Here is a 55,024-nt window from a genome sequence, read left to right as displayed (position 1 = left end):
CCGCCATCGGTCATGTCAAAGCTCCTTCCGGGCCGCTCACGCGCCCTTGGCGCCGCGATCACCGACCGCCGCGCCCACTCCGCTCGGGGCGGGCCGTGCTCCGGCCCACCCGTCCACCTACCGCTTCCACCTGCTGGCGTCCGCCGCGCGCACCTCTGGCCCGTGCCGCCCACCGGGGTGGCACACCATCAGGGACAACGACCACCCGGGGGCAACCGGCACGACCGCGCCGGGCGCCGGGTGCATTCTTCCGGGCCGACCCGCGCCGCGTCGAATGCGCCCGTGCCTCCCCGGACCGGATAGCACCACGTCAAAAAGGTGGTAAACGTACCGGATCGGACACAGCTGCCCCGCCGCAGGCCACCCTACCGGCCGACGGGGACAGCCTCTCGAATCCCTGTCCGGATGGGACGTGGATCACCGGGTGCCTGGCACCCGGCCCGCCCAGGAGTGCTGTTCAGCCCGCCTGCTCACCCCAGAAGACCATGCTCTGCTCCCCCGCCCCCAGGCTCAGGCCGGTGCCCGCAGCCGGGTTGACCGTGAGCGGGGTGGACTGCAGCAGCGCGCCCTCCACCCGGTACCCGGCGCTGGTCACGGCCTCGCGGACGGCCTCCGCCTCGGCCAGGGTGTGGGCCACCGCGACCAGCCGCTCCGGGCGGCGGGCCAGCACGGCGCGGACGGTCTCGGCGCCGCCGGACTCCACCACGACGGCGTCAGGTTCGGGCAGCCCGCCCAGCACCTCGGGCCCGACCCCGTGCACGGCGTCCACCTCGACGCCGTACCGGCGCGCGTTCACCGCGATCTGGGCGCAGGCCGAGCGGTCCGCCTCGACAGCCACCACGGCGGCGCCGAAGCGCGCCGTCTCGACCGCGAGCGCGCCGGTGCCGGCGCCGACCACCCAGACCAGGTCGCCCGGCACCGGCCCGATCTTGGCCACCGCGAGGGCGCGTACGTGCGGCGGGAGCGCGTGCCCGGCGCCGGCCGCCACCTGGGCGCCGCGCTCCGCGCCCGCGTACGCCTCAGCGGGCAGTGCCCAGCCGCGCTCCGTACCGGGGAAGCCCACCGGGCGCCCGGCCAGCCAGCCGGCCGCCTCGTCCACCTGCGTCTGCCCCGGCCCGCCGATCACCAGGACCACGGCGGGCTCGCGCCAGACCTGGTCCGGCACCCGCTCGGAGGTCAGCACGGTGACGTCCTCGTCCGGGGTGCCGAGCGCCTCGCAGACCACGAAGGTGCGGTGCACCCCACGCAGCATCAGGGCCAGCTCGCTGGGGCCCGCGTCGGGGCTGGTGAGCACGGCGACCTTGGGGTGGGCGCGGCAGACGTTGGCCGCCCGGCGCAGCCTGCCCCCGTGGGTGGAGACCACCTGGGCGTCCTCCCAGGGCATCCCGGCCCGGGCGAAGGCGGCGGCCACCGAGGAGACGGCGGGCAGCACCTCGAGTTCGAGTCCGTGCTCGGGGCGGCGCAGGGTGCGGACCACGCCGAAGAAACCGGGATCGCCCTCGGCGACCACCACGGCCGTGCCGCGGTGCTCGGCGATCCGACGGGCCGCCAGCTGCACGCTGCCCAGCGCTATCCGCTCGGCGCCCTCCGGCACCGGCAGCGCGGCCAGCTGGTACGGCGCCCCCGCGACCAGGGTGGCCGAGGCCAGGGCCGCGCTGGCCGCCTCCGTCAGCGGCGTGCCGTCCCACCCGACGACCGTGATCCGGTCAGCCATCTGCCGCTGCTCCTCTGCGTCCTCGCCCCCGCGGGCGCCCCCGTGGTCTTCCGAGCAGAGGCTACCGGTTGGGATGCCTCGAACGTCCTAGCCCCGCAGGGCGTCCTCGCGGAGCGCGGCGTGGTCGACCAGCTCCAGGTCCTCCGGGAGCAGGCTCCACAGGATGAGGTCGGTGCGGCTCTCCTCGCCGTCGGTGCCCCATTCGCCGCCGCGCACTATCCAGGCGCTGCGCAGCACGCCCTCGCTGATCGAGCCGATCTTCTGGGCCACCTGCTGGGCGGCGGTGTTGCCCGCGGCCGTGCGCAGCTCCAGGCGGTGGAAGCCGCGGTCCTCGAAGAGCCACTGGGCGACCCCGAGCACGGCCTCCGGCGCGTAGCCCTCGCCGCGGGCCCAGGAGGCCGTGATGAAGACCGCCTCGGTGGAGAGCAGCCGCCAGTCGGTGGAGCGCAGCTCGACCACGCCGACCAGACGCTGGGTCAGGTGCTCGGTGACGGCGAAAACGATTCCTCGCCCGGAGATGCGGCGCGCGGGCGCGAGACTGCGCGACCACTCCAGCGCGTGCGCCTCGGTGAAGGGCTGCGGGATCGCCGTCCAGGCGTGCACCAGCTCGTCGGCCATCATGGCGGTCAGGCTGGGGGCGTCGTCGTCCGCAAGCGGGCGCAGCAGCAGCCTCTCGGTGCTGATGGCGGTCTCGGGGAAGCTCGCTGGCATGCCGTCTCTCCTCGCCGGGTCGTGGACACACCGTACGGCCCGGCACGTTACTCGGGCGGGTCAGCCTATCCGAACAGGGTCCCCGCCGTGGTGTGGCGGGGACCCTGTTCCGAGGCGTCGTCAGGTAGCGGTGGGTCAGAACGCGGGGATGACGCTGCCCTGGAAGGTGCTGGTGATGTACTGCTTGACCTCCGGGGAGTGCAGCAGGGTGGCCAGCTTCTGGACCCGCGGGTCGTTCTCCTTGCCCTTCTTGACGGCCAGGATGTTGGCGTACGGGTTGCCCTCGGCCTTCTCCAGCAGGATGGCGTCGGTGGCGGGCTTGAGGCCCGAGTCGAGCGCGTAGTTGCCGTTGATCACGGCGGCGTCGAGGTCGGCCTCCGAGCGGGGCAGCTGGGCGGCGTCCAGCTCCTTCCACTTCAGGTTCTTCGGGTTGGCCGTGATGTCCGCCGGGGTGGCGGAGGTGCCGACGCCGTCCTTGAGGGTGATGAGCTTGTTGTCGGCGAGCAGCTTGAGCGCCCGGCCCTCGTTGGTGGCGTCGTTGGGGATGCCGACGGTGGCGCCGTTGGCCAGCTCCTCCGCCTTCTTGACCTTCTTCGAGTACAGGCCCAGCGGCTCCAGGTGCACGGTCTCGACCGAGACGATGTCGGTGCCGTGCTTCTTGTTGAAGTCCTCCAGGTACGGCACGTGCTGGAAGTAGTTCGCGTCCGCCGACCCGTCCTGCACCGCCGTGTTGGGGACCACGTAGTCGGTGACCACCTTCACGTTGAGCTTCAGGCCCGCCTTGTCGGCCAGGTTCTTCTGGACGTACTCCAGGATCTGGGCGTGCGGCGTGGGGCTGGCGATCACCGTCAGCGGCGCGTTGGCGTCGGCCGAGCTGCCGGAGCCCGAGGACGAGGAGGAGCTGCAGGCCGTCAGGCCGAGGGCGAGGCCGGCGGTGAGCAGGACGCTGGTGGCCTTCAGGGTGTTACGCAGGATGTTACGCACGAAAAGTGCCTTTCTCCGTTGGAGCGTGGGCCAGGGGTGAGGCCCGGGTCGGTGGGGTCAGCCGGCCGGGGTGGCGGCCGGGCGACGGGGGCGCAGCAGGCGGGCGCGGCCGCCGCTGCGGCCGCGGTCGCTCAGCCGGCGGACGACGAGGTCGCCGGCCAGCTGGATGACGGTGACGATGATCACCAGTTCGGCGACGATGACCCACATGAAGGCGGTCTCGAAGCGCAGGTAGCCGTAGTTGACGGCGAGGGTGCCGAGGCCGCCGCCGCCGACGGTGCCGGCCATCGCGGAGAAGGCGATCAGCGCGATGATCGTGGTGACGACGGAGGAGACCAGGGCGGGCAGCGACTCGGGCAGCAGCACCTTGCGCACTGCCGTCCACGTCCCGCCGCCCATCGCGTGGACGGCTTCGAGCAGGCCGCTGTCCACCTCGCGGACGGCCGTCTCGACCAGGCGGGCGAAGAACGGGATGGCGCCGATGGCCAGCGGCACGCTGGCGGCCTGCCAGCCGAGGGTGGTGCCCACCAGGCCGCGGGTGAAGTCCAGCAGGGCGACCATCAGGATCACGAACGGCAGCGAGCGGCCGATGTTGACCACGGTGCCGACCACCCGGTTGACCGGGAGGTTCTGCAGCGCGCCGCCCCGGTCGGTGAGCACCAGCAGAAGCCCGAGCGGCAGGCCGAGCAGGATGGTGGCCAGGGTGGCCACGCCGACCATCTGGAAGGTCTCGACGGTCGCGGGGCGCATCAGCTCCCACATCTGGTCCCACGTCATGCCGCCGCTCCCTTCTGCGCGAGCACGTCCACCTGGAGGCCCTGCTCGCGCAGGAAGCCGATCGGCACCACGTTGTCGTGCTGCGGCCCGGGCAGTTCGACCCGCATCCGGCCGACCATCCGGCCGGAGACGGTCTCCACGGCGGCGCCGAGGATGTTGATGTCGATCTGGTAGGTCCGGGCCAGCTGGGAGACGAACGGCCTCGCCGAGGTGTCGCCCTGGAAGGTGATCTCCAGGACGGTGTTGCCGGGGTGGCCCTCGCCGAACTCGCCGAGCGGGAAGAGCTCCCGGGCCAGCAGCGAGCCCTCGGTGGCGAGCAGGTCGGTGAGCTTGCCCGACTCGACCACCTTGCCGCCGCGCATCAGGGCGGCGGAGTCGCAGACGTTCTTGATCACGTCCATCTCATGGGTGATCAGCAGCACCGTCAGGCCCAGCTGCTGGTTGAGCTGGCGCAGCAGCGCCAGGATCGAGCGGGTGGTCTCCGGGTCGAGCGCGGAGGTCGCCTCGTCGGAGAGCAGCACCTTGGGGTCGCCGGCCAGGGCGCGGGCGATGCCCACGCGCTGCTTCTGGCCGCCGGAGAGCTGGCTCGGGTAGGCGCGGGCCTTGTCGGCCAGGCCCACCAGGTCGAGCAGCTCGGCGGCCTTGCGGCGGCGCCGGGTGCGGTCCAGGCCGGTGATCTCCAGCGGCAGCTCGACGTTCTCCTGCACGGTGCGCGAGGAGAGCAGGTTGAAGTGCTGGAAGACCATGCCGATCCGCTGCCGGGCCTCGCGCAGCTCGCGCCCGGCGCGCTGCTCGGTGCCGCGCAGGGCGGTCAGCTCGACGCCGTCCACGGTGACGGTGCCGGAGCTGGGGCGCTCCAGCATGTTCACGCAGCGGATCAGCGTGGACTTGCCCGCGCCGCTGGTGCCGACGACTCCGTAGACCTCGCCCGGACGCACGTGCAGGTCGACCCCGGCGAGGGCGGTGACCTCGCGGCCACGGGAGCGGTAGACCTTCATCAGGCCTTTGGTGGTGATCACAGCTGCTTCCGTTGTTCGTGGGCGCACGGCGTGGGGCCAGCGCGCCCGGAGGCGGTCAGCGGCGCGGAAGGCGCCTGTGAAGGGGGGTCAGCTCCTGCCATACCTACGATCGTGGCCGCTGAGCCGTGGGGGTGCGCGTGGGCATGGCCCTTACGTGTCAGCGGGGACGACGCGGCGTGGGAAGGTCCGCGCGGAGCCAACCGCATGGAGAGGGGAGCCGGGCTGGGGCGGAATCGCTCAGCAGCTACACATTCGACACGTCCGACAGCGACAGCGGCAGAGCCCGGCGCCCGGCATCGTGCCGGTGGGGGTGCAGGTCGTCGTCGTGGTCATGGCTGCAAGTAAATCAGACCGGCGCGCAAGGTCCCAATGAACAGGACTCGTTGTCCGGAATGCGGACACGGGCCAGACGGCAGAAGGGGTACGGGAGCGTTTTCCGTACCCCTTCTGCTCAGATTCACGCCGCGACGGACTCCGCCACGGGCTTGCTCATGGTGACCAGGCTCAGGCGGCGGCTGACCTCACGGACCTCCGTCTGCTGGTAGCCGTGCCGGGCGTACAGCCGCTGGTTGCCGAGGCTGCGGTGGCCGGTGAACAGTTCGAACGACGTCACCTCCGCCTCGCCGCCGAGCCGCCGCTCGACCGCCTCCAGCAGGCGGCCGCCGAGGCCGTGCCGCTGCATCCGGGGGTGCACGACCAGGCGGTTGATCCGCCCGACCCCGCGCTCGTCGACCAGGCCGCGGACGGTACCGACGACCTCGTCGCCGAGGCGGGCGACCAGCACGTGCCGCTCGGCCAGTTCGGCGCGCAGACTCTCCAGGCTCTGGGTCAGGGGCTCGATCGCCCAGTCCCCGTAGAGCTCGGCCTCGCTCTGGTACCCGAGGTACTGGAGCTTGAGGATCTGCTCCGCGTCCTCCTCGTTCGCCACCGAGATGATCACACTCATGCCCATGTACAGGGGCCTCCCTATCGCTTGGTGCCCGGTGCCAGTTCTGAGGGTCCGCACCGACGGCCTGCCGGAAGGTGTTCACGCTCAGTATCCGACCCCTCCGACCACCGTCAAGGGGACGTTAGCCACCGCCTTACCCGCGCGCCGCCTGTACTCAACCTCTACGTGGTCAGCGTCACGTACGGCATGTCAGCTCGGGCGGTGGGTGTGGAGCATGGCGCGGAGGCAGGCGAGGCAGCGGGAGCGGGTGGGGCCGATACTGCCCGGCGGCATGTTCAGGGCTTGGGCCAACTGGCGGTACGTGAGTTCGGGTGATTCGGCGAGGGCGGTCAGCAGTTCGGGACAGCGGCCGGGGAGGCGGGCGAGGGCTGCTCGTACGGCGCGGCGGAGGTCGTTGGCGAGGGCTTCGTCCTCGGCGGACGGGGAGTGCACGGACGGTCAACGAGTCACCGAGGGCGCGGGGTGCGGCGGCGGCTCCCCACTTGGCCGCAAAGGTGATCGAGATGTGACCGGCCGATCTTCAACTCGCGTGGCGGGATCACTACCGTACGTCCGTATGCAGAACGGCGACCCGACCCCGGGGCAGGACAGAGCAGACGACGACGCGCGTTGGAACGTCACACTCGACGATGACTTCGTGAACGCGGCGACCATCAAGGAGGAGACGGTCCGCCGCCCGGGCGGCGGCCGCCCGCCGAAACGGGTCTGGCCGCGGAACCTCGCGCTGGCACTCGGGACAGCCGCGCTGACGCTCCTCGCGTTCAAGCTGGCGGAGCCCTCCCCGGACAGGGCCACCGATCGGTCCGGCCCGGCGGCTTCCGCAACGGTGTCCGCGGCGCCGTCCGCCACTGCGACGGCTTCCGCCGCTCCGTCGGCCGCCGCGGGCCGCCCCCAGATCCCGCTGGACCAGGCCTTCCCCGCCGAGGTGAGGACCGCATCCGGCGCCCTCTACACGAAGGTGGGTGCGACCACCCTGCCTTCGTGCACCGAACCGGACTCGGTCGGCCCCCGGCTGGCCGCGATGATCAAGGAGAGCAGAGGCTGCGTGGCCGAGCAGATCGCGCTCTACAAGGACTCCGGCAACGACCAGTTCAACCTGGCCGTCTTCACCATGAGGGACCCGAAGGACACGGTCCGCCTGGTCACCGAGCTCAGCACGGCCTTCGACGACTTCGAAGTCGGGGCGCAGGCCCCGCCACCGACCGCCGGCCTTCGCACCCTGCCCCCGGACAGCGGCATGGTCCAGGCCTTCACCGGCTCCGGCCGGGCGGTGATCGCCGGCCTCGGCCAGTGGTCCGACGGCCGTTCCACCGACCGTCAGGCAATCGTCGACCGGCTGACCCCGCTGCAGGAAGCGATCGGAAAGACCGTTCTCGCCTACGAATCCCAGCACTGACCCACGGACGGACCCTTCTGGCAGCAGGACCGCTGGATCGTTCCGGGGCCTCAGCTCACCCAGTCCTGCTGGGTGGCCAGGTCGGCCTTGATCTCGCTGAGCTGGACGGCGACGGCCGAGGGGGCGGTGCCGCCGCGGCCGTTGCGGGAGGCGATGGCGCCGTGGACGCTGAGGACGGAGCGGACGTCCGGGGTGAGGTGCGGGGAGATGGCGGCGAACTGGGTGTCGGTGAGGTCGGAGAGCTCGATGCCCTCGGCCTCGCAGACCTTGACGCAGGCCCCCGCGACCTCGTGGGCGACGCGGAAGGGGACACCCTGCTTGACCAGCCACTCGGCGATGTCGGTGGCCAGGGAGAAGCCGGCCGGGGCCAGCTCCTCGAGGCGCTCGCGGTGGACGGTGAGGGTGGCCATCATGCCGGTGAAGGCGGGGAGCAGGACTTCGAGGGTGTCGCAGGAGTCGAAGACCGGCTCCTTGTCCTCCTGGAGGTCCCGGTTGTAGGCGAGCGGGAGGGCCTTGAGGGTGGCGAGCAGGCCGGTCAGGTTGCCGATCAGGCGGCCGGACTTGCCCCGGGCCAGCTCGGCGATGTCCGGGTTCTTCTTCTGCGGCATGATCGAGGAGCCGGTGGAGAAGGCGTCGTGCAGCGTGATGAAGCCGAACTCCTTGGTGTTCCAGATGATCACCTCCTCCGCGATCCGGGAGAGGTTGATCCCGATCATCGCCGTCACGAAGGCGAACTCGGCGACGAAGTCCCGCGAGGCGGTGCCGTCGATCGAGTTGCCGACCGAGCCCCGCTCGAAGCCGAGGTCGGCCGCGACCGCCTCCGGGTCGAGCCCGAGCGAGGAGCCGGCCAGCGCACCGGAGCCGTACGGCGAGACGGCGGTGCGGACGTCCCACTGGCGCAGCCGCTCGGCGTCCCGTCCGAGGGCCTGCACGTGCGCGAGGACGTGGTGGGCGAAGAGCACCGGCTGGGCGTGCTGGAGGTGGGTCCGGCCGGGCATCGCGGTGGCGGGGTGGGCCTCGGCGAGGCCGACCAGGGCGTGCTGGAGGTCGAGCAGCAGACCGCCGATGATCTTCGCGTGGTCCCGCAGGTACATCCGGAAGAGCGTGGCGATCTGGTCGTTGCGCGAGCGCCCGGCCCGCAGCTTGCCGCCGAGCTCGGCACCGAGCCGCTCGAGCAGCCCCCGCTCCAGGGCGGTGTGCACGTCCTCGTCGGCCACCGTGCCGGTGAAGGTGCCGGCCTCGACGTCGGCGAGCAGCTGGTCGAGCCCGCCCAGCATGCCGGCCAGCTCCTCGGCGCTCAGCAGCCCCGCCTTGGCGAGCACCCGGGCGTGCGCCTTGGAGCCCGCGATGTCGTACGGGGCGAGCCGCCAGTCGAAGTGCACCGAGGCGGAGAGCTTGGCCAGCGCCTCGGAGGGGCCGTCGGCGAAGCGCGCGCCCCAGAGTCGGACGTCAGCGTTGTTCTGGTCGGCGGTCATCGCTTGGGCTCCTTCGCTCAGTGGGGTGGGTTGGGGTGAGCCCCGGCCGCGGGGGGACGGCCGGGGCTCTGTGGGGGGTGGTTCTTCGGTGTTACGCCAGGTCGCGGCGGGCGGCGATCTTCGAGGACATGCCGAAGATCTCGATGAAGCCCTTGGACATCGACTGGTCGAAGGTGTCGCCGGTGTCGTAGGTGGCGAGGTTGAAGTCGTACAGCGACTGGTCGGACTTGCGGCCGTTGACCACGGCCTTGCCGCCGTGCAGGACCATCCGGATCTCGCCGGAGACGGCCTGGTTGGCCTCGTTGATGAAGCCGTCCAGCGCGCGCTTGAGCGGGGAGAACCACAGGCCGTCGTAGACCAGCTCGGCCCAGCGCTGCTCGACCTGCCGCTTGTAGCGGGCCAGCTCGCGCTCGACCGTGACGTTCTCCAGGGCCTGGTGGGCGGTGATCAGGGCGATCGCGCCGGGGGCCTCGTAGATCTCCCGGGACTTGATGCCGACGAGGCGGTCCTCGACCATGTCGAGGCGGCCGACACCCTGGGCACCGGCCCGCTTGTTGAGCTCCTCGACGGCCTGCAGCACGGTGACCTTGCGGCCGTCGATCGCGACCGGCACGCCGGCCTCGAAGGTGATGATCACCTCGTCCGCCTCGCGCGGGGTGGCCGGGTTCTGCGTGTACTCGTAGACGTCCTCGATCGGGGCGTTCCAGATGTCCTCCAGGAAGCCCGTCTCGACGGCGCGACCGAAGACGTTCTGGTCGATCGAGTAGGGGTTCTTCTTGGTGGTGACGATCGGGAGGTTCTTGGCCTCGGCGAAGGCGATCGCCTTGTCCCGGGTCATCGCGTAGTCGCGGACCGGGGCGATGCACTTGAGCTCGGGGGCCAGCGACTGGATGCCGACCTCGAAGCGGACCTGGTCGTTGCCCTTGCCGGTGCAGCCGTGGGCGACGGTGGTGGCGCCGTGCTTCTTGGCGGCGGCCACCAGGTGCTTGACGATCGCCGGGCGGGAGAGCGCCGAGACCAGCGGGTACTGGCCCTGGTAGAGGGCGTTGGCCTTGAGCGCCGGCAGGCAGTACTCGTCGGCGAACTCCTCGCGGGCGTCGGCCACCTCGGCCTCGACCGCGCCGCAGTCCAGCGCACGCTGGCGGATCGCCGACAGGTCCTCGCCGCCCTGGCCGACGTCGACCGCGACGGCGATGACCTCGGCGCCGGTCTCCTCGGCGATCCAGCCGATGCAGACGGACGTGTCCAGACCGCCCGAATAGGCGAGTACGACGCGCTCGGTCACGGCTTTCTCCTTCACAGCAGTCACAAACAGGTGAACAGGCTTACGGCGATAGGCATAAGTATGCACTACACCGTATGGATTGCAAAGCCCCTGGTCAGGGCTGGTTCCAGCGGGGGTCAGCGGGCCTCGGCGGCTACTGGGCCTTGGCCTGGGCCAGCTGCATCAGGTGGTCGGCCAGGGCCTGGCCGCCGGCCGGGTCACGGCTGATCAGCAGGACGGTGTCGTCGCCCGCGATGGTGCCGATGATCTCGAAGACCTCCGCCTGGTCGATCGCGGAGGCCAGGAACTGGGCGGCCCCCGGCGGGGTGCGCAGCACCACGAGATTGCCGGAGGCCGTGGCCGAGACCATCAGCTCGCCGGCCAGCCGGGCCATCCGGCCCTCGCTGGCGGACTCGCCCATCGGGGCGCGCGGCGTGCGGTCGCCACCCTCGGCCGGGACGGCGTAGATGAGTGCGCCGTCCCGGTTCCGGATCTTGACCGCGCCCAGCTCGTCCAAGTCCCGCGAGAGGGTGGCCTGGGTGACCACGAGTCCGTCGTCGGCCAGCAGCTTGGCCAGCTGGCTCTGCGAGCGCACGGGTTGACGGGTCAACAGGTCCACGATCCGCCGGTGGCGCGCGGTGCGGGTCTGCGGCACCTGGGCGGTCGGCCCGGCGGCGGGCTGGTCGGGATGGGAAGCGGTCATACTGATAATTCTCCCGGACTAACCGCGCGGCTTCGCGTCGGGGGCCGCTTCGGAGGCCGCTTCGAGCGCCGCCTGGAGCACGGCGGGCAGCGCGGCCAGGAACCGCTCCGCCTCCGCCTCGGTCAGCACCAGCGGCGGCACCAGCCGGACGGCGTCCGGCACGGCCGCGTTCACCAGGAACCCGGCCTCCTGCGCCGCGGCCTGCACCAGGCCCGCGACGGGCTGGTCGAGCACGATGCCGAGCAGCAGCCCGGCGCCCCGGACGTGGCTGACCAGGGGCGACCCGATCGCCTCGATGCCCGCCCGCAGCAGCTCGCCGGTCTTGCGGACCTGCGCCAGCAGGCCCTCGCTCTCGATGGTGTCGAGCACCGCGAGGGCGGCTGCCGCGACCACCGGGTTGCCCCCGAAGGTGGTGCCGTGCTGGCCCGGCTGGAGCAGCTCGGCCGCCTCGCCGTACGCGATCACGGCGCCGATCGGCAGCCCGCCGCCGAGGCCCTTGGCCAGCGTGATGACGTCCGGCTCGACGCCCTCGAAGGCCTGGTGGGCGAACCAGTACCCCGTCCGGCCGATGCCGGTCTGCACCTCGTCGAGGACGAGCAGGGTCCCGGTGGCCCGGGTGATCTCCCGGGCCTCGCGCAGGTAGCCGTCGGGCAGCGGGATCGCGCCGTTCTCGCCCTGGATCGGCTCCAGGAAGACGGCGGCCGTCTCGGTGGTGACGGCGGCCCGCAGCGCCTCGATGTCCCCGAAGGGCACATGGGTGACGTCGCCGGGCAGCGGGCGGAAGGGGGCCTGCTTGGCGGGCTGGGCGGTGAGGGCGAGCGAGCCCATCGTCCGGCCGTGGAAGGCGCCCTCGAGGGAGACCAGGTGGGTGCGGCCGGTCAGCCGGCTGAGCTTGAAGGCGGCCTCGTTGGCCTCGGCGCCCGAGTTGCAGAAGAAGACCCGGCCGGGCCGGTCGTCCAGCGCGATCAGCCGCTCGGCCAGCCGGACGGTGGGCTCGGCCATGAAGAGGTTGGAGACGTGCCCCAGCTCGCCGATCTGCCGGCCGACCGCCTCGACCACCGCGGGGTGGGCGTGGCCCAGCGCGTTGACGGCGATGCCGCCGACCAGGTCGAGGTACGGCTTGCCGTCCTCGTCCCAGACGGTGGCGCCCGCCCCGCGCGCCAGCGGCAGCCGGGGGGTGCCGTAGTTGTTCATCAGCGCGTGCTGCCACCGCTGGGTCACCTGCTGGTTGGTCGTCATGCCAAGCCCCCGGTCACGATCTCGTCGGTGTCCGGCACGACCATGGTGCCGATGCCCTCGTCGGTGAAGATTTCCAGCAGCAGCGAGTGCGGGACCCGCCCGTCCAGCACGCGGGCCGTGCCGACGCCGGAGCGGACGGCGTTCAGGCAGCCCTCCATCTTCGGCAGCATGCCGGTGGCCAGCGTCGGCAGCAGCTCCTCCAGCTCGCCCGCGCTGAGCTGGCTGATCACGTCGTCCGAGTGCGGCCAGTCCGCGTACAGGCCCTCGACATCGGTGAGCACCACGAGCATCTCGGCGCCGAGCGCCACGGCCAGCGCGGACGCGGCGGTGTCGGCGTTGATGTTGTAGACGTGGCCGTCGCCGCCCCGGGCGATGCTGGAGATCACCGGGATGCGGCCGTCCGCGATGAGCGCCTTCACGGCGCCCGCCTCGACGTTGACGATGTCGCCGACCAGGCCGATGTCCACCTGCTCGCCGTCCACCACGGCGTACCGCTTGACCGCCGTCATGGTGTGCGCGTCCTCGCCGGTCATGCCGACGGCGAACGGGCCGTGCTCGTTGAGCAGCCCGACCAGCTCCCGCTGGACCTGACCGGCCAGCACCATCCGCACGACGTCCATCGTCTCGGGGGTGGTGACGCGCAGGCCGTTGGTGAAGGAGGACTGCAGGCCCAGCTTGTCCAGCTGCTTGCTGATCTGCGGGCCGCCGCCGTGCACCACGACCGGGTGCAGCCCGGCGTAGCGCAGGAAGACCACGTCCTGGGCGAAGGCCGACTTGAGCTCGTCGTCGACCATGGCGTTGCCGCCGAACTTGATCACCACGGTCTTGCCGTGGAAGCGCTCCAGCCAGGGCAGCGCCTCGATGAGCGTCATCGCCTTGGGCAGCGCGGTGTTGTTCCGGGCCTGTTCGCCCTTGGGTGCGATCTGCACGTCTGTGTCCCGTTTTTTGAGGCGCTGTCAGGTGGAGTAGGCGCTGTTCTCGTGCACGTAGTCGGCGGTGAGGTCGTTGGTCCACACCGAGGCGGCCGCCTGGCCGGCGTGCAGGTCGGCGGTGATGACGATCTCCCGGCCCGTCATGTCCACCAGGTCGCGGTCCTCGCCGACGCTGCCGTTCCTGCAGACCCAGATGCCGTTGATCGCGACGTCCAGCCGGTCGGGGTCGAAGGCGGCGCTGGTGGTGCCGATCGCGGCCAGCACCCGGCCCCAGTTCGGGTCCTCGCCGTGCAGGGCGCACTTGAGCAGGTTGTTCCGGGCGACGGTGCGGGCGACGTCGACGGCCTCGTCCTCGGTGGCGGCGCCGGTCACGTCGATCCGGATGTCCTTGCTGGCGCCCTCGGCGTCGCCGATCAGCTGGCGGGCGAGGTCCGCGCAGACCACCCGCACGGCCTCGGCGAACTCGGCGGCGTCCGGCACGATGCCGGAGGCCGCCGAGGAGAGCAGCAGCACGGTGTCGTTGGTGGACATGCAGCCGTCGGAGTCGGCCCGGTCGAAGGTGGTGCGGGTGGCGGCGCGCAGCGCGGTGTCCAGGTCGGCGGCGTTCAGCGCCGCGTCGGTGGTCAGCACCACCAGCATGGTGGCCAGGCCCGGGGCGAGCATGCCCGCGCCCTTGGCCATGCCGCCGACCGTCCAGCCGCCCGGGCTGGTGGCCTGGGCGGTCTTGTGCACGGTGTCGGTGGTCTTGATCGCGATCGCGGCCTGCTCGCCGCCGGTGCCGCTGAGGGCCTGGGCGGCCTGCTCGACGCCGGGCAGCAGCAGGTCCATCGGCAGCCGGACGCCGATCAGGCCGGTGGAGGCGACGGCCACCTCGCCCGCGTTGAGCTTCAGCTCCTCGGCCACCTTCTCGGCGGTGGCGTGGGTGTCCTGGAAGCCCAGCGGGCCCGTACAGGCGTTGGCCCCACCGGAGTTGAGCACGACGGCGGAGACCTGACCGCTCTTCAGCACCTGCTGCGACCAGAGCACCGGCGCGGCCTTGACCCGGTTGGAGGTGAAGACGCCGGCCGCCGCGTAGGACGGGCCGTCGTTGACCACCAGGGCGAGGTCCGGCAGGCCTGAGGCCTTCAGGCCGGCGGTGACCCCGGCGGCCCGGAAGCCCTTGGCAGCGGTGACGCCGATGTTCATGGTGCTACTCCGATCAGGGGCAGGCCCAGCTCTTCCGGCAGGCCGAGGGCGATGTTCATGCTCTGCACCGCGCCACCGGCGGTGCCCTTCACCAGGTTGTCGATCGCGCTCACCACGATCACCCGCCCGGCGTGCTCGTCGAGGGCGACCTGCACCAGGGCGGCGTTCGACCCGTACACGCTGCTGGTCTGCGGCCACTGGCCCTCCGGGAGCAGCCGGACGAACGGCTCACCGCCGAAGGCCTTCTCGTACGCCGCCCTGACGGCTTCGTACGTCACGCCGGGCTTGGCCTTGGCGCTGCAGGTGGCCAGGATGCCGCGCGGCATCGGCGCGAGGGTGGGCGTGAACGATACGGTCACCTGCTCGCCCGCGACAGGGCTCAGGTTCTGCGCCATCTCCGGCGTGTGGCGGTGACCGCCGCCGACGCCGTACGGGCTCATCGAGCCCATCACCTCGCTGCCGAGCAGGTGCGGCTTGACGGCCTTGCCCGCACCGGACGTGCCGGAGGCGGCCACGATCACGGCCTCGGGCTCGACCAGGCGCTCGGCGTACGCGGGGAACAGCGCGAGCGTCACGGCGGTGGGGTAGCAGCCGGGGACGGCGATCCGCTTGGTGGCGCGCAGCTTCTCCCGGTGGCCGGGCAGTTCGGGCAGGCCGTAGGGCCAGGTGCCCGCGTGCGGCGAGCCGTAGAACTTCTCCCAGGTGGCGGCGTCCTTCAGCCGGAAGTCCGCCCCGCAGTCCACCACCAGCACGTCCTCGCCCAGCGCCTCGGCCACGGCGGCCGACTGGCCGTGCGGCAGCCCGAGGAACACCACGTCGTGCCCGGCCAGCACCTCCGCCGTGGTCGGCTCCAGCACCCGGTCGGCCAACGGCAGCAGATGCGGCTGCAACTCCCCGAACCGCACCCCGGCGTTCGACCCACCGGTCAACGCCCCGATCTCGACCTCGGGATGCCCGAGCAGCAGACGCAGCGCCTCACCCCCGGCATACCCACTCGCGCCGGCTACGGCCACTCGCACTGTCATGACACTCCCTCCTTCGATGTGGCATGAATATACGCATCACGGAACATTCATGCAAGGAGGATCCGGCGGGACGCTTGCGGCCTCCCCTGACTCGGCGCTTCAGTAGGCCGGCAAGCGGTCGAACTGGCCGACTGAGCACGACCCGCAGAAAGGACGGCCGGTGAAGACGCTGGTGGCAGAGGACGTCGTGGAGGAGCTTCAGACCGCGGGAGACGAGGCGGTCCGCTGGTATGTCGCGGCCTGCGCCGAGCGGATGGCTCCGCTGTTCATCGGCCTTCGGACGGGCGAGGCCGGCCGGGAAGCCGACGTGGAGCTCTACAGGGAGTCCGTGCTCGACCTCTGGCGGACCGACCGCCCGATGTCCGACGCCGCCGAGCGGGCCCGCCTGCTCGACCGGTTCCCCGAACTGCAGCCCGCCGGGGACGGCAGTACCGACATCGTCGGCGCGTACACGCACTTCGCGTGCCTGGTCCTGCGTCACGCCCTTTTGGCCAACGCTTCCGGGAGCGCCGACCATGCCGTGTCCTGCGGCCACGCGTCTCTCGCCGCGACGGGCATGCTGGACCGGAGCACCGCGGGCGCTGTGTTCAGAGCCGAGGAGCAGCGGCTGCAGAGCCTCTCGGTCTCCGACAACGCCGCCGGGGTGTGGGACGCGAGCGTGAGCGCCGGACGTGAGTGCTTTCGCGCGGTGGTGAGCCGCATCGGCAGACAAGCCCGCTGACACGGCACCTCAACCGGCCGACTGAGGTGCTCGCTCACACCTCCGTGTCAGAAGTCCTGCAGGACGCGGTCGAGGGCCGAGCGGCCCAGCGGGCCCCAGTTCGGCTTGCCGCCGGGGAGGCCGCGGTCGCCGTTCTGGCCCATCAGCATCAGGAAGAGGCACTTGAGTGCGGCCAGGCCGCGGGCCCGGCGGACCGCCGCTTCGTCCGCGTGCGCGTAGCGGTCGAAGAAGCGGCGGGCGCCGCCTTCGGGGAGCAGGAGCCAGGCGGCCGCGAGGTCCCAGGCCGGGTCGCCGGCGAAGAGGGAGCCGAAGTCGATGATGCCGGCCAGGGTGCCGTCGGCGACGACGACGTTCGCGGGGTGCAGGTCGCCGTGGACCCACAGGCGTGGTCCGTCCCAGGCGGGGGCGGCGACGGCGTCGTCCCACACCCTCCGGAGGTCGGGCTCGGCGAAGCGGCCCAGGTCCACGGCCCCTAGGAAGTACTCGAATCCCTCGGTGCACTCCGCGAGGCGGCTTCCGCGGTCCGTGGCGTCCGGTGCTTCGGCGGGTGCCGGCTCGTGCAGCGCCGAGAGGAAGTCCGCGAGGCGGTCGGCGGCGTGGTCGCCGCGGGTGATCGTGCTCTCGTCCAGCGGGGCCCCGCCGACCCAGGTCATGACGGTCCAGATCTTGGGGAACCGCTCGGACGGCGCCCCGTCCCGGACGGAGACCGGGACGGGCAGCGGCAGGCTCGGAGCCAGGCCCGGCAGCCAGCGGCGCTCGTTGAGCTGCGACTGCGGGCTGGTGTCCATCCGCTGCATCCGCACGGCCAGGTCCTCACCGAGGCGCCACATCTGGTTGCCCCAGCCCCCGGCCACCGGACGGACGGACAGCTCCGCCAAGTCCGGGTGCTGATCGCGCAACAGCTCACGGACCAGGTCCGCGGTGATCTCGTTCTCGGATTCGATCATGTGCGGTCACGCTACCGGAGGCCGGCCGCAGCGGGTCGGCCTCCGGCAGTGCCAGGGGGACTACTCGCGCAGGTAGGTGTCACTGAAGCTGGTGCCGCTGGAGCCGAGGGCGCTGGTACGGGCTTCGTAGGCGCCGTTGGAGGGGTCGAGGGCGACCGGGCTGAAGGAGCCGAGGGACTTGCCGTTGACCATGGCCGAACTGAAGTTCAGCGTACCGAAGTTGGGGTAGGCCCCGGTCGGCGACTCGATGATGACCTCGGCGCTGGTGCGGGCCGCGGAGAGGGTCTTGGTGGTGGTGTAGGTCCAGCCCCGGGAGGAGTTGGTCAGCTTCAGGGTGTACCTGTTGCTCCCGGCGTAGGTCACCGAGGCGCTGATGACGTTCCCGGCCGCCACCGGGTAGGAGCTGGTGCTGAGGTAGACCGGGGCCGACGGGTACATCTCGTACCAGGCCTGGTGCACCGGGCTGCCGCTGGAGCAGTCGGTGGCGACGCCGGTCTGCTCCACGCTGGACGAGCCGTAGCCGTCGATGCCGACCCAGGGGGCGTACAGGTCGTTGGTGGAGTTGCACTTCGCGTTCGCCTCGGTCCAGGTCGCCGAGACCGAGGTGAAGCCGCTGCCGGTGGCGGCGTAGCCGCCCCAGTTGTAGCCGTTTGTGTTGAAGTGCAGTGGGCGGAAGGACAGTTCCTGCGCGGCCGCCGCCGTGCTCGGCGCGGCGGGCACCGCGAGGGTGGTCGCCGCGGCGGCGAGGGTGGCGAGGCGTATCAGGAGACTGCGCATAGTGGCTCCTTCGTGGGGGACGATCAGGATGCTCACGCGTCAACCCCGGCCGATGGGGCGGCCGTTCAGGTTGGCAGTCCAGGATTTCCGACTGCCATGCGCATGGCAAGCCATGGAATGGCAAAGGCCGCCCGACCTGCCCCGGAGTGGTGGCCGCATAGGATCCCCGCATGGCCCTGCGACCGGTTCAGCTGAACATCAAGGCACTGGACGCTCCGACAGTCGGCCGGTTCTGGGCGGCGGCACTCGGCTGGGAGCTGTACCTCCCCGGCGTGACCGCCTACACCGGCCCCGGCGGCGGCCGCGTCCGGCCGGAGCCGGCACCGAGGCCACCCACTGACGCGAGGAACCCGCTCACGTACGATGCCGGATGATCATTGCCGACTGGGGAGCCGGCGACACGAGGGGGTACACCGGATGGACATCACCACACTTCGCCCGGCCCAGGGGCTCATGGCGAAGTATCGCGCTTCGGGGGTCTGGCGGTCCGAGGGACCGATCGCGGACCTGTGGCGCTGGCGGGACGAGACCCCCGAGGCGACGGCCGTCATAGCCCACCACGCCGAAGGCAAGACTGTCTTGACGTATCGTCAACTGGCCGAGAAGGTGGAGCAGTTCGCCGAGGCACTGGCCGAACTCGGCGTCACGCCCGGCCAGGTGGTGCTGGTGCAGCTGCCGAACCTGTGGCAGGTCGGTGCGCTGCTGCTGGCCTGCGCGCGCCTCGGCGCGGTGGTCGCACCCGTCATGATGACGCTCGGCCCGCGCGAACTCGAGCGTGTGCTCGACCGGTTGGAGGTCGGGGTCTGCGTCACCACCGGCGAGTGGGCCGGGGTCCGGCACGGCGAGGCCGTGGCCGAGATGGCGCCGCGACTGCCCAAGCTGCGGCACCGGGTGGTACTGGACCCGCAGGGCGCGCCCGCGGGGGCCGTCGACTTCACCGGGCACTTCGAGCGGCCCGACCGGGCCGGGCTCGTCCCGGACGCGCCCGCCGAGGACCCGGACCGGGTGGCCATGGTGCTGTTCACCTCCGGCACCTCGGGCGAGCCCAAGGGCGTGCTGCACACCGCCAACACCCTGTACGCGGGCACCTCCGCCCTGGTCGCCGCCGAGGAGTTCGGCCCGGCGGACCGCTGGTTCGTCACCCAGGCCCTGACCCACCTGTTCGGCGCGATGTGCTGCATCCTGGACCCGCTGCTCTCCGGCGGCACCGCCGTGCTCGCCGACCGCTGGGAGCCGGCGGCCGTGCTCGACATCGTCGCCGAGAACGGCGTCACCATGCTCGCGGGCGCACCGCCGTTCGTCGGCCAGCTGCTCGCCGAGGCCGAGCGGACGGGGCGTGAACTCCCGGCACTGCGCATGGTGTTGAGCGGCGCCACCACCGTGCCCGGCCAACTGGTCACCGGGGTGCCCCGGGTCTGGGGCGTGCCGCTGCGCACCGCCTGGGCGATGACCGAGGTGCCCGGCCACACCTGGACCCGCCACGACGACCCGCCGCTCTGGGGCTCGCACAGCGACGGCCGCCCGGGCCCCGGCCTGGAGACGGACTTCCGCACCGAGACCGGCGAGCCGCCCACCCCCGAGCAGCCCGGGCGGCTCTTCGTCCGGGGCGGCGGCCTGTGCCTGGGCACCTTCGGGCGGGACGGCGGCGAACTGCGGGTGATCGCCGAGCACGACGACGGCTGGTACGACACCGGCGACCTCGCCGTGCCGGACGGCCGTGGCGGCCTGCGCATCTTCGGGCGCGCAGCGGACCGGATCGGCGGCTCCTTCATGATCCCGGTCGCGGACGTGGAGACCGAGCTGCTCTCCCACCCGGGCGTGCGCGACGTCGCCCTGGTCGGCTACCGCCCTCGCGAGGACGAGGAACTCGCCTGCGCGGTCGTCGTCCCGGGCCCGCAGACCCCCACCCTGGACGGCCTGCGCGCCTTCCTCACCGACCGCGGCATGACCGAGTGGTACCAGCCCAGCCGCCTCGAACTCGTCACCGAGCTCCCCCGCAACGCCATCGGCAAGGTCCGCAAGGACCTGCTCCGGGCCCAGTTGAAGTCCGGCGAGATCGAAAACCTGGTGTCCGGCCAGGAGGGGTGACGTAGGGTGATCCCCATGATCGCCGCAGTTCTCCCGCCCCCCGTCCGCTAGACGGGGCGCCACCGACGGGGCGTGGCACGGCTGACCGCCGTGGCACGCCGGCTGGTCGTGCCCGTACGGAGCCCGCGACCATCCACTCCGTCCGGAGAGATCCCACCGTGTCGAGAACTGCTGCTTCCCCCACCCCTGCCCGCATGACCGCCTCCCGCGGCCTGGCCTGCCTCGCCGTGGCCGGGGCCGCCTGGGGCACCACCGGGGCCGCCGTCGAGTTCGTCCACCGCTCGACCACGGGCTTCGGCCCGCTGGCCATGTCGTTCTGGCGTTTCGTCGCCGCGCTGGCGCTGCTGCTGCCCGCCCGCGCCCTCCGCCCGGCCGGCCGGGCACCGCGCCGACTGCCGCTGCGCCGCCGGCTGCCGCTCTACGCGGGCACCGGCCTCGGGATGACCGTCTTCCTCTCCGCCTACTTCGCCGCCATCCGCAGCACCGGCCTCGCCGTGGGCACCATCGTCACCCTCGGCGCGGGCCCGGTGCTGACCGCCCTCGGCGGGCGGCTCCGGCTCGGCGAGCGGCTCGGCCGCAGCGGGCTGGCGGCGATCTGCGGGGCGTCGGCCGGGCTCGCGGTGCTGGTGCTCGCCGACCGCCAGGGCGCCGTGCGTCCGGCGGGCGTAGCGCTCGCCCTGCTCTCCGCCGCGGGGTTCGCCGCCACCACCGTGCTCGGCCGCTGGGCCGGCCGGCACGGCCGCGGGGAGGACCCGACCGCCCTCACCCTGTGGTCCTTCGGCATCGGCGCCGTCCTCCTGCTGCCGTTCGCGGCCGCCGAGGGTCTGGTGCCGCACACCGCCCACCCCGCCCGGGTGGCCCTGCTGATGCTCTACGTCGCCACCGTCACCACGGCCCTCGCCTACCCGCTCTACTTCGCGGGCGCGGCCGCCGTCCGGGCCACCACAGTCTCGGTGGTGATGCTGATCGAGCCCGTCAGCGCGGCGGCCCTCGCCGTCCTGCTGCTCGGTGAACGGCTCACCACCGCGACCCTCGCCGGCACGGTCCTGCTGCTCGGCGCGATCGGGGGCCTGGCCCGCGCCGAGGCCCGGCTCGACGCGCCGAGCTGAAAGGCAGTTGGGCAGCTGGGCCGGGCCGCCTCAGCCCTGCTCGGCGAGGCGGGCCGCCACGGCCGGGAGGCGGCCCATCGCGTGCGCGACACCCAGACCGTCCATGTAGTCCCGGACCTGGACGAGCCGGCCGTCGCGGACCCGTAGGACGAGCAGGCCGGGGAAGGCGAAGGGCGCGCCGGTGGTGGCGAGGGTGCCGACGACGAGCTGCTCCACCGTGAGCACCTCGGGGTCGGTGCTCTCGTGCACCGCCACCTCCCGGATCTCCGTCGGCCGCGCCGGGCTCGCGCCCCAGGCGGCGGCATAGCCCGCCCGGATCTCCTCACGGCCCCGGTAGCACGCGGGCATGCCGGGGAAGAGGAACGGGAACTCGTGCACGGCGTCCGCCGCGTAGAGCTCCGCCAGGTCGTCGGCGGAGCGGTCGAGGATCGCCCGGCGGTAGCGGTCGAGCACCTCGCGGGGGCTGGGCTGGGGCACGGTGCGGCACTCCGATCGGGAGGATGATCTGACGACTCGTCCGAAGGCAGCCTACGGGCCGGGGCATCATGGTCCGTATGGAACCCGCCCTCTCCCGCGTCCGCATGGGACCCGATCTCTCCCGCGCCACCGCCGAGCCGATCCGCACCGAGCGGCTGGAGCTGCTCCCGCTCGCGGTCGGCCACGCCGAGGAGATGGCCGAGGTGCTGGCCGATCCGGCGCTGCACACGTACATCGGCGGCGAGCCGGCCGACGTGGCGGCGCTGCGCGCCCGCTACGAGCGGATGACGGCGGGCTCCCCCGACCCGGCCGTCCGCTGGCTGAACTGGGTGATCCGGGCCGAGGGCCGCCTGGTCGGAACCGTCCAGGCCACCGTCGAGGGCACCGACCGGGCCGAGCTGGCCTGGGTGGTGGGCACCCCCTGGCAGGGCCGGGGCTTCGCCCGCGAGGCGGCCCGGGCCCTGGCCGGCCGGCTCACCGACCAGGGCGTCACGGTCCTGACCGCCCACATCCACCCCGACCACCACGCCTCCGCCGCCGTCGCGGCAGGCCTGGGCCTGCGCCCCACCGGGGAGCGGCAGGACGGTGAGATCCGCTGGCGCCGCGAGGACGCCCGGAGCCCGCGCCGCTGACCGACGGCCCACGATCCGGTACGTCGCCGGCAGCGTTCCCCGCCGCAGGCCACGGCCCGCCCGAGCCGGCGGCCGGCCGGCCGCCGAGGTGACGGACCGCCGTCGGCCGTGGCGCACCCGGCCCGCTCAGGCCCCGCGCAGCGCCCGCGTCCAGGCACTCTCCCGGAGCAGCCGCAGGCCGTTGAGGCCGACCAGGACGGTCGAACCCTCGTGGCCGAGGACCCCCAGGGGAAGCGGCAGGCTGGTGGTGAGGTCCCAGACGACCAGGGCCGTGATGAAGGTCGCGGCGATCACCAGGTTCTGCACGACGAGCGCGCGGGCCCGCCGGGAGAGGGCGATCACGGCCGGGACGGTGGTGAGTTCGTCGCGGACGATCACCGCGTCCGCCGTCTCCAGGGCCAGGTCGGAGCCGGCTCGGCCGAGGGCGACGCCGACGTGGGCGGCGGCGAGGGCGGGGGCGTCGTTGACCCCGTCGCCGACCATGAGGACTCGGCGCCCGGCCTGCTCCTGCTCCCGGACGGCCGCGACCTTGCCTTCGGGCAGCAGGGCGGCCCGTACGTCGGTGATGCCGAGCTCGGCGGCCAGCCGCCGGGCGGCGCGGGCGTTGTCGCCGGTCACCATCACCGGTGGCGTGCCGGTGAGTCCGGCGAGCGCGGCGACGGTGGCCGCGGCGTCCGGGCGGTGCCGGTCGGCGAGGCCGAGCACCCCGGCCGGGCTCCCGTCGACGGTGACCAGGACGGCGGTGTGCCCGCTCTCCGCCAGCTCGGCCGCGGGCCCTTCGGAGCCGGCCCGGCCGACCGTGACGGCCCGGCCCGCGATCCGGGCGCGGACTCCGGTGCCCGGCGTCGAGGCGAAGCCCTCGGCCAGGGCGAGCGGCAGGCCCCGCTCGCGCGCGGCCTCGACCACCGCCCGGGCGAGCGGGTGCTCGCTGGGGTGTTCGGCGGCGGCCGCGAGCGCGAGGAGTTCGTCGGCCGTCAGCCCGGAGCCGGGCAGGGGGTGGACGGCGACCAGGCGCGGGGTGCCCTCGGTGAGGGTGCCGGTCTTGTCGAGGGCGACGGCGTCGACCTGGCCGAGGCGTTCCATCACCACGGCGGACTTGACCAGTACGCCGTGCCGCCCGGCGTTGGCGATCGCCGACAGCAGCGGCGGCATGGTGGCCAGCACCACCGCGCAGGGCGAGGCGACGATCATGAAGGTCATCGCCCGTAGCAGGGAGTCGGTGAAGGCCGCGCCGAACGCCGGCGGCACCGCGAAGACGGCGAGGGTGGCGGCCACCATGCCGAGGGAGTACCGCTGTTCGACCTTCTCGATGAAGAGCTGGGTGGGGGCCTTGGTCCCGGCGGCCTCCTCGACCAGGGCGACGATCCGGGCGATCACCGAATCGGCGGCGTCGCGCTCGACGGCGATCCGCAGCGCCCCGGTGCCGTTCAGCGTGCCGGCGAAGACTTCGTCGCCGGCCCGCTTGGCCGCCGGCAGCGGCTCGCCGGTGATGGTCGCCTGGTCCACCTCGCTCGCCCCGGCGAGCACCCGGCCGTCCGCGCCGATCCGCTCCCCCGGCCGCACCAGCACCGTGTCGCCGACGGCCAGTCGGCCGACCGGGACGGCCTCCTCGCGGCCGTCGGGGTGGAGCAGGGTGGCGGTCGCGGGGGCCAGGTCGAGCAGGCCGCGCACCGAGTCCGCGGTGCGGGCGGTGGCCAGGGCCTCCAGGGCGCCGGAGGTGGCGAAGATGACGATCAGCAGGGCACCGTCCATCACCTGGCCGACGGCGGCGGCGCCGAGCGCGGCGACGATCATCAGCAGGTCGACGTCGAGGGTGCGCTTGCGCAGCGCCTGCAGCCCGGCCCAGGCCGGCTCCCAGCCCCCGGCCGCGTAGCCGAGCGCGTACAGCGCGACCCAGGACCACCCGGGCGCTCCGCCCAACTGCAGCGGCAGCGCCGTCAGGAAGAGCCCCAGTGCGGCGGCGGCCCAGCGGGCCTCCGGCAGCGCGAACACCCGCGTGCGGCGGCGGGCGGCCACCGGTGCCGTAGCCGTGGCCCCGGCGGGCCGTTCGATCAGGGTGGAAGACATGGCAGGGCAGACCCCTCAGCACGGACACGTTCAACAACCACCTCACCATACATGAACATATGAACGCTCCTTCATGTATGGGTTGTACGATTGCCTGCATGGGTCATGGAGCCACCGCCAGCACGAACGCCGTCCCGCGCACTCCGCTGGACGCCGCCGGCGCGGCGCGCGTCGCCAACACGCTGCAGGCCCTGGCCACCCCCTCGCGGCTGCTGATCCTCTCCCGCCTGCGCGAAGGGCCCTGCGCCGCCACCGAACTGGCCCATGAGGTCGGCCTCGAGCAGTCCGCCTGCTCCCACCAGCTGCGCCTGCTGCGCAACCTCGGCCTGGTGGTCGGCCGCCGCAACGGCCGCTCGATCGTCTACGCGCTCTACGACAACCACGTGGCCGCCCTGCTCGACCAGGCGGTCTACCACATCGAGCACCTCCGCCAGGGCCTCAGCGACGCCGAGGGCGAGCCGGACGACGCGTCCTGAGCCCCACTGTCCTGGGTGCGCCCTAAGGTGGCGGGCAGTCCGCCCGGCCGGGCCCCGGTGACGTGGGGTCAGGCCGGGCACTGCAACCGACAGGGGATCAGCGCCATGGCCGAGGTCGTACTCTTCCACCACGCACTCGGGCTCACGCCCGGCATCGTCGCGTTCGCCGACCGCCTCCGGGCGGCCGGGCACACCGTCCACACCCCGGACATGTACGAGGGCCGGCTCTTCGACACCGTCGAGGCGGGCGTGGCCCACGCGCAGCAGGTCGGCTTCGAGGAGGTCGTCGGACGCGGGGTCCGGGCGGCCGAGGGCGTGGCGCCGGGGGCGTTCTACGCCGGGTACTCGCTCGGGGCGATGCCCGCCCAGCTGCTGGCGCAGACCCGGCCGGGGGCGGCGGGCGCCGTGCTGCTGGCCGGCTGCGTACCGGCCACCGAGTTCGGGCCGGGCTGGCCGGCCCAGGTGCCGGTCCAGATCCACGCGGCCGAGGCCGACCCGTGGTTCGCCGAGGACGCCGAGGCGGCCCGCGAGCTGGCGGCCGGGGCCGAGGCCGGTGAGCTGTTCCGGTACCCGGGCGACGAGCACCTCTTCCTGGACAGCTCGGCGCCGGGCTACGACGCCGAGGCGGCGGAACTGGTCCTCCAGCGCGTCCTCGGCCTGCTCGCCACGGCCGCGTAGTTGTCGAACCTCCACAACGCCACGCCGACCGAGTCGGTGGCAGCCGGCACCTGATCATCCATCACCAACTGTGCAGGGTGTAGACATACCGATCGCTCCCCGGCGGGACCGCCGCCCGGGGGGTTGTGTGTCAACCACAAGTTGGGGGAAGACAGATGCGAGGCAGCAACGATGCGGTGGTGACCGGGCTCGGGGCGACCACCCCGCTCGGCGGCGACGTCCGGACCACCTGGGCGGGCCTGCTCGAAGGCCGCTCCGGGATCCGGCCGATCACGGCGGAGTGGGCGGCCGGGCTGCCCGTCCGGATCGCCGGGCAGCTCGCGGTGGAGCCGACGGAGGTGCTCGACCGGGTGCAGGCCCGGCGCCTGGACCGCTGCGAGCAGATCGCGCTGGTCGCGGCCCGGGAGGCCTGGGCGGACGCCGGGGCGCCGGAGGTGGACCCTGAGCGGCTGGCGGTGGTGATCGGGACGGGCACCGGCGGGGCGCTGACCCTGCTGGGGCAGGACGACGTGCTCGAGACGAGCGGCGTCCGGCGGGTGTCGCCGCACACCGTGCCGATGCTGATGGCCAACGGCCCGGCGGCCTGGGTCAGCATCGAGCTCGGCGCCAAGGGCGGCGCCCACACCCCCGTCAGCGCCTGCGCCTCCGGCGCCGAGGCGCTGGCCCTCGGCCTGGACCTGATCCGCCTCGGCCGGGCCGACGTGGTGGTGGCCGGGGGCACCGAGGCCTGCATCTGCCCGATCACCCTGGCCGGCTTCGCCCAGGCCAAGGCCCACTCCACCCGCAACGACGAACCCGAGCGGGCCTCCCGCCCGTTCGACGTGGACCGGGACGGGTTCGTGATCGGCGAGGGCGCGGTGGTCTTCGTCCTGGAGCGCGCCGAGTTCGCGGCCGCCCGCGCGGCCCGGGCCCACGCCCGGCTCGCCGGAGCGGCCGTCACCTCCGACGCCAACCACATCACGGCCGCCCAACCCGAGGGGCAGGTCCGGGCGATGCGGCGCGCCATGGCCGAGGCCGGCGTCTCCCCGCTCGACGTCTCCTTCGTCCACGCCCACGCCACCTCCACCCCCCTCGGCGACCTCGCCGAGGCCCAGTCCGTCACCGAGGCCATCGGCACCCACCCCGCCGTCACCGCCACCAAGTCCATGACCGGCCACCTCTTCGGCGCGGCCGGCGCGATCGGCGCCCTCGCCACCGTCCTCGCCCTGCGCGACGGCACCGTCCCACCCACCGTCAACCTCGACACCCAGGACCCGGCGGTGAAGCTCGACATCGTCACCGGCACGCCCCGCCGGGCCGCCCTCAGCGCCGCCCTCACCAACTCCTTCGGCTTCGGCGGCCACAACGCCTCCCTCCTCTTCACCCGCACCTGAAAACCCGTCGCCGGGGCGGTGGTGCGTGCACCATGACCACGCCATGGAGCCGGCTGGAATGCCTCCGGGCCGACGGCCGCACCGTTCACCTGGCAGGGCCGCACCGAGCCGAGGCCCTGGTCACCCACCGGTCGAGCCGACCGGCGGGCGACCAGGGCCTTCGGGACTAGCGCAGCGGGCGGCTGAGGCGGCGGCAGATGTGGATCCGGGTGAACTCCTGCCGGAGGCGGGGCTCCTCCGTCAGGGCCGCGCTGAGAAAGACCGTCATCGGGCGCAGGCCCGGGCGGCGGGTGCCGATCGCGCGGTCCGGTTCGGCCGGGTCGTGGCGCAGGTCGGCGTAGACGTGCAGGAAGTGGTCGCTCTCGGCGAAGCCGGCGGCGTGGTACCAGGCGAGGGTGCCCGGGTCGTCCCTGGTCCAGGCGTCGAGTTCGGTGACCTCGGGCGGGGCCTCGGCGAGCCAGGCGTCGAGCAGGGCGGCGCCGATGCCCCTGCGCTGGTGGTCGGGGTGCACGGCGATGTTGTCGATCGTCGCGAGCGAGCCCTCGGCCACAGTCACGTCCAGCAGCCCGAGCACGGCGCCGCTCCCGTCCACGGCGACCAGCCCGCGCCCCGGCGCGGCGACCGGCGGGCGCTCCCGCAGGACGTCGTCGTAGTAGGCGGTAGTCAGGAAGGAGAGCACCCTGCAGTGCAGCCAGGAGCGTTCGTCGGCCGGGCGGTAGTCACGGATGGTGTACGTCATGGTGGTGAGCCTCCGTCAGCGGTGGAGTGTGGATGGTGGTCCTGGCACTGCCGCCGAAGGGGGTCATGACCGCGATGCTGCGCCGCCCCGGGCCCGGCGGCAACTGGTTTTACCGCCAAGCGGGCTGATAAGAAGCTCGGATGACCACCACAGCTTCCGTCCTTCCCTTCGATGCCGTCCTCTGTGATCTGGACGGGGTGATCCGCTTCTTCGACCACGGTGAGGTGGAGCGGTTGGCGCGGGCCGCCGGGCTGGCGGACGGGGCGGTGTGGGGAGCGGCGTTCGGCGGGGAGCTCGGGCAGCGGTTGGTGCTCGGGGAGGTGGACCGGCCGCAGTGGGTGGCGCAGATCGCGGGGCGGCTGGGCGAAGTCATGGCCGCACCGGCGGCGGAGGAGTTGGCGAGGGCCTTCGCGTACAGCCCGGCGCGGGCCGACGCCGAGGCGGTGGCGCTGCTGCGGCGGGCCCGGGCGCACGTCCCCGTCCTGCTGGTCACCAACGCGACCGTCTGGCTGGAGGAGGACCTCGCCGCGCTGGGCCTGACCGACCTCGCCGACCAGGTGGTCAACAGCGCCCGGGTCGGCCACGCCAAGCCGGACCAGCGGATCTACCGGCTGGCCGCCGAGCGGGCCGGCACCACGCCCGACCGCTGCCTGTTCGTCGACGACCGCGCGGAGAACACCGAGGCCGCCGCCGCCCTGGGCATGCGCACCGCCCTGCACCGCTCCCCCGCCGACCTCGCGGCCGCCCTCGCCCCGCTCTGGGCCTGACGGCCGGCGGTGGACGAATCGCCGCAGGTGGGGTCGGTGGCCGGGGCATCCGCTCGGTAGTCTGCGCCCCATGGCGTACGAGATCGAGCAGCTTCCTCCGGACCGGATCGGCGAGGTCGAGGGGCTCTGGGGCCAGCTGCTCGCCCACCACACCTGGGTGGCACCGGAGTTGGCGGCGATCGGCGCCGTCCGTCCGGCGGCCGAGTCCTGGCGGATCCGGCGCGGCCAGTACGGCACCTGGCTGGCCGAACCGGGTGCGGCGGCCCTGGTCGCCCGTGGACCGGCCGGGCTGCTCGGCTACGCAGTGGTCCGGGTGGTCGACGCCCCCGGCTCCTGGCAGTGGGGCGACCGCTCCGGCGTCCTGGAGACCCTGGTGGTCGACGAAGCGGCCCGCAGCACCGGCGTCGGCCTGGCGCTGCTCGCCGAGGCCCGTCGCCGGGCGGCCGAGCAGGGCGCCCGGATCCTGAAGATCTCCGTCCTGGCCGCCAACGAGCGCGCGCTGCGCTTCTACCGGCGCGAGGGCGCGGTCGACTTCGTGCACACCCTGGTGCTGCCGCTGACTACCGCTTGACGGCCCGCAGGATCACGAACTTCGGGTTGCCCGCGACGAGTTCGCAGTTGCCGAAGAGGCGGCGGAGCTTGACGTGGTAGCCGAGGTGGCGGTTGCCGACGACCCAGAGTTCGCCGCCGGGGCGCAGCGCGGCCCGGGAGTCGGTGAACATCCGCCAGGCGGTGGCGTCGGTGGTGGCCTGGTGGCTGTGGAACGGGGGGTTGTTGAGCACCAGGTCGAGGGAGTCGGCGGGGGTGCCGGCCAGGCCGTCGGCCGCGCGGAAGGTGGCCTTGGCAGTTGATGGCAGATTGGTGCGGAAGGTGGCTTCGGCGGAGGCCACGGCCTGGTGCGACTCGTCCAGGAAGAGCAGTTCGGCCTCGGGGTTGCCGAGCGCCGCCGCCGTGCCGACCACGCCGTTGCCGCAGCCGAGGTCGGCGACCAGCTCGGGGCCGCGCCGCTGCGGCAGGTGCTGCAGGAAGAAGCGGGTGCCGATGTCCAGCCGCTCGGCGCAGAACACACCCGCGTGGTTGACCACGGTGCGGCCCGAGGCGGCGCCGATGTCACCGGGCAGCCGGTAGCTGAGCGGCCAGGGGTTCGGGGTGCGGGCCGTCGTCAGGTCCGGCGTGGCGAGGATCAGCCGGGCCTTGCGGACGGCCAGCGAGGTACGGGTCGGGCCGACCAGGCGCTCGAACAGCTGCAGGGTGGAGGTGTGGATCTCGGTGACCATGCCGGTGCCGACCACCACGGTGCCGGCGTGCAGCGCCGGGGCCAGCCGGTGCAACTGGTCCTCGAGCAGCGCCAGGCTCTTGGGCACCCGCACCAGCAGCACGTCGATCCGCTCCGGCGGCGCGTCCTGCGTGGTGAGCAGCGTGACGGCCCCCGGGTCGGCGGCGTTGCGCCGCAGGTTGGCCAGGGTGGCCTGCCCGCCCAGGTACGAGTCGCTGATCTGCGTCGGCCGGTACGGCGCGAGCGCGGTCACCAGTGCGCCCCAGCGGTCCCCCAGCGCGACCACGGTGCCCGACAGGTCGACCCCATCCTCGGCGAGGTGGCGCAGCAGGTACTCGTCGGCGGCGTCCCAGGCGCGGAGCTGCTCGCGCGGGTGCTCGGGGAAGCGGGTGAGGGTGAGGTCGCCGGTGGCCGTGGTCAGCATGTTCATCGTCCGCCCAGGCTACCGAAACCGGTGACTACCCCCGGACCGTGCCTACCTCCGGACCAGCCGGGTGCGCACCGCGTACGCCGCCGCGCCGAGGCCGAGGACGGCGGCGCCGGTCACCACCGAGGTCAGCGGCAGGGCGAAGGCCAGGGCCAGGCAGCCGGCCAGGCCGAGGACCGGGACGGCGAGCGGGGGGCGGCGTTCGGCGGGGGTGAGGGTGAGGGCGGCGGCGTTGGCCACCGCGTAGTAGGCGAGGACGCCGAAGGAGGAGAAGCCGATCACGCCGCGCAGGTCGGTGGTGGCGGCCAGCACGGCCACCACGGCGCCGACGGCGAGAGCGGCCCGGTGCGGCACCTGGTGGCGGGGGTGGACGGCGGCGAGGGCCGGCGGGAGGTGGTGGTCGCGGGCCATCGCGAGGGTGGTGCGGGAGACGCCGAGGATCAGCGCGAGCAGCGAGCCGAGCGCGGCGACGGCTGCGCCGACCCGGACCAGCGGGGCCAGGCCGGGTGCGCCGGCCGCGCGGACGGCCTCGGCGAGCGGCGCCGTGGCCCCGGCGATCCCGCCGGGGCCGAGCACGGCGAGCAGGGCGACGGCGACGGCCGCGTACACCACCAGGGTGATGCCGAGCGCGGTGGAGACGGCGCGCGGGATGGTCCGCGCCGGGTCACGCACCTCCTCGCCGAGGGTGGCCACCCGGGCGTACCCGGCGAAGGCGAAGAAGAGCAGTCCGGCCGCCCGCAGCACCCCGGCCGGGGTGAGCGACGCGCCCACCGACAGCCGCGCGGGGTCGGCGGCCGGGCTGCCGAGGCAGACCGCCACCAGCGCGGCCAGCAGCAGGAGCACCCCGGCCACCACGGCCCGGGTGAGCCAGGCGGCCTTCTGGACGCCGAGGTAGTCGACCAGCGTCAGCACCAGCACCGCCGCCACGGCGACCACCCGCGCGTGGCCGGGCCAGACGTACAGGCCGACGGTGAGGGCCATCGCCGCACAGGACGCGGTCTTGCCGACCACGAACCCCCAGCCGGCCAGGTAACCCCAGAACCGCCCGAGCCGCTCCTTGCCGTAGACGTACGTACCGCCGGAGGCCGGGTAGCGGGCGGCGAGCCGCGCGGAGGAGGTCGCGTTGCAGTACGCCACCACGGCCGCCAGCCCCAGGGCCACCAGCACCCCCGAGCCCGCGGCCGCCGCAGCCGGCCCCCAGGCCGAGAACACCCCGGCCCCGACCATCGCCCCGAGCCCCACCATCACGGCATCGCCCACCCCGAGCCGCCGCGCCAGCTCCGCCACCAGAAACCTCCTGCTCACACCGGCTACCGAACCGGGCGGCACCCTACCCGGCCCGGGCGAACGCAAGGTCTCGGCTCGGCGCAGGACGCCGCCGGGGCCTGGCGAGCCGGGCCGGAACCTGCGCAGGCGCCACCGCACAGGCAGCCACGAGGGCTTCGCACGGAAGGCTGTGACGCCCGGGCGAGCAGCACGGCTCCGTACCCGGCCGCCGGGCAGCAGGGCCCGGCGCCACAGGCTCCCGGCACGCTGACACCCCCGCGCTCCTCGCCGCACCTCGCTCCCGTCGGCCGTCAGGCGGCGGAGCGGCCCCGGCGCGCCGTCACGAGCGGCCCGACCGCCCCGGCCCCGCGTCACCCGGCCTTGGCCGGCCCGCTCACCGCGCGGATCACGTGCCCGCCCGCCCCCGAGGCCGTGCCCGGCGGAAGGCCGAAGTACCGGACGGCCAGCTCTCCCGGGCCGAGGTCCTCCGTCTCCGCGAAGCCGAGCGCCGCCAGCTCGCCCGCCAGCTCGGCCACGCCGAAGTGGGTCAGCCACGGCTCGCCGATGGCGGCGACCCGGGCGGCGGCGGCCTCGCGGCGGGCGCGGTACTCCGGGGAGAGGGCTTCGACGGGCTCGGCGTAGTCGAAGACGACCTGGGCCCCGCCCGGGAGGGCGGCGATCAGGCGGAGGGTGCCGAGCACGGCCTCCCGGGTGAGGTAGGGCACCACGCCCAGCCAGCTGAAGAAGGCCGGCCGCCCCGAATCGAACCCGGCCTCGGCCAGCCGTGCCACGAAGGACTCGCGCTCGAAGTCGACCCCCACGTACGTCAGCGAAGCCGGCACGGCGATCCCCGCCTCGGCCACCCGACGCCGCTTCCACTCCTGGGTCGCGGGGTGGTCGACCTCGAAGACCCGCAGGCCCGGGTGCTCCTGCCGGTACCCGAAGGTGTCGAATCCGGCACCCAGCACGACCAGTTGCCGCAGCCCGTCGGCGTGCGCAGCCGCCACCGCGTCCTCGCTGAATCGGCTGCGCGCGGCGATGAACAGCCGCAGCGGCCGCTGCTCGGGCGCCTGTGCCGCCTCCTCGGCCAGCTCCGCCGGGCCGGCCCCCAGCATCCGCACGGCCAGCGGATCGGCGAAGAGCCGCCCGCCCTCCAGGAGTTGGTGCACCGCCCGGTGCCGCGCCGCCCCGTACGCCGTCCGACTCGGCTCACCCGTCTTCATCCCGAACCCTCCCGTAGCCAGCGTCGCACCGAGCCTACCGAGCGACCCCCTGGTACCGTCCGGACCATGCCGACCACCCTGCACGGCAAGGCCGTCACCCTCCGCCCCGCGACCGCCGCCGACGCCCCCGCCCTGGCCGCGATCCGTGCCACCCCGCAGGTGGTCGAACGCTGGCGCGGCGGGCCGGACTTCCTCGCCGAGGTGGCCAAGGACCTCACGGAGGAGGGCACCGAGGTGCTGGTGGTCGAGCACGGCGGCCGGGTGGTCGGGGCGATCCAGTGGTACGCCGAGCAGGAGCCGGACTATCGGCACGCGGGTATCGACCTCTACCTCGACCCGGCCGTGCACGGCCGGGGCCTGGGCACGGATGCCGTCCGCACCCTGGCCCGGCACCTGGTCACGGCGCACGGATTCCACCGGCTGGTGATCGACCCGGCGGCCGACAACGCCGCCGCCATCGCCTGCTACACCAAGGCCGGCTTCCGCCCGGTGGGCGTCATGCGGCAGTACGAGCGTGGCGCGGACGGCAGTTGGCACGACGGCCTGCTGATGGACCTGCTGGCCGCCGAGCTCACCGACTGAGCCCGGCCCGGGCCCGCAGCCGGTCGAAGGCCCGCTCCCCGGCGGGCACCCGGGCCACGAACTCCCGGATCGCCGCCGCGCATTCGGCCGTGGAGGCGGCGGCGGTGTCCACTTCCAGGTCGTAGTCCCCGTGCACGTGCACCAGGCCGTACTGCAGCTCGGCCATGCCCGGCGTCCGGTCGCCCCGGGCCGCCTCGCGGCGGCGCAGCTCCGCCACCGGGCAGTGCACCCCGACGAAGATCACGTCGAGGCCCGCCAGCACCTCCAGGCAGTCCGCCAACCGCCATGGCTCGCTGAGCACATGGTCCACCACCACGTTGTTGCCGCCCTCGGCCATCGCGGCGATCGAGCGATGGAATCCCCGCCGCATCCGCCGCAGCACCAGGTCGAGGTTGTCCTCGGTCATCAGGTCGCTCCGGCGGGCGCCCATCGCGTTGAAGCCGTCCACCGCGAGGTGGAAGTACAACTCGTCGAACGTGCGCAGCAGTTCGGCCGACAGGCTCGACTTGCCCGAACTCGACGTCCCGTTCAGGAAGATGACCCGGCCCTTGGGGTGTTCGACGCTGTCCACGATTGCCTCCCCGGTAATTCCTGCCGCCATGATCACACAGCCGTTACTGTGCCGGGTATGTCGACCCCCACCCTGCCCAGGCCCCTGACCGACCGCTATCTCCGCTTCCTCCGTGCCCCCACGGCCGCCGCGCCCTCCCTCACCACACTGCGGGCGCTGCACCGGGCGCACGTGCTGCGGGTGCCGTTCGCGAACCTGGAGATCCAGTTCGGCCGCCCCACCACGATCGACCCGCAGGAGTCCGCCGAGCGGTTCCTGGCCGGGGGCGGCGGGTACTGCTTCCACCTCAACGGCGCGTTCGGCGCGCTGCTGACGACGCTCGGGTACCAGGTCGAGTGGCGCTGGGCGGGCATCCACCGGGCGGACAACCAGGCCGGGGCCTCCGGCGACCACCTCACCCTCACGGTGCGCTGCGAGGGCGAGACCTGGCTGGCCGACGTAGGCCTCGGGCAGGGCTTCCTCGAGCCGCTGCCGCTGCGCAGCGGCAGCTACCGGCAGGGGCTGTTCGCCTACCGGCTGCGCCCCTCCGCCGTCGAGCCGGGCGGCTGGCGGCTGGACGCCGACCCGCAGCTCGGCTACCTCGGCATGGACTTCCGCCGCGGCCCCGCCGCCGGCCCGGCCGACTTCGCCGAGCGGCACGAGTGGCTCTCCACCGCGCACGAGTCGCCCTTCCGCCCCTTCCCCTGTGTCTTCCAGCCGACCCAGGGCGGTCAGCGGGCGCTGCGCGGCATCGTGCTGACACAGATCGACGCCGAGGGCCGGCACGTGCGCGAACTCACCGGCTGCGACGAGTGGTTCGCCACCGTGGAGGAGGGCTTCGGGCTGCGGCTGCCGGAGGTCGGCCCGGCCGAGCGGCAGGCGTACTGGGAGCGGATCAGCGCCGCGCACCGGGCCTGGAAGGCCGCCTCGGCCGCGAAGGCCTGAGCCGGTGTCGGGGCAGCCCGCCCGACCCGGGGGCCGAATCGCACAGGCATTCCGCAGGTCCTAGGCTGTCGGTCGATGACTGTCGACCGCCGCACCGTACTGCGCTCCTCCGCCCGCCTGGCCGCCCTGTCCGCCACCGGGGGGCTCGTCGCCGCCTGCGGCGAGACCGCCGAGCAGAATGCCTCCGGCCCGGCCTCCTTCGCCGCCCGGGTCCAGCCCTCGCACCTCAACACGGAGGGCCCCGCCGCCGGCGGCCTGCCCGCCGCGCCGAGCGGCACCCCGACCGCCCCGCCGCCGACGCCCAGCACGCCGCCCGCCTCGCCCCCGCTCGCCGCGGGCACCCCCGACGAGGTGGTCAACGGCCCGCGCGACCGCAAGCAGGTCGCCCTGACCTTCCACGGCCAGGGCGATCCGGCGCTCGCCACCGCGATACTCACCACCGCCGAGCAGCACGGCGCCCGGCTGACGGTGATGGTCGTCGGCACCTGGCTCGACCAGCAGCCCGCCATGGCCCGGCGCATCCTGGACGGCGGTCACGAGCTGGGCAACCACACCCAGAACCACCTCGACATCTCGACCATGGCCCCGCAGCAGGCGCACGACGAGATCGCCCAGTGCGCGCAGCGGCTGCAGAAGCTCACCGGCTCGATCGGCCGCTGGTTCCGCCCCTCGGCGGCCCAGTACGCCAACGCGATGGTGCGCCAGCAGGCCAAGCTGGTCGGCTACCAGCACTGCCTCTCCTTCGACGTCGACCCGCGCGACTACTCCGACCCCGGGGCCGACGTGGTGCAGCGCCGTCTGCTCAAGAGCGTGCAGGGCGGCTCGGTGGTAGCCCTGCACATGGGGCACAAGGGCACCCTGGACGCGCTGCCCGGCATCCTGGACGGGCTGAAGGGGATGGGCCTGAGCGTGGTGACCGCCAGTCAGCTCTGCGCGTAACCCGCTACCAGCACTCCGGGCGCCCGTGCGAGGCTCGGGCGCATGCGATACATCATCATCGGTGCGGGTGCGGTCGGCGGCGTGATCGGGGGACGGCTCTTCGAGAGCGGCCACGAGGTGGTGCTGGTCGCGCGCGGCGCGCACCTGGCGGCGCTGCGCGCGGGCGGCCTGGAGCTGACCACCCCCGAGGGCACCCGCACCCTGCCCGTCCCGGCCGTCGGCGGCCCGGCCGAGCTGGAGCTGAGCGCCGACGACGTCCTGCTGCTCGCCGTGAAGACGCAGCACGCCGAGGCGCTGCTCGCCGAGTGGTCGGCCCGCCCGGTGGCGGGCGGCGGCACCGCCGGGGAGGTGCTGCCGGTGGTCACGGCGCAGAACGGCGTGGAGGGCGAGCGCCTCGCGCTGCGGCACTTCCGCCGGGTGTACGGGATGTGCGTCTGGCTGCCCTCCACCCACCTCGAGCCCGGCAAGGTCAGCGCGGCGGGCCTGCCGAAGACCGGCTTCCTGCACGTGGGCCGCTACCCGGCCGGCTGCGACGGGACCGCGACGCGCATCTGCGCCGATCTGGAGGGCTCGGTCTTCCGCGCGGTGGCCACCGCGGAGGTGATGGCCTGGAAGTACGGCAAGCTGCTCGGCAACGTCGGCAACGCGCTGGAGGCCGTCTCCGGCCCGGCGGAGAGCGAGGCGCAGCTGGCGCTGACGCGCCGCCTGGCCGAGGAGTACCAGGCGGCCCTCGCGGCGGCCGGGATCGCCTACAAGAGCGCCCAGGAGCAGCGCGCCGAGCGCGGCGACCTGGTCAACCTTCAGCCGCTGCCCGGCATCACCCGCGGCGGCGGCTCCTCCTGGCAGAGCCTGGACCGGGGCACCGGCACCATCGAGGCGGACTACCTGAGCGGCGAGGCCGTGCTGCTCGGCCGCCTGCACGGCGTGCCGACCCCCCTCAACGAAGCCCTGCAGCGGCTGGCCAACGAGTTCGCCCGCACCGGCCGGGCGGCGGGCAGCCTGACCGAGGCGGAGCTGGCGGAGCTCGAGAGCCTGCTCTAGGCCATCGGGTCGCCGGGGCCGTACGGGCGCAGCCGCAGTGTCCGGGCGTCCGCCTCGCGGATCGCCTCGGCCTCGGCGACCAGGTGCTCGAGGTTGTCCCGCCCGGCGTGGATGAAGCGGCCGTGCAGGCCGTCGAAGCGGCCGCGGGCGGCGTCGACGGCCACCGCGACCATGTACGGGATGCTGCCCCAGGCCTTCATGCCCTTGAACATCGGCATCCCGGCCGTCATGTCGGTGGCCACCGCGCCGGGGCTGATGTCGAGCACCACGACGCGGTGGGCGGCCAGCGAGTCGGCCAGGTTGTCGGAGAGCTTGAGCAGCGCGCCCTTGGAGGTCGCGTACGCGGTGTAGTGGCCGTCCGGACGCAGGGCGAAGCCGGAGTTGAGGTTGAGCACCCGCCCGGAGCGGCGCTCGACCATGCCGGGCAGCACGTAGCGCAGCAGGTTGTAGGGGCCGCGCAGGTTGGTCTCCACCACCTGCCACCACTGGCTCGGGTCGGTCTCCCAGAGCGGCGCCTCGCTGCGGTCGACCTGCCCGGCGTTGTTGACCAGGAAGTCCACCGGGCCGAGGTCCCGCTCGACGGCCCGCACGGCCTCCCGGACGTTGCCGGGCCTGGTGACGTCCGCCGTCACCGCGACCCCGCGGGCGCCGTGCCGCGCGCACTCCTTGAGCGTCTCGGTGAGCGTGCCGTGGGTGCGCCCGAGCAGCCCGAGGGCCATGCCCTCGGCGGCCAGCCCGATCGCGATCTCCCGGCCGATGCCCCGGCCGGCCCCGGTGACCAGCCCGACCTGCCCCGTCAGCGACCCCGTCGGCATCCGTTCTTCCCCTTCCCGGCGTGTCCCGGCCTGCCGGTGCATTGTGACTCCCGTCTCACCCGGGGCGGCCCGGGCGCGCGCGGGTGGTGACGCATCTCATCCGATCGGCCCATCCTGCGGGCAGGTGAACCATCGTTCGCTTCCAGGTAGTACCGTCATGCAGGCGACACTCACGGGTACGACCTGTGCCGTGCCGTCCGCCGAACAGCTGCCGGGCCACCCCCGGCACCACCGTGAAGGGCATCTGAGTGAGTGACATCGCGCGCGTCGGAGTGGTCGGCTGCGGCCTCATGGGGTCGGGCATCGCTGAGGTCTTCGCCCGTGCCGGGCTGGACGTCCTGGTCTCGGAGGCCACCGGCGAGGCCCTCGAGCTCGGCCGCACCCGCCTGACGAACTCCCTGGAGACGGCCGTCCGCCGCGGCAAGCTGACGGAGGAGCAGCGGGACGAGGCGCTGGGCCGCCTCTCCTTCACCACCGACCTCGCCGACTTCGCCGACCGCGACCTGGTGGTCGAGGCCGTGGCCGAGCGCGAGGACATCAAGACCCAGATCTTCCAGACCCTGGACAAGGTGGTGGAGCGGCGGGACGCCATCCTGGCCTCCAACACCTCCTCGATCCCGATCGTGAAGCTCGCCTCCGCGACCAGCCGCCCGGAGCAGGTCATCGGCCTGCACTTCTTCAACCCGGCCCCGGTCCAGCGCCTGGTCGAGGTGGTGCCCACCCTCACCACCTCCGCCGACACCACCGCCCGCGTCGAGGCCTTCGCCGTCCAGGTGCTGGCCAAGGAGCCGATCCGCGCCCGCGACCGGGCCGGCTTCGTGGTCAACGCCCTGCTGGTCCCCTACCTGCTCTCCGCCGTCCGCATGTTCGAGTCCGGCGTGGCCACCGCCTCCGACATCGACAAGGGCATGGAGGCCGGCTGCGCCCACCCGATGGGCCCGCTGCGCCTGTGCGACCTGATCGGCCTCGACACCATCGTCTCGATCGCCGAGTCCATGTACGACGAGTACAAGGAGCCGCTGTTCGCCGCTCCCCCGCTGCTCTCCCGCATGGTCGACGCGGGCCTGCTCGGCCGTAAGTCCGGCCGCGGCTTCTACGACTACACCGCCACCGCCTGACCGGCGCAGCACGCGTCGAGGCCCGGCCTGGGTTCAGTTCAGGCCGGGCCTCGCCGTTCCCGCCGGTCAGTCCGGCCAGTTCGGTCAGTCCGGTCAGCGCGGGAAGAGCTCGCCGATGATCAGCTTGGTCAGTTCGTTGGCGGGGGCCGTGCCGTCGGGCGACTGGTTGAGGTTGGCGAGCACGACGACGGTGGCGGCGCGGTCGGGGTCGTAGCCGACGAAGCTGGTGTAGCCGGGGAGTTGGCCGTCGTGGCCGATGAAGCCCGCCACGTCGAAGATGGCCAGGCCGTAGCCGGGGGCGCCGGGCTCGTCGGAGGTGTGGATGAAGTTCAGGCGCTCGCGCTGGAGCTCGGGGGTGAGCAGGGAGCCGTCGGCCAGCACCCGGGCCCAGCGGCGCAGGTCGGCCACGGTGGAGACGGCGCCGCCCGCGGCGGCGGCCCAGGACGTGTTGTTGTGGGTGACTTCGTAGGGGTTGCCCGCCGACCAGTCTGCCCAGGCCGCGTCCTTGCCGGTGAGGGTGGGGGCGGTCAGGCTGTCGACGTTGTTGATGAACTCGTAGCCGTGCGCGTAGGGCCCGGGGATCACCGTGTGGGTGTCGAAGACGGTCCCGGGCATGCCGACCGGCTCGAAGATCCGCTCCCGGAACAGCTCGGCGAGCGGGCGGTGGGTGAGCTGCTCGGCGATCAGGCCGAGCAGCACGGTGTTGGTGTGGGAGTAGTGGAAGCCGGTGCCCGGCGCGAAGTAGCAGTCGTGCGCGAAGGCGATGTCGAGCAGCTGCTGCGGTGTCCAGTCCCGCTCGGGGTGCTGGTCGAGCTGCTGGTTGAAGCCCGGGTCCTCGGTGTAGTTGTACAGCCCGCTGGTCATCTGCAGCAGCTGGCGGATGGTGATGTGGTCGCCGTCCGGCACGTCCGGCCGGTAGGCCGAGACCGGGTCGTCGAGGCGGAGCAGCCCGTCCTTGACCAGCTCCAGGATGATCGTGCCGGTGAAGGTCTTGGTGACGCTGCCGATCCGGAAGTGGTCGCCCGGGTCGACCGGCCGGCCGGTGGCGAGGTCGCCGGTGCCGAGCGTGGTGGTCCAGGTGCCCCAGTCGGGCGTGGTCACCGAGACCACGGCGCCGGGGATGCGCAGCCGCTGCATCAGCGCGGTCAGGTCGGTGGTCAGCTGCCCCTGCGTCACCCCGGGCGCCCGGGGAGCGGCGAGGGCCGGGACCGCCGGTGCGGTGAGGGCGACGGCCGCCGCGAGCAGGGCGGCGGACAGACGGCGGGTACGGGCGGTACGGCGCATGGAGGTCCCGTTCGAAGCGGCGACAGGGCGGAGACCTCCGGTGTAGCAGCGCCGCCCGGCCTGCGCCGCGGCTTGGGCCGCCGGTGGGCGTGGCGGGTCGGGCCTGCCAACGCGACTCTTGACAGCCTCAAACTTCCCTCGAATATCGCCGCTGGGGTACTCTGAGGGATAACAAGGGAAGGACGGCACTCCGTGGAGCAGCTCTACTACTCGGTGGACCAGGTCGCGGCCCTGCTCGGGCTGCACGTCCGCACCGTCCGCGCGTACGTCCGGGACGGCCGGCTCAGGGCGACCCAGGTGGGCCGGCAGTACCGGATCACCCGGGAGGACTTGGCCGCCTTCACCGGGCTGCCCGCGCCGGCCGGCGCCGGCCGGCGGCACACCGAGGCGTCGAGCGTCGTGCAGGTCGAGGCCGTCAGCCCGGCCGAGGCGATGCGGATCTCCAACACCGCCGTCGCCCTCGCGCAGTCCCGCCGGGGCGGCGAGGAGGACGGGCCGCTGCGGGTGGAGAGCGTCTACGACGAAGGGCGGGCCACCCTCAAGCTCATCATCATCGGCGGCCTGGAGACCACGGCGGAGCTGCTGAACGTCGTCCACACCCTCACCACCGACAACCGGTAAGGAGAACACCGTGCCCCACCGCGTCGAGACCCTCGGCCGCACGCCCGTCCTGTTCTGCGACCCCGACCGGGCCGGGCTGCGCTCCGAGCAGGACGCCCTCGACCTGATCGGCGAGGCCTTCGGCACCGGCGCCGAGTGGATCGCCCTGCCCGCCGACCGGCTGCCGGCGGAGTTCTTCCGGCTGCGCAGCGGGCTGGCGGGGGCCGTGGTGCAGAAGTTCGCCAACTACCGCCTCAAGCTGGCCGTTCTGGGTGGCATCGAGGAGCACGTGGTGGCCAGCGATGCCCTGCGCGACTTCGTGCGTGAGTGCAACCGGGGCGGGCAGCTCTGGTTCCTGCCCGACGCCGAGGAGCTCGAACTCCGGCTCGCCGGACAGAGCTGACACCCAGCCAGGTTTTGGCCTTACGCAGTCAAGAATTTACCTCCTGGGTCTACTCGCGTATATCCGCACCGGAGCATTCTGGTCGGGCTTCGGGCTCCCGAGCATCTCGGGAATCAACTGCCCGCTCCAGAAGCGGAGTTACGCATGCCCAGAATCAGTGCTGCCGCTCGCCGCGCGGCTGTCGCCGCCGGTGCCCTGCTCGCCTCGGCGGCCCTCGCCGTCACCGCCACCACGGCCCAGGCCGCCACCGGCACCTACTCGCTGCTCGTCTTCCCCGACCAGAGCCACAACGCCGTGGTCAGCTTCATCAACACGGCGGCCACCTCGGTCGACATCACGATGTACGAGCTGCGGGACACCAGCGTGACCAGCGCCCTGGTCGCCAAGCAGAAGGCGGGCGTCAAGGTCCGGGTGATCCTGGACGGGCAGCACACCTCGGTCAACGGCACGGCTTTCAACACCCTGCGCTCCGGCGGGGTCGGCGTGACGTACTCCTCCTCGGCGTTCGTCTACACCCACCAGAAGACCGTCACGGTGGACAGCGCCAAGTCCCTGGTCATGACCGGGAACCTGGACTCGACCTACTACGCCAACGACCGCGACTACGGCGTCTTCGACACCGACAGCGCCGATGTCGCCGCGATCGAGCGGGTCTTCGCCGCCGACTACGCCAAGACCGCCGTCACCCCCACCGACGGCGACAACCTGGTCTGGTCGCCCACCGACTCGCAGAGCCGCCTGCTCGCCCTGATCAACGGCGCGCAGCACTCCCTCGACCTGGAGCAGCTGGAGTTCGGCGACACTGCGCTGGTGAACGCGATCGTGGCGGCCGAACAGCGCGGCGTGGCCGTCCGGGTGGTCGGCATGGACCCGAGCAGCTACGGCAGTTACTTCGACGAGGTGGTCAACGCCGGCGGCTCGGTGGTCACCTACTCCTCCTCCGGCGGCCTCTACGTGCACGCCAAGGTGATCGTGGCCGACTACGGCACCACCACCGCCAAGGTCTTCGCTGGCTCGGAGAACTTCTCCGACAACTCCCTCAACCACAACCGTGAACTCGGCCTGATCGTCAGCGACTCGGGCGTGCTGTCCGGCATCGAGTCCACCTTCGCCACCGACTTCGCGAACGGCACGCCCTACTAGGCCGTACCGCACCGAAGGGCCGGGCCCCTGCCGACCGGGGCCCGGCCGGTGCACGTTCCTCAGTGCTCCTCGGTACTGCGGGAGTCGGTGAGGGTGAGCGCCCCGCCCGCCGTGACCAGGGCCACGACCGCCGCCAGGACGGCGTAGGTGATCCGCTCGCCGTGGAAGAACGACTCCACCAGGGTGTCTCCCCAGGCGCCGGCGGGCAGTCGGGGGGCGACCAGCGCGGCGATCATGGTGCCGACCACGGCGGTGCCGACGCTGCTGCCGACCTCCTGGGCGGTGTCGTTGAGGGCCGTGCCGATCGAGGTGCGGTTCTCCGGCACCGCCTCGACGAGCGCGACGGCGCAGATCGTCATCACGGTGCGCAGACCCACCGTCATCACGACCATGCAGACCGCGACGGCGGCGTACCCGTGGGAGACGCCCCAGGCCAGACCAGCCAGCGCGGCGGCCAGGCAGGCGGCGCCGAACAGGCAGGCGGTGCGGTGGCCGAACCGCCTGGCGAGCCACTCGGAGAGCGGAGTCGCGACGATCATCGTCACGATGATCGGAAGGTTCGCCAGGCCCGCCCGGACGGGGCTCCAGCCGTAGGCGTACTGGAAGTGGAGGATCAGCCCGAACATCACTGCGGCCATCGCGATGGCCGTGCCGGTCTGGGCGATGGTGGCGCCCCGGACGGTGCCGTTGGCGAACAGCCCGAGATCCAGCATCGGCGAGGCGGTGCGGCGCTCGTGCCGCACGAACAGCCGGCCGGCGGCCAGGGCACCGCCGGCCGACGCGAGGGTGCCCGCGGCGGCCCAGCCGTGGTCGACGCCGCTGGTCAGCGTGTAGCAGGCGAGGCCGATGGCGGCGACGCTCAGCACGGCGCCCGGCAGGTCCAGCCGGTCCCGGGTGAGGTCCTCCGGCCGGTCGGCGGGGACGCCGAGCCGCACGCCGAGCGCCGCGACCAGGGCGATCGGGGCGTTGACCAGCAGCAGCCACTGCCACCGCACGTGGGCCAGGGCGGTGCCGCCCAGCAGCGGACCGAGGACGAAACCCGACATGCCGACGACGATCATCACGGTCATCGCGCGCATCCGCAGCGCCTGGTCGTCGAACAGCCGGAACACCAGCGAGTTGGTGATGGGCGCCATCGCCGCCGCGGCGACGCCGAGCCCGGCGCGCAGGGCGATCAACTGCCCGGTGCCGGTGACGGCCAGGACGGCCAGGCTCGTCAGACCGAACGCCGCGAGTCCGACCAGCAGCACCCGGCGGCGCCCGAGCCGGTCGGCCATCGACGTGGACCGCCCCTGGCTGGGATCGCGCGTCATGCGCAACATCGACGTCCCGAGCAACTCGCTGCGGCTCTACGAGGAGTTCGGCCGGCAGGCCCTCCGGCTCCCGCTCACGCCGCGGCAGCGGTTCCACGCCGTGTCGGCCGTCGTCGGCGTCGTGGTCAGCAGCGCCGACGACCTGGGGCAGGATCCGCCCCCGGCGGTGCTCGACGGCACGGTCGGGCGGAAGGAGTACCTCCGGCAGTACGCCGACACCTGGCGGGCGCTCGATCCCGCGGAGCACCCGTTCCTGCACGACATCGTCGACGTGTTCGACGGCCACGACGACCGGGAGCAGTTCCTCGCCGTCCTGGACCTGGCTCTGGCGGGCCTGCGCCTGCAGGCCGCCGGCCAGGACGGCCCCGCCTGGGGCACCCGGACCGGCACCCCCTAGGGGATCCGGCGGCGGTGTGGGCCCATCACCCCGGGGGCGTCGGCCGCAGGCCTGCCGTCGCCTGATGGGGGATCACCCTGAGGCCCAGGTGACGGGTCGTGAGACTCCGGTCGTACGTCAGTGGCTCTGCATACGCCGGAAGTTGGGGCGCCGATCCGTCCCCGGGCCGTACGGGATGCCGGGTCGGCGGGTCGGAGACTGGAGGCACTCCCCGACCCCGACTCCCTCCCGGAGGACTGCATGGCACTGCGACACCGACGGACGATTCCCGCACTGACGGTGGGGGCGGTGGCAGCCGTACTGGCCGGGCTGACTCCGGCGACGGCCTCCGCGGCGGGTGATCCGCTCCAGCGCTACGACCGGCAGCGGCTCCGGTGGGAGCGGTGCGACCCGGGGAAGCCCGCCACGTTCGAGTGCGCGAAGGTCAAGGTCCCGCTGGACTACGGCGATCCGGGCGGGCGGCAGCTGGACCTCGCCATATCGCGGGTCAAGGCGGGGAAGCCGCAGGAGCGGCACGGCGTGCTGCTGATGAACCCCGGCGGGCCGGGCGGGCCGGGGCTGACCCTGCCGGTGGACCTGGCGCCGGTGCTCCCGGCACAGGTGCGGGAGCAGTTCGACCTGGTGGGGTTCGACCCCCGCGGGGTCGGGCGGAGCTCGCCGATCGGCTGCGGCCTGACGGCCGACGAGCAGACCGTCCTGCACCCGTACTCGCCGGCCGCCTTCGGCCAGGACGTGGCGCGGGCCCGTTCGGTGGCCGACAAGTGCTGGGCGAAGGCCGGGGACGTGCTGCCGTACCTCACCACCCGGAACACGGCGCGGGACATGGACATCGTGCGGGCGGCGCTCGGGGAGCGGAAGATCTCCTACTACGGGCTCTCGTACGGCACCTACCTCGGCGCCGTCTACACCCAGCTGTTCCCCGGGCGCTCGGACCGGTTCGTGCTGGACAGCGCGGTGGACCCCGCGCGGGTGTGGCGGGGGCAGTTCCGGGCGTGGGCGCCGGGGGCCGAGCTCGCCTTCACCCGGTGGACCGAGTGGGCGGCGGCGCGCGACGCCACGTACGGACTGGGCGCCACCCCGGCCGAAGTCCGGAGGACCTTCTGGGATTTGATCGCCCTTGCCGACCGCACGCCCGTGCCGACCACGGGCAAGGCGCTGAGCGGCGGCGGCATCCGGACCGAGTACCCCGCCTTCGTCTCACCGGCGACCGTCACGCCCTGGATCGCCGCGCTCAAGGCCGCCGCCGCGGGCGGGCCGCCGGCCCCGGCCGCCCCCGGGGCGGCGGAGGAGGAGGCCGGGGCGGGCACGGCAGCGGAGACCCCGGCGGACAACGCCGTGGCCATGGCCTGGGCCGTCACCTGTGGTGACACCCGGAACTGGCCGCGCGACCCTGAGCAGTACCGCCGGGACGCGGTCCGGGACCGGGCGGCTTACCCGCTGGCCGGTGACCTGGCGGCCGGGATCCAGCCGTGCGCGTTCTGGAAGTCGGCGGCGATCGAACCCGCCACCGCGGTGGACAACCGGGTCGGCGCGCTGATCGTGCAGAACGAGTGGGACCCGCAGACGCCCCTGGCCACGGCGCAGGGCATGCGCCGGGCGCTGCACGGCGCGCGGCTGGTCACGGTGAACGGCGGCGAGGGCCACGGCGTCCTGGTGGCCGGCCCGTCCTGTGCCGACGCCGACGTCACCCGGTACCTGACCACCGGCCGGCTGCCCGCGCAGGACCACCGCTGCGGGCCGACCGGGAGCTAGGCCTCTCTTTCGGATCACGCCGGGCGGGCGCCGCCGGGGCACGGGTACACCCCCACCCGCCCGCCGTGCTGCGTTGATCCCCCGGCATCATCGCAGTACGGCGGGGGCGGCCAACAGCCGCCCCCGCCCTGGTGGTTCAGCTGTTGATGCTGTACGGGTCGCCGTAGACCTTCCACTTCAGGGGCGGGTTGAGGTCGAAGTTCCTGGCGTTCAGGAAGACCAGCTGCTCGGTGTCCACGCGGCTGGTGTCGCTGTGGGCCTCCTCCTTCTTCATGACCACCTTGCGGGCGTCCAGGAAGGCCTTGATGTACGTGGCCTCGTCGCCGCCCTGGGCGGGGGTCTTCGCCTTCTTCATGGCGGCGGCGCGGATGCCGCCGAAGCTGTCGCTGTCGGTGCCCGGGCCGTGCATCACGATGGCGTCGTAGTACGCGAACTGGCCCAGCGCGCGCAGGCCGTCGGCCTTGGCCTGCTTGACGGCCGGGTCGAAGTAGACCCGGTCGCGCTCGTCGTTCTGGGCCTGCTGGAAGACGGTGTCCTTGGCGGCGGTGGCCCAGTCCTTGGTGAAGGGGGTGCCGAGGCCGGAGTGCGAGGCGCTGCCGTTGACCTTCTTCAGCGCGGGCAGGTACTTGGCCAGCACGTTGCCGGGCTTGAGGTCGGTGTAGTGCTGGACGAGATCGAGCATGTCACCGGTGCCGGAGCAGAAGCCGATGATCCCGGCGGTGTAGCCGCGGCCGTCGCCGATGTCCTCGATGTACTTGTACTGCGCCTTCCAGTCCAGCGAGGAGTTCTCCGCGCTGGAGACGAGCTCCATCGCGATCTCCTTCTTGTGCGGGTCGTCCAGACCGACGCTCGCCCGGACACTCACCGGGGCGGCGTTCGCCGCGCCGGCCACGGCGACGGACAGGGGGGCGGCGGCGAGGACGATCGCCAGGGCGAGGCGGGCCGTGCGGTGCTGCGCGTGCATGAGCGCTCCGTCTTCCGTCACGGTGGCACGGGGGTACCACCCAGGGAAGTTAGGAAAGTTTCCTAACTTGGCTTGAGGAGATTGAAGCGCCCAACCCACTCTCTCCGCAAGGGCCCTGTTGTGTCCTGTCCATGCCCGAACAGGCAGAGGGCCCTGCCCCGGACAACTCCGGGGGCAGGGCCCTCACTTGACCAGCGTCGGCGACTACGCGCCGCGCAGCACCGCGCCCGTGCGGGCGGCGGCCTCGGCCACCGCGCTCTCGCGGGCGGCCGAGGCCTCCTCGGCCGTCAGCGTGCGGTCGGTGGCACGGAAGCGCAGCGTGTACGCCAGCGACTTCTTGCCCTCGCCCGCCTGCTCGCCGGTGAAGACGTCGAACAGCCGGATGGCCTCCAGGAGTTCGCCCGCGCCGTGGCGCAGCGCGGCCTCCACCTCGGCGGCCGGGACGGCCGAGTCGACGATCAGCGCGACGTCCTGGGTGGCGACCGGGTAGCCGGAGACGGCCGGGCCGCTGACCCGCTGCTCGCCGCCGGCGAAGAGCAGGTCCAGGTCGATCTCCATCGCGCTGGTGCGCTCCGGCAGGTGCAGCGCCTTGGTGACCCGCGGGTGCAGCTCACCGGCGTACCCGACGACCACGTCGCCGAGCAGCAGCTCGGCGCAGCGGCCCGGGTGCCACGGCGCCCGCTGGGCCGACCGGACGGTCAGCTCGACGCCCGCGGCGGCGGCGACGGTGCGGCCCGCCTCGATGGCGTCCGCCCAGCTCGCGCCGGCGCCCTTGCCCCACCAGCCGGACGGCAGCCGCTCGCCCGCCAGCGCGACGGCGACCCGGCGCGGCTGGTGCGGCAGCGCCGCGTTGAGCGAGGCCAGCTCCTCCTTGCTCGGGCGGCGGTCCACCGGCAGGCGGGGAGCCACCCGAAGCTCCTCCTTGGGGAGGAAGACGGTGCCGGCCTCGAACACGGCCAGGTCGGTGTTGCCCCGGCCGATGTTGCGCCGCAGCGCGCCGAGCAGGCCCGGCAGCAGCGTGGTGCGCAGCGCCGGCTCCTCGTCGTTCAGCGGGTTGACCAGCTTGACCGTGCGGCGGCGCTCGTCGTCCTTCTCCAGGCCGAGCGCGTCGAACGCGGCCTCGCCGAGGAACGGGTAGTTGTTGACCTCGACGTAGCCCGCGCCCGCGAGCGCGACGCCGGTGCGGCGGTGGAAGCGCTGCGCCTCGGTCAGGCCGCGGCCCGGCGGCACGGTGGGCATCCGCGCGGGCACGTTGTCGTAGCCCTCGAGGCGGATGACCTCCTCCGCGAGGTCGTACGGGTCGGTCAGGTCGGGGCGCCAGCTCGGCGGGGTGACCTCGAGGATGTCGGCGCCCGCGACGGTGCAGCCGATCTCCTGCAGGCGCCGGGTGACGGTCTCGCGGCCGTACTCGGTGCCCGCGACGCGGTCCGGCAGGTCGGCGTCGATCGCGATGGTCCGCAGCGGGTGCGGGGCCGCGATGTCGGTGACCCCGGCCTCGGCGGTGCCGCCGGCGATCAGGACCAGCAGGTCCACGGCGCGCTGCGCGGCGGCGCGGGCGGCCTCCGGGTCGACCCCGCGCTCGAAGCGCTTGGAGGCCTCGGAGGGCAGCTTGTGCCGCTTGGCGGTGCGCGCGATGGTGACGGGCTCGAAGTGCGCGGCCTCGATGATGATCTCGGTCGAGCCGACGACCTCACCGGTCTCCGGGTCCAGCACCGGGTCGAGGATCTCGGTCGAGGCGCCGCCCATGACACCCGCCAGGCCGATCGGCCCGGTGTTGTCGCAGATCAGCAGGTCCTCGGCGGAGAGGGTGCGCTTGACGCCGTCGAGGGTGGTGAGGATCTCGCCCTCCGCCGCGCGGCGGACCTGGATCGGGCCGTCCACCCGGTCGCGGTCGTAGGCGTGCAGCGGCTGGCCGACCTCGAGCATCACGTAGTTGGTGATGTCCACGGTCAGCGAGATCGGGCGGATACCCGCCTTCTGCAGGCGGCGCTGGAGCCAGATCGGCGACTGCGCGGCCGGGTCGACCCCGGTCACGGTGCGAGCCACGAAGCGGTCGCAGCCCGCCGGGTCGGCGACCTTGATCAGGTAGCCGTAGGAGTTGGCCGGCGGCACGTCGAGCAGCGCCGGGTCGGCCAGCGGCAGCCCGTACGCGGCGGCGGCCTCACGGGCCACACCGCGCATGGACAGGCAGTAGCCGCGGTCCGGGGTGACGGCGATGTCCAGCACCTCGTCGACCAGCTGCAGCAGCTCGATCGCGTCGGTGCCGGGCTCGTACTCCGGGGGGAGCACGATGATGCCGTTGTGGTCGTCGCCCATGCCGAGCTCGCGGGCGGAGCAGATCATGCCGGCCGAGGTGTGGCCGTAGGTCTGCCGCGCGGCGATCGGGAACGGGCCGGGCAGCACGGCGCCCGGGAGCACCACGACGACCTTGTCGCCCACGGCGAAGTTGGTCGCGCCGCAGACGATCTCCTGCGGCTCGCCGGTGCCGTTGGCGTCGCCGACGTTGACGAAGCAGTGGCGGATCGGCTTCTTGAAGCCGGACAGCTCCTCGATGGAGAGCACCTGGCCGACCACCAGCGGGCCCTTGAGGTCGGCGCCGATCTGCTCGACGGTCTCGACCTCCAGGCCGGCCCGGACGAGACGGGCGGCGACATCACGGCCGGTCTCGCCCGCCGGAAGGTCGACGTACTCGCGCAGCCAGGAAAGCGGGACGCGCATCAGATCTCCATCCCGAACGGGAGGGTGAAGCGGACGTCACCCTCGACCATGTCGCGCATGTCGGCGACGTTGTGGCGGTTCATCAGGATTCGCTCCAGGCCCAGGCCGAAGGCGAATCCGCTGTAGCGGTTGGGGTCCACACCGCAGGCGACCAGCACCCGCGGGTTGACGACGCCGCAGCCGCCGAGCTCGATCCAGCCCTCGGAGGAGCAGGTGCGGCACGGCCGGTCCGGGTTGCCGATGCTCTCGCCGCGGCAGACGAAGCACTGCAGGTCGATCTCGGCGCTCGGCTCGGTGAACGGGAAGTACGACGGCCGCCAGCGCAGCTCCAGGCCGTCGCCGATCAGCTTCGAGACCAGCAGCTCGATGGTGCCCTTGAGGTCGGCGAAGGTGATGCCCTCGTCCACCGCGAGGCCCTCGACCTGGCGGAACACCGGGGTGTGCGTCGCGTCCAGCTCGTCGGTCCGGTAGACCCGGCCGGGGCAGACCACGTACACCGGGGGCTCGCGGTCGAGCAGGGTACGGGCCTGGACCGGGGAGGTCTGGGTGCGCAGCACCACGCCGGAGTCGGCGGAGCCGTCCGGGGCCTGCACGAAGAAGGTGTCCTGCATCGAGCGGGCCGGGTGGTCCTGGTGCAGGTTGAGCGCGTCGAAGTTCAGCCACTCGGCCTCGACCTCGGGGCCCTCGGCGACCTCGTAGCCCATGGCCACGAAGGTGTCCTCGATCCGCTCGGCCAGCGTGGTCAGCGGGTGGCGGGCGCCGCGCGGGGTGCGGTCGTACGGCAGCGTGACGTCCACCGCCTCCTCTACCAGCACGCGGGCGTCGCGCTCCGCCTCCAGCTCGACCTGGCGCTTGGCCAGCGCCTGGTTGACGGCGCCCCGGGCCTGCCCGATCAGCTTGCCGGCGGCGGCCTTGGCCTGCGGCGGCAGCGCGCCGATCTCGCGGTTGGCCAGTGACAGCGGCGAGCGGTCGCCGGTGTGGGCGACCTTGGCCGCCTTCAGCTCCTCCAGCGTGGCGGCGGCGGCGAAGGCCGCGACGGCCTCGTCCCGGGCGCGCTCGACCTCTTCGGGCTTCAGTGCCTCGACCTCTACCGGGTCGTAGGACTTGTTGGGTGCGGACATCTCTATCTTTCCCGTGCTCCTGCTCGTGTTGTGCCGAGGTATGGGCTCGCGCCTCCCGCGGCCACGCCGCGCCAGGGCGTCGCGCAACGCCAAAGGACGAGTGTAGTCGCAGCCCGCGTAACGCCTGTCGCTCGAATGACCTCGTGAGACGGTCAGAGCATGAAGTCAGGGACGCCCGCGGGCAGGATAAATCGGAACTGGGCGCCGCCGCCGGGCGCGCGGGTGATCCGGATGGTGCCGCCGTGGGCCTCGACGATGCCCTTGACGATATAGAGGCCGAGGCCCGTGCCACCGCGCTTGGAGCCCCGCCAGAACCGGGTGAAGACGCGCGGCATCGACTCCTCGGGGATGCCGGTGCCTTCGTCGCTCACGGTGACTGCCGTTCCTTCCATGACCCGGGGCGGGGTGCCCGGGCGCTCCCAGTGGGCGGCCTCGACCACTTCCTTGGCGGGCGCCACCTCGATGGTGACAGTTCCCTCGCCGTGCCGCACCGCGTTTTCCAGCAGGTTGGCCAGCACCTGGTCGATCTTGTCCGGGTCGGCCCAGAGCTGGGTGAGCGGCTCGGTGGTCCGGATGTCGAAGCGCTCGGCCGGGCAGCCGGCCGCCACCTTGCCGTCCACGTGCCGGCGCACCGCGCCCGCGAGGTCCACCACCTGCTTGCGCAGCTCGAGCCGCCCGGCGTCGATCCGGGAGATGTCGAGCAGCTCGGCGATCAGGCGGGTCACCCGGTCCGCGTCGGCGTCGACGCTCTCCAGCATCCAGCGCTTCTGCTCGTCGGTGAACCGCTCCCACTTGGCGAGCAGGGTCTTGGTGAAGCCCTTGACGCTGGTCAGCGGCGAGCGCAGCTCGTGCGCCACGGTGGCGATCAGCTCGGCGTGCCCGCGCTCGGTGCGCCGCCGGGCCTCGGTGCCGCGCAGCGCCACCACCACCCGCTCGACCGGCCCGAGCGGCCGCTCCCGGACGTACCGGGCGGAGACCAGCACCTCGCGGCCCCCGGGCAGCAGCAGGTTGCGCTCCGGCTGCCCGCTGCGGATGGCCAACCCGCCGTACGGGTCGGTCAGCTGCCACCAGCGGTGGCCGTCGAGGTCCTCCAGGGGCAGCGCGTGGTCCAACGGCGTGCCGAGGGCGACGGCGGCGCGGATGCCGGTGAGGCGGGCGGCGGCCGCGTTGAAGCACACCACCTCGCCCGAACGGTCGGCGACCACCAGACCGTCCGGCAGGTCGTCCGGGTGCCACTCGGACCCGTAGCCGACCATGGGCGTCCTCCCCAGTAACCCACTACCCACTGTGTACGTCCCCCCACTGTCCGACCCTAGCGCCCTCGACTGCTGCAGGCGAGAGGCCGGACCGGCGGGGGCAAGGTCGGGCTCACGTCCGGCAGCCGCCGGGCGAGCGCTGGGCGCGCGCGGAGGCGTACAGGCAGACGGCGGCGGCCGTGGCCAGGTTGAGGCTCTCGGCGTGGCCGTGGATCGGCACCTTGACGACTTCGTCGGCCAGCGCCCTGGTCTCCTCCGGCAGGCCCCAGGCCTCGTTGCCGAAGACCCACGCGCCCGGCGCGCCGAGGGTGCCCTCGTCCAGCTCCTGGTCCAGGTCCCGCTCCCCCGCGCCGTCGGCGGCCAGCACCCGCACCCCGGCCGCGCGCAGCCGCCCGACCGCCTCCTCCACCGGCACCCCCACGGCGAACGGCAGGTGGAACAGGCTGCCCACCGAAGCCCGGACGGCCTTCGGGTTGTACGGGTCCACCGAGGCGTCGGTGAGGATCACGGCGTCCGCGCCGGCCGCGTCGGCGGTGCGCAGCACGGTGCCCGCGTTCCCGGGGTCGCGCACGTGCGCGAGGACCGCCACCAGTTTCGGGCGGGCGGCCAGGATGTCCTCGAAGGGGGTGTCCAGGAAGCGGCAGAGCGCCACGATGCCCTGGGGGGTGACGGTGTCGCAGATCTCGGCGATCACCTCGTCCGTGGCGGTGAGCACCGGCAGCCCGGCCGCGAGGGCGGCCTCGGTGATGTCGGTGTGCCGCTCGGCCGCCTCGGGCGTGAGGTAGACCTCCACCACCACGTGCTCGCTCGACCCGGCGGGCCGCCCGTACGCGACCGCCTCGCGGACGGCCTGCGGGCCCTCGGCGAGGAAGCGCCGCTCCTTGCTCCGCTGGTTGCGCCGGGCCAGCTTGCGGGCGGCGATGACGCGGGGCGAACGCAGGGAGGTGAGCAGGGGGGTGTCGGTGCTCTGCATGCTCTCGTTCTCTGGTGAGCGTCTCTGTGGTGGAACGCGCTCAGCCCCGCAGACGGAGCGCCTGCGGGGCCGAGGAAAGCTTGGTGCCTCAGCGGGCACCGAATCCGTACCTTCCGCCCGTCACCGGGCGGTCAGGGGCGGATTCAGGCGGCGACGGCGGCCTTCGGGGCGTTGACGTCGGCCGGGAGCGCCTTCTGGGCGACCTCGACGAGCGAGGCGAAGGTGGCCGGGTCGTTCACGGCGAGGTCGGCCAGCATCTTGCGGTCGATCTCGACGTTCGCGATCTTCAGACCCTGCACGAAGCGGTTGTAGGTGATGCCGTTGGCACGGGCCGCAGCGTTGATGCGCTGGATCCACAGCTGACGGAAGTCGCCCTTGCGCTTCTTGCGGTCGTTGTAGTTGTAAACGAGCGAGTGGGTGACCTGCTCCTTGGCCTTGCGGTACAGGCGCGACCGCTGGCCGCGGTAACCGCTGGCCCGCTCGAGGATGACCCGGCGCTTCTTGTGGGCGTTGACTGCCCGCTTGACGCGTGCCACTTCATTACTCCTTGGGTTGGACCACGGACTACTTCACGTGGTCCGTCAATCGAATGGGTCGGGAAGGATCAGCTGCCCCGCGAGTCCCTTGCGGGCCGCGGGAGGGCGATCACTTGCCGAGAAGCTTCTTGATCTTCTTGGCGTCGGCGGGGGCCATCTCGACAGTGCCGGCCAGCTTGCGGGTCAGCGTCGTGGGCTTGTGCTCAAGGTAGTGGCGGCGGCCGGCGCGCTCACGCAGCACCTTGCCCGAGCCCGTGATCTTGAAGCGCTTGCTGGCGCCGCTGTGGGTCTTCTGCTTCGGCATGTCGCCGTATCTCCTCGTCGGTCCGTTCCCGCCTCTGCATCACTGCGGAGGCGGGAACTGGATGGATCCTCGGTGCCCGGGCAGGACGCCCTTGCACCGTCGTGGCCGGTCCACCCGGACCGCGCGAACCCCTGCGGGCTCAGGCGTCCTGAGTGGTCTCGGCCGGCTTCTCGACCTCGGCGGCAGCCTCGGCGACCTCGGTGACCTCGGCGGTCTCCTCGGCCTCCTCGATGTCGTCGATCTCGTCGGCCTCCGCCTCGGCGGCGGCGTTCTCGGCCTCGAGCGCCGCGTCGTCAGCCGCAGCCTGGTCGTCCGCGCCGCTGTTGCGGCCCTGACGCTCAGCCTTGCGGGCGTCCGCGATCGCGCGGGCCTCGGCCATCGCCTCGGTCTTCTTCTTGTGCGGGCCAAGCACCATGATCATGTTACGGCCGTCCTGCTTGGCCGAGGACTCCACGAAGCCCAGGTCCTGGACGTCGTTCGCCAGCCGCTGCAGCAGTCGGAAGCCCAGCTCGGGGCGGGACTGCTCACGACCGCGGAACATGATCGTGATCTTGACCTTGTCACCCTGCTTGAGGAACCGGACGACGTGACCCTTCTTGGTGTCATAGTCGTGCGGGTCGATCTTCGGCCGGAGCTTCATCTCCTTGATGACCGTGTGCGCCTGGTTCTTGCGCGCCTCACGGGCCTTCATGGCCGACTCGTACTTGAACTTGCCGTAGTCCATGAGCTTGCACACCGGCGGCCGGGCGGTCGCCGCGACCTCGACCAGGTCGAGGTCGTACTCCTGCGCAAGCTCCAGCGCCTTGGCAAGCGGCACGATGCCGACCTGCTCGCCGCTGGGACCGACGAGTCGCACCTCGGGGACGCGAATCCGGTCGTTGATGCGGGGCTCGGTGCTGATGTGGCCTCCTTGGTTGCACCTTCTGCGCCGCGGCCGTCGGACGACCGCGGGTAGTGGACTCGACCACTGGGCGGGGCTTCATTCGTGCTGCGCTGCCCTACGGTGTGTATGCACCGCGACACGAAAAAAGCCCCGCTCGGTTACAGGCGGGGCTCCACAACAACCGGAGAGCGGCACCCCTTGTCTCTGGGGCACTGCTGGCGACTTCCTGCGCCCTTGCGGGCCGGTGTCGCGGACCGGAGACCCGTCGACCGCGAGGCCGATCAGGTGGGAGACTTTCGGGTTGCCCTGTCGGGCCTCCTGAGTGGAGCCTCCACTTGCTGGCCGGGTGCCCATGAGAGCTCCTGGCCGGTCAGTCTTGAAGCTTACGCTACGGACGCCGGTATTGAAAATGCGGGCCCGGCGGGGCTTGTACGCTGGGTGGCGTACTTCTGCCAGCCCCGACGGAGTGAGCCACCTTGAGCGCCCAGCCCACCGACCCGACCGACCTCTCCGAGGAGCAGATCGGCTTCGACGACCTCACCCGCGACATCGCGGAGGTCCCGGCCGTCGAGGTGATCACCACCGTCGCGGTGCACCTGATGAGCGCGGCCGCCGTCAAGTGCGGCCTCGCCGAGGGCGGCGCGGCCGACAAGGACCTCGACGAGGCCCGCAAGCTGATCACCGCCCTGGCCGGGCTGGTCACCGCCGGCGCCCCCGAGATCAGCAACTTCCACGCCGCCCCGCTGCGGGACGGCCTGAAGTCGCTGCAGCTGGCCTTCCGCGAGGCCTCGATCGTCCCGGACGCCCCGGGCGCGGGCCCCGGCGAGAAGTTCACCGGGCCGGTCTACAGCTAGTCGTACCTACGGAGAAGGGGTGGGGGGGGGGTGAGCCCCCCCCCCCCCAACATTTAAATGGGCCCCCACAAAGGAAAAGACGCGGGTAGGGTAATAGTTTAAATATTGCGGTTTAAT

Annotated in this window: 55 protein-coding genes and 2 pseudogenes (1 of these 57 cut by a window edge); 22 read left to right on the top strand and 35 right to left on the bottom strand. The window is 72.9% G+C overall.

What is annotated here, in order from left to right:
* The 8 genes from cobT to ABT095_RS23165 form a co-directional block, all read right to left on the bottom strand.
* Positions 1-14 carry the beginning of a nicotinate-nucleotide--dimethylbenzimidazole phosphoribosyltransferase gene (cobT, locus tag ABT095_RS23200; protein ID WP_350531384.1) on the bottom strand. 3,517 nt of this gene lie to the left of the window's left edge, so 14 of the gene's 3,531 nt are visible here — the first part of the coding sequence; it begins with the start codon at positions 12-14; its stop codon lies beyond the left edge, outside the window.
* Between the two features lie 443 nt (positions 15-457).
* Positions 458-1,714 (bottom strand): precorrin-6y C5,15-methyltransferase (decarboxylating) subunit CbiE, encoded by a 1,257-nt coding sequence (gene cbiE / locus ABT095_RS23195; RefSeq protein WP_350531383.1) that lies wholly within the window; start codon positions 1,712-1,714, stop codon positions 458-460.
* A gap of 87 nt (positions 1,715-1,801) precedes the next feature.
* Positions 1,802-2,425 (bottom strand): GNAT family N-acetyltransferase, encoded by a 624-nt coding sequence (locus ABT095_RS23190; protein WP_350531382.1) that lies wholly within the window; start codon positions 2,423-2,425, stop codon positions 1,802-1,804.
* A 135-nt stretch (positions 2,426-2,560) separates the two neighbouring features.
* Complete coding sequence (locus tag ABT095_RS23185) at positions 2,561-3,397, bottom strand: MetQ/NlpA family ABC transporter substrate-binding protein (RefSeq protein ID WP_350531422.1); 837 nt, start codon at positions 3,395-3,397, stop codon at positions 2,561-2,563.
* Between the two features lie 69 nt (positions 3,398-3,466).
* Positions 3,467-4,186: a methionine ABC transporter permease gene (locus ABT095_RS23180; protein ID WP_350531381.1), complete on the bottom strand. Its 720-nt coding sequence runs from the start codon at positions 4,184-4,186 to the stop codon at positions 3,467-3,469.
* The gene (locus ABT095_RS23175; protein ID WP_350531380.1) at positions 4,183-5,205 is read right to left on the bottom strand and encodes a methionine ABC transporter ATP-binding protein; all 1,023 of its coding nucleotides are present in this window, start codon (positions 5,203-5,205) and stop codon (positions 4,183-4,185) included. Before ABT095_RS23175 ends, ABT095_RS23180 begins: the two co-directional genes overlap by 4 nt.
* A gap of 457 nt (positions 5,206-5,662) precedes the next feature.
* On the bottom strand, positions 5,663-6,157 hold the full coding sequence (locus tag ABT095_RS23170; protein ID WP_350531379.1) for a GNAT family N-acetyltransferase: 495 nt from the start codon (positions 6,155-6,157) through the stop codon (positions 5,663-5,665).
* A gap of 186 nt (positions 6,158-6,343) precedes the next feature.
* A complete protein-coding gene (locus tag ABT095_RS23165) occupies positions 6,344-6,586 on the bottom strand; it encodes a sigma-70 RNA polymerase sigma factor region 4 domain-containing protein (protein ID WP_350531378.1) in 243 nt (80 codons plus the stop codon).
* A gap of 124 nt (positions 6,587-6,710) precedes the next feature.
* Here ABT095_RS23165 and ABT095_RS23160 point away from each other — a divergent pair, with 124 nt between their 5' ends.
* Positions 6,711-7,550: a hypothetical protein gene (locus ABT095_RS23160; protein WP_350531377.1), complete on the top strand. Its 840-nt coding sequence runs from the start codon at positions 6,711-6,713 to the stop codon at positions 7,548-7,550.
* A gap of 50 nt (positions 7,551-7,600) precedes the next feature.
* Here the strand turns inward: ABT095_RS23160 and argH are convergent, their stop codons facing one another.
* The 7 genes from argH to argC all read right to left on the bottom strand — a co-directional run bounded on the left by argH (position 7,601) and on the right by argC (position 15,373).
* Positions 7,601-9,025 carry an argininosuccinate lyase gene (gene argH / locus ABT095_RS23155; protein WP_350531376.1) on the bottom strand — a complete coding sequence of 475 codons (1,425 nt, stop codon included), beginning with the start codon at positions 9,023-9,025 and terminating at the stop codon, positions 7,601-7,603.
* Between the two features lie 91 nt (positions 9,026-9,116).
* Positions 9,117-10,310 carry an argininosuccinate synthase gene (locus tag ABT095_RS23150; protein ID WP_350531375.1) on the bottom strand — a complete coding sequence of 398 codons (1,194 nt, stop codon included), beginning with the start codon at positions 10,308-10,310 and terminating at the stop codon, positions 9,117-9,119.
* 133 nt (positions 10,311-10,443) lie between these two features.
* Entirely contained in the window at positions 10,444-10,992 is a 549-nt protein-coding gene (locus ABT095_RS23145) for an arginine repressor (protein WP_350531374.1), read from the bottom strand.
* 18 nt (positions 10,993-11,010) lie between these two features.
* Positions 11,011-12,231, bottom strand: coding sequence for an acetylornithine transaminase (locus ABT095_RS23140; RefSeq protein ID WP_350531373.1), 1,221 nt, complete (start codon positions 12,229-12,231; stop codon positions 11,011-11,013).
* A complete protein-coding gene (gene argB, locus ABT095_RS23135; protein ID WP_350531421.1) occupies positions 12,228-13,103 on the bottom strand; it encodes an acetylglutamate kinase in 876 nt (291 codons plus the stop codon). Before argB ends, ABT095_RS23140 begins: the two co-directional genes overlap by 4 nt.
* An 84-nt stretch (positions 13,104-13,187) precedes the next feature.
* Positions 13,188-14,342, bottom strand: coding sequence for a bifunctional glutamate N-acetyltransferase/amino-acid acetyltransferase ArgJ (gene argJ, locus ABT095_RS23130; protein ID WP_350531420.1), 1,155 nt, complete (start codon positions 14,340-14,342; stop codon positions 13,188-13,190).
* Positions 14,343-14,344: 2 nt separating this feature from the next.
* Entirely contained in the window at positions 14,345-15,373 is a 1,029-nt protein-coding gene (gene argC / locus ABT095_RS23125; RefSeq protein WP_350531372.1) for an N-acetyl-gamma-glutamyl-phosphate reductase, read from the bottom strand.
* Between the two features lie 160 nt (positions 15,374-15,533).
* Here argC and ABT095_RS23120 point away from each other — a divergent pair, with 160 nt between their 5' ends.
* Positions 15,534-16,094, top strand: coding sequence for a hypothetical protein (locus tag ABT095_RS23120; protein ID WP_350531371.1), 561 nt, complete (start codon positions 15,534-15,536; stop codon positions 16,092-16,094).
* A 47-nt stretch (positions 16,095-16,141) separates the two neighbouring features.
* Here the strand turns inward: ABT095_RS23120 and ABT095_RS23115 are convergent, their stop codons facing one another.
* Positions 16,142-17,041 carry an aminoglycoside phosphotransferase family protein gene (locus ABT095_RS23115; RefSeq protein WP_350531370.1) on the bottom strand — a complete coding sequence of 300 codons (900 nt, stop codon included), beginning with the start codon at positions 17,039-17,041 and terminating at the stop codon, positions 16,142-16,144.
* 60 nt (positions 17,042-17,101) lie between these two features.
* Positions 17,102-17,818: a G1 family glutamic endopeptidase gene (locus tag ABT095_RS23110; RefSeq protein ID WP_350531369.1), complete on the bottom strand. Its 717-nt coding sequence runs from the start codon at positions 17,816-17,818 to the stop codon at positions 17,102-17,104.
* A gap of 170 nt (positions 17,819-17,988) precedes the next feature.
* Between ABT095_RS23110 and ABT095_RS23105 the strand changes: the two are divergent.
* From ABT095_RS23105 to ABT095_RS23095, 3 genes and pseudogenes are all read left to right on the top strand, one after another.
* A pseudogene (locus ABT095_RS23105) lies at positions 17,989-18,183 on the top strand (VOC family protein); the annotation flags it as partial.
* On the top strand, positions 18,182-19,906 hold the full coding sequence (locus ABT095_RS23100; RefSeq protein ID WP_350531368.1) for an AMP-binding protein: 1,725 nt from the start codon (positions 18,182-18,184) through the stop codon (positions 19,904-19,906). The pseudogene ABT095_RS23105 and the gene ABT095_RS23100, both read left to right, overlap by 2 nt.
* Before the next feature lie 194 nt (positions 19,907-20,100).
* Positions 20,101-21,015 (top strand): DMT family transporter, encoded by a 915-nt coding sequence (locus ABT095_RS23095; protein WP_350531367.1) that lies wholly within the window; start codon positions 20,101-20,103, stop codon positions 21,013-21,015.
* Positions 21,016-21,045: 30 nt separating this feature from the next.
* On the opposite strand, the gene ABT095_RS23090 is transcribed toward ABT095_RS23095, so the two are convergent.
* Positions 21,046-21,492: a nuclear transport factor 2 family protein gene (locus tag ABT095_RS23090; RefSeq protein ID WP_350531366.1), complete on the bottom strand. Its 447-nt coding sequence runs from the start codon at positions 21,490-21,492 to the stop codon at positions 21,046-21,048.
* 77 nt (positions 21,493-21,569) lie between these two features.
* Between ABT095_RS23090 and ABT095_RS23085 the strand changes: the two genes are divergently transcribed.
* On the top strand, positions 21,570-22,124 hold the full coding sequence (locus ABT095_RS23085) for a GNAT family N-acetyltransferase (protein WP_350531365.1): 555 nt from the start codon (positions 21,570-21,572) through the stop codon (positions 22,122-22,124).
* Positions 22,125-22,250: 126 nt separating this feature from the next.
* Here the strand turns inward: ABT095_RS23085 and ABT095_RS23080 are convergent, their stop codons facing one another.
* Positions 22,251-24,191 (bottom strand): heavy metal translocating P-type ATPase, encoded by a 1,941-nt coding sequence (locus ABT095_RS23080; RefSeq protein WP_350531364.1) that lies wholly within the window; start codon positions 24,189-24,191, stop codon positions 22,251-22,253.
* A gap of 98 nt (positions 24,192-24,289) precedes the next feature.
* Here ABT095_RS23080 and ABT095_RS23075 point away from each other — a divergent pair, with 98 nt between their 5' ends.
* The 3 genes from ABT095_RS23075 to ABT095_RS23065 all read left to right on the top strand — a co-directional run bounded on the left by ABT095_RS23075 (position 24,290) and on the right by ABT095_RS23065 (position 26,718).
* On the top strand, positions 24,290-24,667 hold the full coding sequence (locus ABT095_RS23075; protein WP_350531363.1) for an ArsR/SmtB family transcription factor: 378 nt from the start codon (positions 24,290-24,292) through the stop codon (positions 24,665-24,667).
* 105 nt (positions 24,668-24,772) lie between these two features.
* Positions 24,773-25,345 (top strand): dienelactone hydrolase family protein, encoded by a 573-nt coding sequence (locus ABT095_RS23070; RefSeq protein WP_350531362.1) that lies wholly within the window; start codon positions 24,773-24,775, stop codon positions 25,343-25,345.
* A gap of 155 nt (positions 25,346-25,500) precedes the next feature.
* Positions 25,501-26,718 (top strand): beta-ketoacyl-[acyl-carrier-protein] synthase family protein, encoded by a 1,218-nt coding sequence (locus ABT095_RS23065; RefSeq protein WP_350531361.1) that lies wholly within the window; start codon positions 25,501-25,503, stop codon positions 26,716-26,718.
* A gap of 166 nt (positions 26,719-26,884) precedes the next feature.
* Here ABT095_RS23065 and ABT095_RS23060 read toward each other — a convergent pair whose 3' ends face one another.
* Positions 26,885-27,457, bottom strand: a complete 573-nt coding sequence (locus tag ABT095_RS23060) for a GNAT family N-acetyltransferase (RefSeq protein ID WP_350531360.1) — start codon at positions 27,455-27,457, stop codon at positions 26,885-26,887.
* Positions 27,458-27,597: 140 nt separating this feature from the next.
* On the opposite strand from ABT095_RS23060, the gene ABT095_RS23055 reads away from it, so the two are divergent.
* Positions 27,598-28,224 carry an HAD family hydrolase gene (locus ABT095_RS23055; RefSeq protein ID WP_350531359.1) on the top strand — a complete coding sequence of 209 codons (627 nt, stop codon included), beginning with the start codon at positions 27,598-27,600 and terminating at the stop codon, positions 28,222-28,224.
* 70 nt (positions 28,225-28,294) lie between these two features.
* Entirely contained in the window at positions 28,295-28,795 is a 501-nt protein-coding gene (locus tag ABT095_RS23050) for a GNAT family N-acetyltransferase (protein ID WP_350531358.1), read from the top strand.
* Here the strand turns inward: ABT095_RS23050 and ABT095_RS23045 are convergent.
* The 3 genes from ABT095_RS23045 to ABT095_RS23035 all read right to left on the bottom strand — a co-directional run bounded on the left by ABT095_RS23045 (position 28,785) and on the right by ABT095_RS23035 (position 32,416).
* Complete coding sequence (locus ABT095_RS23045) at positions 28,785-29,921, bottom strand: methyltransferase (protein ID WP_350531419.1); 1,137 nt, start codon at positions 29,919-29,921, stop codon at positions 28,785-28,787. The genes ABT095_RS23050 and ABT095_RS23045 overlap by 11 nt on opposite strands.
* A gap of 54 nt (positions 29,922-29,975) precedes the next feature.
* Complete coding sequence (locus tag ABT095_RS23040; RefSeq protein ID WP_350531418.1) at positions 29,976-31,172, bottom strand: APC family permease; 1,197 nt, start codon at positions 31,170-31,172, stop codon at positions 29,976-29,978.
* Positions 31,173-31,564: 392 nt separating this feature from the next.
* Positions 31,565-32,416, bottom strand: a complete 852-nt coding sequence (locus ABT095_RS23035; protein WP_350531357.1) for a class I SAM-dependent methyltransferase — start codon at positions 32,414-32,416, stop codon at positions 31,565-31,567.
* Between the two features lie 66 nt (positions 32,417-32,482).
* Here ABT095_RS23035 and ABT095_RS23030 point away from each other — a divergent pair, with 66 nt between their 5' ends.
* Complete coding sequence (locus tag ABT095_RS23030; RefSeq protein ID WP_350531356.1) at positions 32,483-32,998, top strand: GNAT family N-acetyltransferase; 516 nt, start codon at positions 32,483-32,485, stop codon at positions 32,996-32,998.
* Here ABT095_RS23030 and ABT095_RS23025 read toward each other — a convergent pair.
* The gene (locus ABT095_RS23025; protein ID WP_502884968.1) at positions 32,988-33,599 is read right to left on the bottom strand and encodes a chloramphenicol phosphotransferase CPT family protein; all 612 of its coding nucleotides are present in this window, start codon (positions 33,597-33,599) and stop codon (positions 32,988-32,990) included. The genes ABT095_RS23030 and ABT095_RS23025 overlap by 11 nt on opposite strands.
* Before the next feature lie 27 nt (positions 33,600-33,626).
* Here ABT095_RS23025 and ABT095_RS23020 point away from each other — a divergent pair, with 27 nt between their 5' ends.
* The 3 genes from ABT095_RS23020 (at position 33,627) to ABT095_RS23010 (ending at position 36,473) form a co-directional block, all read left to right on the top strand.
* Entirely contained in the window at positions 33,627-34,493 is an 867-nt protein-coding gene (locus ABT095_RS23020) for an arylamine N-acetyltransferase family protein (RefSeq protein ID WP_350531354.1), read from the top strand.
* Between the two features lie 75 nt (positions 34,494-34,568).
* The gene (locus tag ABT095_RS23015; RefSeq protein WP_350531353.1) at positions 34,569-35,432 is read left to right on the top strand and encodes a polysaccharide deacetylase family protein; all 864 of its coding nucleotides are present in this window, start codon (positions 34,569-34,571) and stop codon (positions 35,430-35,432) included.
* Between the two features lie 42 nt (positions 35,433-35,474).
* Entirely contained in the window at positions 35,475-36,473 is a 999-nt protein-coding gene (locus ABT095_RS23010) for a ketopantoate reductase family protein (RefSeq protein WP_350531352.1), read from the top strand.
* On the opposite strand, the gene ABT095_RS23005 is transcribed toward ABT095_RS23010, so the two are convergent.
* Positions 36,470-37,288, bottom strand: coding sequence for an SDR family NAD(P)-dependent oxidoreductase (locus ABT095_RS23005; protein ID WP_350531351.1), 819 nt, complete (start codon positions 37,286-37,288; stop codon positions 36,470-36,472). The two genes, ABT095_RS23010 and ABT095_RS23005, sit on opposite strands and share 4 nt — an antisense overlap.
* Before the next feature lie 248 nt (positions 37,289-37,536).
* Here ABT095_RS23005 and ABT095_RS23000 point away from each other — a divergent pair, with 248 nt between their 5' ends.
* The gene (locus ABT095_RS23000; protein WP_350531350.1) at positions 37,537-38,406 is read left to right on the top strand and encodes a 3-hydroxybutyryl-CoA dehydrogenase; all 870 of its coding nucleotides are present in this window, start codon (positions 37,537-37,539) and stop codon (positions 38,404-38,406) included.
* A 93-nt stretch (positions 38,407-38,499) separates the two neighbouring features.
* Here ABT095_RS23000 and ABT095_RS22995 read toward each other — a convergent pair whose 3' ends face one another.
* A complete protein-coding gene (locus tag ABT095_RS22995) occupies positions 38,500-39,690 on the bottom strand; it encodes a serine hydrolase domain-containing protein (RefSeq protein ID WP_350531349.1) in 1,191 nt (396 codons plus the stop codon).
* A gap of 192 nt (positions 39,691-39,882) precedes the next feature.
* On the opposite strand from ABT095_RS22995, the gene ABT095_RS22990 reads away from it, so the two are divergent.
* The 3 genes from ABT095_RS22990 (at position 39,883) to ABT095_RS22980 (ending at position 41,836) form a co-directional block, all read left to right on the top strand.
* Positions 39,883-40,311 (top strand): helix-turn-helix domain-containing protein, encoded by a 429-nt coding sequence (locus tag ABT095_RS22990; protein WP_350531348.1) that lies wholly within the window; start codon positions 39,883-39,885, stop codon positions 40,309-40,311.
* A 10-nt stretch (positions 40,312-40,321) separates the two neighbouring features.
* The gene (locus tag ABT095_RS22985) at positions 40,322-40,693 is read left to right on the top strand and encodes a DUF4180 domain-containing protein (RefSeq protein WP_350531347.1); all 372 of its coding nucleotides are present in this window, start codon (positions 40,322-40,324) and stop codon (positions 40,691-40,693) included.
* 144 nt (positions 40,694-40,837) lie between these two features.
* Positions 40,838-41,836: a phospholipase D-like domain-containing protein gene (locus ABT095_RS22980; RefSeq protein WP_350531346.1), complete on the top strand. Its 999-nt coding sequence runs from the start codon at positions 40,838-40,840 to the stop codon at positions 41,834-41,836.
* Positions 41,837-41,895: 59 nt separating this feature from the next.
* Here the strand turns inward: ABT095_RS22980 and ABT095_RS22975 are convergent, their stop codons facing one another.
* Positions 41,896-43,149, bottom strand: a complete 1,254-nt coding sequence (locus ABT095_RS22975; protein WP_350531345.1) for an MFS transporter — start codon at positions 43,147-43,149, stop codon at positions 41,896-41,898.
* Between ABT095_RS22975 and ABT095_RS22970 the strand changes: the two are divergent.
* Both ABT095_RS22970 and ABT095_RS22965 read left to right on the top strand, forming a co-directional pair.
* Positions 43,118-43,546: pseudogene (locus tag ABT095_RS22970) on the top strand (hypothetical protein); the annotation flags it as partial. The gene ABT095_RS22975 and the pseudogene ABT095_RS22970 overlap by 32 nt on opposite strands.
* Positions 43,547-43,786: 240 nt before the next feature.
* On the top strand, positions 43,787-45,298 hold the full coding sequence (locus ABT095_RS22965; protein WP_350531344.1) for an alpha/beta hydrolase: 1,512 nt from the start codon (positions 43,787-43,789) through the stop codon (positions 45,296-45,298).
* 136 nt (positions 45,299-45,434) lie between these two features.
* Here ABT095_RS22965 and ABT095_RS22960 read toward each other — a convergent pair whose 3' ends face one another.
* From ABT095_RS22960 to infC, 8 genes are all read right to left on the bottom strand, one after another.
* Positions 45,435-46,262, bottom strand: a complete 828-nt coding sequence (locus ABT095_RS22960) for a chitosanase (RefSeq protein WP_350531343.1) — start codon at positions 46,260-46,262, stop codon at positions 45,435-45,437.
* Between the two features lie 204 nt (positions 46,263-46,466).
* Positions 46,467-48,980, bottom strand: coding sequence for a phenylalanine--tRNA ligase subunit beta (gene pheT / locus ABT095_RS22955; protein WP_350531342.1), 2,514 nt, complete (start codon positions 48,978-48,980; stop codon positions 46,467-46,469).
* Positions 48,980-50,101 carry a phenylalanine--tRNA ligase subunit alpha gene (gene pheS, locus ABT095_RS22950; protein WP_350531341.1) on the bottom strand — a complete coding sequence of 374 codons (1,122 nt, stop codon included), beginning with the start codon at positions 50,099-50,101 and terminating at the stop codon, positions 48,980-48,982. The genes pheT and pheS overlap by 1 nt, the downstream gene beginning before the upstream one ends.
* 152 nt (positions 50,102-50,253) lie before the next feature.
* Complete coding sequence (locus tag ABT095_RS22945; protein ID WP_350531340.1) at positions 50,254-51,357, bottom strand: sensor histidine kinase; 1,104 nt, start codon at positions 51,355-51,357, stop codon at positions 50,254-50,256.
* Between the two features lie 112 nt (positions 51,358-51,469).
* Positions 51,470-52,330 carry a TrmH family RNA methyltransferase gene (locus ABT095_RS22940; protein WP_350531339.1) on the bottom strand — a complete coding sequence of 287 codons (861 nt, stop codon included), beginning with the start codon at positions 52,328-52,330 and terminating at the stop codon, positions 51,470-51,472.
* Positions 52,331-52,473: 143 nt separating this feature from the next.
* Positions 52,474-52,866, bottom strand: a complete 393-nt coding sequence (gene rplT / locus ABT095_RS22935) for a 50S ribosomal protein L20 (protein ID WP_104815082.1) — start codon at positions 52,864-52,866, stop codon at positions 52,474-52,476.
* A 109-nt stretch (positions 52,867-52,975) separates the two neighbouring features.
* Positions 52,976-53,170 (bottom strand): 50S ribosomal protein L35, encoded by a 195-nt coding sequence (gene rpmI, locus ABT095_RS22930; protein ID WP_350531338.1) that lies wholly within the window; start codon positions 53,168-53,170, stop codon positions 52,976-52,978.
* Positions 53,171-53,309: 139 nt separating this feature from the next.
* Positions 53,310-54,071 (bottom strand): translation initiation factor IF-3, encoded by a 762-nt coding sequence (gene infC / locus ABT095_RS22925; RefSeq protein ID WP_350531417.1) that lies wholly within the window; start codon positions 54,069-54,071, stop codon positions 53,310-53,312.
* 458 nt (positions 54,072-54,529) lie between these two features.
* On the opposite strand from infC, the gene ABT095_RS22920 reads away from it, so the two are divergent.
* Positions 54,530-54,907 (top strand): DUF1844 domain-containing protein, encoded by a 378-nt coding sequence (locus ABT095_RS22920; protein WP_350531337.1) that lies wholly within the window; start codon positions 54,530-54,532, stop codon positions 54,905-54,907.
* Positions 54,908-55,024: the final 117 nt, after the last annotated feature.

Origin of the sequence: Kitasatospora sp. NPDC002227 (genome assembly GCF_040296285.1) — a bacterium.
Taxonomy (GTDB): Bacteria; Actinomycetota; Actinomycetes; order Streptomycetales; family Streptomycetaceae; genus Kitasatospora.
Note: the sequence above shows the minus strand (reverse complement) of the source record. Positions and strands in the feature narration are given on the sequence as shown.

Bases quoted from the DNA above. Each gene is read 5' to 3' on its own strand.
- cbiE (WP_350531383.1), bottom strand. From the start codon at position 1,714: ATGGCTGACCGGATCACGGTCGTCGGGTGGGACGGCACGCCGCTGACG.
- ABT095_RS23190 (WP_350531382.1), bottom strand. From the start codon at position 2,425: ATGCCAGCGAGCTTCCCCGAGACCGCCATCAGCACCGAGAGGCTGCTG.
- ABT095_RS23180 (WP_350531381.1), bottom strand. From the start codon at position 4,186: ATGACGTGGGACCAGATGTGGGAGCTGATGCGCCCCGCGACCGTCGAG.
- ABT095_RS23170 (WP_350531379.1), bottom strand. From the start codon at position 6,157: ATGGGCATGAGTGTGATCATCTCGGTGGCGAACGAGGAGGACGCGGAG.
- ABT095_RS23160 (WP_350531377.1), top strand. From the start codon at position 6,711: ATGCAGAACGGCGACCCGACCCCGGGGCAGGACAGAGCAGACGACGAC.
- argH (WP_350531376.1), bottom strand. From the start codon at position 9,025: ATGACCGCCGACCAGAACAACGCTGACGTCCGACTCTGGGGCGCGCGC.
- ABT095_RS23145 (WP_350531374.1), bottom strand. From the start codon at position 10,992: ATGACCGCTTCCCATCCCGACCAGCCCGCCGCCGGGCCGACCGCCCAG.
- ABT095_RS23140 (WP_350531373.1), bottom strand. From the start codon at position 12,231: ATGACGACCAACCAGCAGGTGACCCAGCGGTGGCAGCACGCGCTGATG.
- argB (WP_350531421.1), bottom strand. From the start codon at position 13,103: ATGACGCTCATCGAGGCGCTGCCCTGGCTGGAGCGCTTCCACGGCAAG.
- argC (WP_350531372.1), bottom strand. From the start codon at position 15,373: ATGACAGTGCGAGTGGCCGTAGCCGGCGCGAGTGGGTATGCCGGGGGT.
- ABT095_RS23115 (WP_350531370.1), bottom strand. From the start codon at position 17,041: ATGATCGAATCCGAGAACGAGATCACCGCGGACCTGGTCCGTGAGCTG.
- ABT095_RS23110 (WP_350531369.1), bottom strand. From the start codon at position 17,818: ATGCGCAGTCTCCTGATACGCCTCGCCACCCTCGCCGCCGCGGCGACC.
- ABT095_RS23100 (WP_350531368.1), top strand. From the start codon at position 18,182: ATGCCGGATGATCATTGCCGACTGGGGAGCCGGCGACACGAGGGGGTA.
- ABT095_RS23095 (WP_350531367.1), top strand. From the start codon at position 20,101: ATGACCGCCTCCCGCGGCCTGGCCTGCCTCGCCGTGGCCGGGGCCGCC.
- ABT095_RS23085 (WP_350531365.1), top strand. From the start codon at position 21,570: ATGGAACCCGCCCTCTCCCGCGTCCGCATGGGACCCGATCTCTCCCGC.
- ABT095_RS23080 (WP_350531364.1), bottom strand. From the start codon at position 24,191: ATGTCTTCCACCCTGATCGAACGGCCCGCCGGGGCCACGGCTACGGCA.
- ABT095_RS23075 (WP_350531363.1), top strand. From the start codon at position 24,290: ATGGGTCATGGAGCCACCGCCAGCACGAACGCCGTCCCGCGCACTCCG.
- ABT095_RS23070 (WP_350531362.1), top strand. From the start codon at position 24,773: ATGGCCGAGGTCGTACTCTTCCACCACGCACTCGGGCTCACGCCCGGC.
- ABT095_RS23065 (WP_350531361.1), top strand. From the start codon at position 25,501: ATGCGAGGCAGCAACGATGCGGTGGTGACCGGGCTCGGGGCGACCACC.
- ABT095_RS23060 (WP_350531360.1), bottom strand. From the start codon at position 27,457: ATGACGTACACCATCCGTGACTACCGCCCGGCCGACGAACGCTCCTGG.
- ABT095_RS23055 (WP_350531359.1), top strand. From the start codon at position 27,598: ATGACCACCACAGCTTCCGTCCTTCCCTTCGATGCCGTCCTCTGTGAT.
- ABT095_RS23050 (WP_350531358.1), top strand. From the start codon at position 28,295: ATGGCGTACGAGATCGAGCAGCTTCCTCCGGACCGGATCGGCGAGGTC.
- ABT095_RS23040 (WP_350531418.1), bottom strand. From the start codon at position 31,172: ATGGTGGGGCTCGGGGCGATGGTCGGGGCCGGGGTGTTCTCGGCCTGG.
- ABT095_RS23035 (WP_350531357.1), bottom strand. From the start codon at position 32,416: ATGAAGACGGGTGAGCCGAGTCGGACGGCGTACGGGGCGGCGCGGCAC.
- ABT095_RS23030 (WP_350531356.1), top strand. From the start codon at position 32,483: ATGCCGACCACCCTGCACGGCAAGGCCGTCACCCTCCGCCCCGCGACC.
- ABT095_RS23025 (WP_502884968.1), bottom strand. From the start codon at position 33,599: ATGGCGGCAGGAATTACCGGGGAGGCAATCGTGGACAGCGTCGAACAC.
- ABT095_RS23020 (WP_350531354.1), top strand. From the start codon at position 33,627: ATGTCGACCCCCACCCTGCCCAGGCCCCTGACCGACCGCTATCTCCGC.
- ABT095_RS23015 (WP_350531353.1), top strand. From the start codon at position 34,569: ATGACTGTCGACCGCCGCACCGTACTGCGCTCCTCCGCCCGCCTGGCC.
- ABT095_RS23010 (WP_350531352.1), top strand. From the start codon at position 35,475: ATGCGATACATCATCATCGGTGCGGGTGCGGTCGGCGGCGTGATCGGG.
- ABT095_RS23005 (WP_350531351.1), bottom strand. From the start codon at position 37,288: ATGCCGACGGGGTCGCTGACGGGGCAGGTCGGGCTGGTCACCGGGGCC.
- ABT095_RS22995 (WP_350531349.1), bottom strand. From the start codon at position 39,690: ATGCGCCGTACCGCCCGTACCCGCCGTCTGTCCGCCGCCCTGCTCGCG.
- ABT095_RS22980 (WP_350531346.1), top strand. From the start codon at position 40,838: ATGCCCAGAATCAGTGCTGCCGCTCGCCGCGCGGCTGTCGCCGCCGGT.
- ABT095_RS22975 (WP_350531345.1), bottom strand. From the start codon at position 43,149: ATGACGCGCGATCCCAGCCAGGGGCGGTCCACGTCGATGGCCGACCGG.
- ABT095_RS22965 (WP_350531344.1), top strand. From the start codon at position 43,787: ATGGCACTGCGACACCGACGGACGATTCCCGCACTGACGGTGGGGGCG.
- ABT095_RS22960 (WP_350531343.1), bottom strand. From the start codon at position 46,262: ATGCACGCGCAGCACCGCACGGCCCGCCTCGCCCTGGCGATCGTCCTC.
- pheT (WP_350531342.1), bottom strand. From the start codon at position 48,980: ATGCGCGTCCCGCTTTCCTGGCTGCGCGAGTACGTCGACCTTCCGGCG.
- pheS (WP_350531341.1), bottom strand. From the start codon at position 50,101: ATGTCCGCACCCAACAAGTCCTACGACCCGGTAGAGGTCGAGGCACTG.
- ABT095_RS22945 (WP_350531340.1), bottom strand. From the start codon at position 51,357: ATGGTCGGCTACGGGTCCGAGTGGCACCCGGACGACCTGCCGGACGGT.
- ABT095_RS22940 (WP_350531339.1), bottom strand. From the start codon at position 52,330: ATGCAGAGCACCGACACCCCCCTGCTCACCTCCCTGCGTTCGCCCCGC.
- rpmI (WP_350531338.1), bottom strand. From the start codon at position 53,170: ATGCCGAAGCAGAAGACCCACAGCGGCGCCAGCAAGCGCTTCAAGATC.